Source organism: Acinetobacter sp. SwsAc4 (assembly GCF_013391535.1).
Taxonomy (GTDB): Bacteria; Pseudomonadota; Gammaproteobacteria; order Pseudomonadales; family Moraxellaceae; genus Acinetobacter.
In genome coordinates, this window is sequence record NZ_JACAXC010000005.1 from 1 (window position 1) to 57671 (window position 57671).

Here is a 57671-nt window from a genome sequence, read left to right on the forward strand (position 1 = left end):
TTCCACTTTAGATATTTGTTTAAGATGAGATGTAACTCATTGAAATGTGTCATCATATTCGTCGTCAGAAAACAAGTATTATGCCATTATTTCAATGAGTTGTCTTTTTTTGTCGTGTACAAAGTTGAAATTTATAACAGTTGTGTGTTGTGAAGCGATAAATTGTTTTGTTAGATAAATAAATGCTCTCAAGGTGGATTAGAGTAAAATATTGGAATAAATATTGCTTAAGTAGAGCAGTATGCTGCACATATACAAGCCGCGTCGCACATAACTTGTGCTTAAGTGTTCAGCGAATTCACAATATGAGTGCAAAAGATGAAGCATGATAGCCCTGAAACGACTTTACCGATCTTGCAAGATCAGTACGGTCGTATTAAGCGTAAGTTACGGATTTCCGTGACAGATCGGTGCAATTTTAAATGCATTTATTGTATGCCTGAACATCCAGAATGGATGAAAAAACAAGATTTACTCAGTTTTGAAGCATTGCTGCTATTTTGCCAATATATGGTGAAGCAAGGGATTGAAAATATTCGCATTACTGGGGGAGAACCTTTAATGCGTCAGGGTGTTGTTCATTTTATTCGTGATTTACAGAGTTTACGAGTATTGGGTTTAAAACGAATCTCGATCACTACCAATGCACATTATTTAGCTAAATATGCGGAACCACTAAAACAAGCTGGGTTAGATGATCTTAATATCAGCCTAGATAGTTTAGACCCAGATCAATTCAAGCAACTGACTAAAAAAGAACTCACGCCCGTATTAAATGGCATAGAGGCGGCAAAAAAAGCGGGGCTTGCTTTCAAAATCAATTGTGTGTTGATGAAAGGCCAAAACGATGACCAAATTATTCCGATGGTGAAATGGGCAAAGCAGCATAACATTCCCTTACGCTTTATTGAGTTTATGCCTCTGGATGGTGATCAGCATTGGACTGATCAGGCAGTGGTCAGTGAAGCAGAAATTTTAGCGCAACTTCAGCCTTTTTATCAGATTCAAGTTTTGCAACAGCAGCATGAACCTGCACGTCAGTATCAGTTAGATGGGCAATATTGTATTGGTATTATTTCAACGATAACTCATTCATTTTGCGGTGATTGTGATCGAATTCGATTAACAGCACAAGGTGAATTATATAATTGTTTATTTGCACAACAGGGTCTGAATATAAAGCCGTATTTACAAGCTGTGATTAAACAGAAACAACTAGCTCAAGATATCAATGATCAAGAGCTTGATCAGCAAATTAAACCTTATATTTGGCATAAAGCGAAAGGTTATCATGCGATAAAACACCAACAAGTACGCAAAATTAGTATGCATATGTTGGGTGGTTAGTTTGGAAAAAAGTGGTCTGGAGAGAATATGCAAACCATTGACATAAAAATAGAAGCTTTTGGTGCTATTGAACGGTTATTGCCAAAAGAGCTTACATTTGAGTTTGCAGAAAATCAAACGGTTGAAGAAGTGCTAAGTCATATTGTAATGCTTTACCCGGAATCAACAAAAGCGATGGATAAATGTGCGTGTGCGATAGGTGAAGATATTGTGCTACGTCAAACAGCATTAAATACTTCATGTACTTTGGTATTGTTATCACCTGTTGCAGGAGGATGAAATGCGCGAATTTTCAAGAGTTCAAGATCAGGCTCTAAGCTTAGACAGTTTTGATCCTATACAATCATTTTCTGAATGTGGTGGTATTGATATTTTTATTGGAACTGTACGTAATCATCATGAAGGTAAAGCAGTTAAAGCTTTAAAATATACCTCGTATACACCTGTTGCTGAAAAAATGATTCGTGAAATCGAACAACAAATCAAAGAGAAGCATCAGGTTTCTTATGTGCGTGTGATTCATCGAATTGGTTATTTAGATGTCAGTGAAACAGCAATCATTGCAATTGCATATGCTGCTCACCGCCGTGAAGCATTTCAAGCCTGTGAAGAAGCCGTTGAACGTGTAAAACACGAAGTACCAATTTGGAAAGAAGAGTTCTTTATGGATGGTACAAGTCAATATGTAGAAGGTTGCTGTATTCGTAAAGATACGGTCGAAACTGATGCTCATGTCCATAAACATGAGCATCACCACCGTCAAGAACATGAAAATTGTGCGCATGAGCATACACACGAATAAAGCGTTAGGAAGTAAAAATGAAAAATGTTGGGATGAAACCCGAAAGTTATCGTGTTGCAGAAGCACAAGCGATTTTATACGCTCCACCGCATTGTATTCAGCTATTGCGTGATGGAAATACTGAAAAAGGCGATGCTTTAAAAACAGCTCGTATCGCAGGAATCTTGGCGGCAAAACGGACTGATGAACTGATTCCTCTTTGCCATCCTTTACCGATTTATCGTGCTGATGTTGAATATGATTTACAACATGATCATGTTGTAATTCTGACGACTGTAGAAACCATTGGGCCTACAGGGGTTGAGATGGAAGCCTTGACTGCTGCGAGTTTGGCAGGGTTAACCATTTATGACATGTTGAAGCCACATTGTGAACCTGATGAATTGTGTTTAGACCAATGTAAATTGCTTAAGAAAAAAGGCGGTAAGTCGCACTTTAAGCGCACTTTACGTCAACCTGTTTCAGCGGCAGTGATTGTGCTTTCTGATACTGTTGCAGCAGGACGTAAACCTGATACCGCAGGGAAATCAGTGGTTGAGACCTTAACCGACGCAGGTTTTGATCCAATTCATTATCAAATTTTGCCAGATGAATCGGATCAATTGAAAGAATTGGTACTAGAATTGACAAAGTCTTATGCATGTATCATGACCGTTGGTGGTACAGGTATTGGTAAACGAGATATTACGGTTGATACACTTGAACCACTTTTAGAACGTAAATTAGATGGTCTGATGGAAGCGGCACGTTCTTTTGGCCAAAAACGTACACCATATGCAGCTATGTCTCGTGGCGTAGCAGGTTTTATTGATCGTTCCTTAGTGGTAACGCTGCCAGGTAGCCGTGGTGGTGCGAGTGAATCAATGGCAGCTATTCTGCCAGCTCTGGTTCATATTTTTGATGTTTGCCGAGATTTACCACATCCGGGAGGATATGAATAATGTCAGGATGTGGTGCTGAAAAGGGTTTAATCAGTATTGATGAGGCACTTGAACTCATTCGAACTCAGCCCAAAACATTGACGACTGAGGTCTTGGCTTTAGCCCAAGGTTTGAATCGTTATCTCGCTAAAGCAATCTATTCTGAGGTCAATCTACCTAGCTTTTCTCAAAGTGCGGTAGATGGTTATGCGATTAATAGCTCACTTACACAGCTTCAAAATGTTTGTTTTGATGTAATCGGTGAGATTAAAGCGGGTAGTGAACTCGAATATCAATTGCTTGATGGGCAAGCTATTCGTATTTTTACAGGCGGCAAAATTCCTGAAGGCACCACACATGTTGCTCGACAAGAAATTGTTAAAGTTGAGTCGGAGACAATTCGACTGATTGAACAGCTAAAACCACAGGCTGATATTCGATTTACAGGCGAAGAAGTACAACAAGGTCAACTGTTTGCGGACGTTGGTCAGAATATCAATATCGGTGCACTTGCTGCTTTAAGTATGGCAGGTGTGCAAACTGTCGAGGTATTTCAACAGCCTAAGGTTGCTGTGGTTATTACTGGTGATGAGGTTGCTGAGCACCCTGAAGATTTACATGTTGGTAAAGTTTTTGATGCCAATGGGCCGTTACTGAAGGCTTGGTTCAAAGCTTATGGTATCGATGTCGAGATTCTACATATTGCAGATGCGGCGCAACAAGTCACAGCATGTTTCGAGCGATTAAAATCTTTATATGACGTCATTATTACCACGGGTGGTGTCTCTGTGGGTGATTATGACTTTGTTCGTCCATGTGCTTTTGAGACTGGATTTGAACAGATCTTTTGGAAAGTTAAACAAAAACCGGGTAAGCCATTATTTTTTGCAAAATATGAAAATCCTGACCATCATTGCTATTTATTAGGTTTACCGGGTAATCCAGCGGCTGTTTATGTGTGTATGCAGATTTATGGCAACGCTTTATTAGATACTTTGCAAAATCAACGTGAGCCTATGCAATGGTTTAGTGGAGTACTCACCCATGGACTGAAATCTGATGCACGTGAGCGATTTTTAAGAATGCATGCTTATTTTGATCAGGGGCAGCTCAAGTTACAAAGCCTTGCGAAACAACAATCACATATGTTGAGTAATTTAATGCAGGCCAATTGTTTAGTGCGTATTCCTGCAAATATTCAGTTGGATGCTGGACAAGAACTTTCAGGTGTTTTTATTAATCGCTAAGTTATCGAATGAATTTAGATGAAATGATCTGTTTTTTTGACATTTAACTGAGTGCCAATATTGCATCTGATTGATCAGGTGGTTTAGTGTATATTTTATAGTGTTTAGTTTCTAAACATGACGGTTCAAGGCATCGATGAGATGTCTTTAAAGTTCTAAAAAATGATCAGGTGATAATAATGAAATGGGAAGAAATTGGCGATCAGCCATGTTCAGTTGCGAGAACGCTTTCTGTACTCGGTGATCGTTGGACAATGCTAATTTTACGTAACGCTTTCATGGGAATACGTCGTTTTGATGACTTCCAACGTAGTTTGGGACTGACCCGCCACGTACTTTCAGAGCGTCTTAAGCGTTTAGTCGAGCATGGTATTTTAACCAAAGTGCCTTATGTAGAACGTCAAGAACGATTTGAATACCAACTTACTGATAAAGGTTTGGATCTTTATCCTCTTATTTTAGCGATGGTGCAGTGGGCTGATAAGTGGATGGATATGGGACTTGGAAAACCGATTGAGTTTACACACAAAGGTTGTGGTAAGAAAATAAATCCAAGAGTGGTTTGCTCGGAATGTGATGAACCGCTGAATGTAAAAGATGTCCGTGTATCAGCTGGTCCAGGATATTTTGCCTTTATTGAACAAAAACAAAATAGCGCCTGATAGATCATTTTCAATGATCTATAAACAATTGGCAGGTTTAGGCACGCCAGCCAAACGGCTTAAATGTCGTGCAACCAACCCTGTATTAAATCTTTGTTGTAATTCAGCATTATTGATTTCAGGACTAACCGTCTTCATCAAAAATTTAATCAGTGGACGAGTTGCTGGGGAATGCCCAAATTGTTGATAGAATTGACGTACGGCGTGGAGAATTTCCAAATGCCAAGCGGTCAGTTCTAGATCAAGTGATTGAGCAAGTTGCTGGGCAACTTCAGTATTCCAAATTGTATAATCGACCAAATGACCGTCTTGATCTAACTCTAATTGCATGAAATAGCCTAATTAACTAAAAATAATTTATTTTAAAGAAATACAGCGTTTGAATTGCAAAACTAAATCAGCGAATTCAGCGTATTCTATAATTTTGACCTCAGATTTGATTTCATCTCCAAGTAAGTTTTGCTCATTACTTAAGCAGTAAAGATTTGGATAAAGATCTACAATCTTTTTAGTTAGCAGTAAAAGCCCATCCCCCATGACTACAATCGTATCATGCACATGTGCCATTTGAGCTAACTCAATCCAGATTTTATCTGTGTTGTAGTAAGGGGATTGAATCAAAAATAAAGTTGAATTTTCCATCTTTCTGAGCTCTACCAATACAAAATATGATCGAAGGATTGAATAAATTCAGGCTGAATCTCAACAAACTCGATTTCTTGATCACTATCTTGCGCAATCGCCAAATGTTGATTTTTAGTTTCAACTAAAATCGGGGTTAGATCATAGAACTCAAAACTGTCCACCATATTGGCAGCAACTTTGAAAGCTTGTTTGAATTGATCGAACTCTAATTTATTGTTCAATAAGCTCAGTGCAGCATCTTTTAATAAAACTTTGACAGAAATACCAAAGGTTGCTAAAACCATTGTTGCAGACACGCTTTCGTTGATCTGCAAACTAGTTAAATTGGATTGCGTTAGGATGACGAGTACAGATTTCACACAATTTACCTTTTAAAAGCAACACTCTATTAATGAACTTAAACTAAAATTGAATTAAACGAGAACAGCTTTGCACAGCATCAGCTAGCTCTCCAAGCCCAACTAGCTCAAAACCTTGCGCTAAGTTGTGTTGTTGAAGTGAATGACGTTGGGCATTGCTTGCATCAGTGATTCCCCGAGCAAGGGCAGCACTGACACAGACAGGGAGTCGAATGCCAAGCTTTTGCCATTCTTGTTTTAGATTGCGTTGATCATCAGGAAACCACTGTAAATCATTCGCAACCTGAACACCATCTTGGTAAAAGAAGACACGAAAATCTTCGGACTTATTTCCTAATGCTTGAGCTAAACCAAAAGCATGCCAAGCCATAATTGAAGTAGGTGCAGAAGTTATTAACAGTAGTGTACTCATTGAACATTCACTATGGTCACGTAAGCAAAATGATGGACAGATTAAAAAGAAGGTAAGTATACAATGATTTTGGTGACAGGTGGTTTAGGCTTTATCGGTTCACATATTGCTTTGAGTTTATTAGCACGTGGGCAAGAAGTTGTTATTGTTGATAATTTAGCCAATTCGACTTTACAAACCTTGGAGCGCTTAGAATACATCTCAGGAATGTATATTCCATTTGTTAAAGTAGATGTGAGAAATACACCTGCCTTAAATAAAGTATTTGAACAATATTCAATTCATACTGTTATCCATACAGCCAGTTTTAAATCGCTTGAAGAATCTGTTCTAAAGCCACTTGAATATTACAATGATAATGTCAGCAGTATTATGAGCTTATTGAGAGCAATGCAGCGGATGGGAGTTAGAGAATTAATCAATATTTCTAGTTTGGCCGTATATGGGCAATCTAATCCAAGTGTAGTTGAAGAGACTGAGTTTAATTATCGCTACCCAAATCCATACATTCGATCTCAGCAAATGGTTGAAGATATTATTGCAGATACTTATAAAGTCGATCATGAATGGAAAATTATCAATCTCAGATTATCCAATATTGTTGGTGCTTTTGAACATGGAGTTTTAGGAGAATACGTAACTCAACTCCCTAAAAATATTGTGCCTTTAGCTTTACAAGTTGCAGCGATGCAGCGAGATTGTATCGAATTGCAGAATCAAGCACAGACAGAAGATGGAACGGTTGAAAGAAGCTTTTTACATGTTTTGGATGCTTGTGATGCAGTTTTGATCGCATTAAATTGGTTAAAAACACAAACTAGTTGTTTGGAAGCATTCAACATTGCACATCATCAACTCACATCTATACAAAATTTGATTGATGAAGTTGCGAGAGTCACTCAGACCGAAATTCAAGTGCAACCTGCTGTATATCAAAACCAAGAGTTAGCGCAATTGGGTGCAAATATTGATAAAGCAAAAAAAATATTAAATTGGGTTCCTAAACGTTCTCTATCACAAATGATTGAAGATGAGTGGCGTTTTTATCGCAATACCTTAACAGGTAATTAGGATAATGATTCTTATTTACAATTTTAGTGGCTTTGTTTAGGATAATTAAGACTTATCAAATATACATCAATATGAACTGAGTCTTCGCTAGCCAAAAGCATCAGTTTGCTTCAGCCCGTGAACATTTTAACCAAATAAAGCAGAGGTTGTTTATGCAAATGCGAATTGAACATGACACTATGGGCGAAGTTGAAGTTCCAAATGACGCCTTATGGGGTGCACAAACGCAACGAAGTTTACAGAACTTTAAAATCGGTCAAGAACGTTTACCGCGTGCCATGATTCGTGCCATGGGTTTGGTGAAAAAAGCAGCTGCAATCACCAACGCTGAGTTAAAACAATTACCTGAAGATTTAAGTCAATATATCGTTGATGCTGCTGAAGAAGTGATTGCGGGTCAATGGGACGCACAATTTCCGCTTGTCGTTTGGCAAACAGGTTCTGGTACGCAAAGTAATATGAATTGTAATGAAGTGATTGCAAACATTGCCAATCAGAAATTAGGACAAGTACTAGGTGCACAAAAACCAGTGCATCCAAATGATCATGTCAATCGTGCACAATCAACCAATGATTCTTTCCCAACTGCAATCCATGTGGCTGCAAGTATTCAAATCAATGAATTACTCATTCCTGCAGTGGAAAAGTTAAAAGCGACTTTAGAGCTTAAATCCAAAGAATTTGGCGATATTGTCAAAATTGGTCGTACCCATTTGCAAGATGCGACTCCTTTAACCTTGGGACAAGAGTTCAGTGGTTATGTTTCGCAACTAGAGCATGGTCTAAAACGTTTGCAGCAAGCACTTGCAGGTCTTTATGAGTTGCCTTTAGGGGGAACGGCGGTAGGTACTGGCTTAAACGCACATCCAGATTATGCGGTGAAAGCTGCAGAGCAGTTAGCCGAGTTAACAGGTTTACCGTTCGTCACTGCACCGAATAAGTTCGAGGCTTTAGCAGGACGTGATGCGGCAGTATTTGCTTCTGGTGCGTTAAAAACTTTGGCGGTGAGCTTAAATAAAATTGCCAATGACATTCGCTGGTTGGCAAGTGGCCCACGTTGTGGTTTCGGTGAAATCCGTATTCCTGAGAACGAACCAGGTTCAAGTATTATGCCAGGCAAGGTGAATCCGACCCAAAGTGAAGCCATGACCATGGTGGTGGCTCAAGTGTTGGGCAATGACACTACTATTAACGTTGCTGGTGCGTCTGGTAACTTTGAGTTGAATGTATTTATGCCTGTGATTGCTTATAACTTGTTGCAATCAATTCAGTTATTAGGCGATGCTTGTAATAGTTTTAATGATCATTGTGCGGTAGGTATTGAACCAAATCGTGAGAAAATTGATTATTTCTTGCATAACTCTTTAATGTTAGTCACAGCACTCAATCCAGTGATTGGCTACGAAAATTCTGCCAAAGTTGCCAAAACAGCTTATAAGGAAAACAAAACTTTAAAGCAAGTTGCAGTTGAACTCGGTTTAGTGACTGCTGAGCAATTTGATGAAGTGGTTAGACCTGAAAATATGGTTTCTCCGAATAGTAGGTAAATCGTATTGGTAGTTTAAAAAATCCTTCTTTAACCTAGGGGGATTTTTTTATGAGTAGTTTTTATAAATCGATCTGCGTACAATATGCTTTTGATTTACCTGATTGTTGCTTCATTATGCTCAATATTTATTTGACAGATACCAAAACCAATATCCAGTTTTCTGATCTTCCAAATGAAAATCCTGTTAAGTTTCTGTTGAATTTAAAGAAAATTTTTCCGAGCACTGCTGATTTATTGTTACCAGTATTACCAGAAGACAATAATTTGGAAAATGTCACATGGGAAGCAACGTCTAAAGATTTCGAAGTATTTAAGAAATTATTGGAAGGTTGGGGCATTATTGAATTGCGTTTAAGTGCTATTACCGCTTATAAAGATAAAAATTTTGCCAACGCGTTAGTCAAAAAAGCGCAGGTTAAACGTAAGCAGATTTCTCAGAAACACGCACAGCTTTCCTTGATTGCATTGGATTATGTGTTGATGCATGAGATTCATGCACTGATTGATGCTGAATTAGTGATGATTGGTGAAAAATTCTATTTACCAACATTACGAGAACTCTGGAAAGGGCAGTTTTCAGATCAAGTTTTGCAATGTAAATTTTAATTTTCAAAAGCAGACTTCGAGTCTGCTTTTTTATACTTCGATTTATTTTAAATTGCTTAAATCTTAATCTACAAACAATTACAAGAATTTAGTGTCTGTATTTTTAAACGGCATATATATTGCTTATATGGATATAAATATTATTGCGGGAGAGAAGTTCTTCAATGAACTCGCCGAAGGAGCAACGACCCCGGAAACTCTCAGGCAGAAGGACTGTAATAATAGAAATACAATCTGGAGAGCAGTGCTCAACTTGTAGAAATATACGATAATTTTTCTTCTACGATTAACACTCACCGAAGGGGAAGGCTTCATGATTAATTGGTAATCATCTGCCAAAACTCTCAGGTACCATGACAGATGGGGCTAAGCATTATGAAATGTTATGCATTTCAAGGAGTTTGCTATGCCACATGTTGTTGTTATTGGTGCGGGGATTACGGGTGTAACGTCTGCTTATGAATTAATTAAATTGGGTTATGAAGTCACAGTGATTGATCGTCATTTATTTCCAGCCATGGAAACTTCATTTGCCAATGGTGGGCAGTTGTCTGCTTGTAACGCTGAGGTCTGGAATCAGAAGGCAACGGTGTTGAAAGGCATTAAATGGATGAGTAAGAAAGATGCACCTTTATTGCTCAATCCGTCTTTTAGTGTGCATAAGTATCGCTGGCTAGTCGAGTTTTTGACTCACATCAAGGACTATAAAGTAAATACAATTGAAACAGTTCGTTTGGCGTTGTTAGCAAGACAACGATTATTTGAAATTGCAGAAAAAGAGAATATTGCTTTTGATTTAGAAAAGCGTGGTATTTTGCATATGTACCACAGCAAAGAAGACTTTGATGTCGCAAAAAAAGTGAATGATGTTTTAGTGGAAGGTAAACTTGAACGTCATGCAATTACACCTGAAGAAATGAAGGCAATTGAGCCAAATTTAACTGGTGATTATTATGGTGGATATTACACAGCAGGCGATGCAACAGGTGATATTCATAAGTACTCTGTTGGTTTGGCGGAAAGAACGCAAGCGTATGGCGTGAAATATCGCTTTGGTTTGGATGTTGTTGATGTTAAATGTTTGCAAGATAAAGTGATTGTTAGCTGTAAAAAGAGTTCTGAGAATATGAACTCAAAAGCAGATGAGCAGACCATAATGGAAGCAGACTTAATCGTTGTGTGCGGTGGCGTTGGAAGTTACCAATTAGCCGATATGCTTGGTGATACTGTCAATGTCTATCCCGTAAAAGGATATTCAATTACAGTTCAGCTTAAAGATGAGCGAAGTGTAAAAAATGCGCCTTGGGTCAGCTTGCTAGATGAAAGTGCAAAGATTGTAACCTCAAGATTAGGCGTGGATCGTTTCCGTGTAGCTGGTACAGCGGAGTTTAATGGTTACAATCGGGATATTCGAACAGATCGAATCCAACCTTTAATTAATTGGGTTAACCAAAATTTTGATATTTCAACTGAGCACGCTGTACCATGGGCGGGCTTACGTCCGATGATGCCAAATATGTTGCCTGTAGTGAAACAGGGGAAACATGCGCGAGTATTTTACAATACTGGGCATGGGCATTTAGGCTGGACTTTATCTGCCGCAACAGCGGTATTGATTAGCGAAGAAATTGCACAAAAATTCCCAAGCTAAATATAAAAAGCCGATGTGAAAACATCGGCTTATATTGCATTTGTTGATTAATCATACAAACGATAAATTCCTGTAAAGCGTTCACAACCTTTTTGCTCACTTTTTATAATTAATAAGGCTTTTTGAAAATCAAATTGGTACTGGCACTTTTTTTCATTATCAATAATGAGATTCTTTTGTTCGGGAGTGGTGTAGGCAAGTAAAGATAAAGTTTGAGTCTCCACACGATTATTGGGATTACGATAAGCAATTCCTTCGATTTTTAACTTATCTTTATCCAGTTGATGAATCTGAATGTGAACAGGTTGTTTGGCTAAATCACCATGTTCAAATTTTAAATAGTGTTGTGTAAGCGTCTGATTCATTGAAGTATAAAAGTTTAAATCATCTAAACGAACATCAAATTGTTGCTGATAACAATTTTTAGATTTGCATTGTTGGATTTGATTAAGCCAAAGTTTTTGTGTGTCATGTAGTAGTTGAATTGGAGCATCAGTCACAAGATAAGCGGTTAAAAACTTATTATTCAGCTTAGTTCGTTGGTCTTGATATTGCTTAGAACAAATTTTTTTTTGCTCAGCATTCTGTGTTGTACAATTAATCGATGCGGCAAATACAAATGATGAGCAAAAACAACTCAATGTGATGATATAACCAGATTTCTTTAATTGATTTATTAAGGTGTTCAACAGCATAATCACTTATATGTTCAGCCTAATTTGCTCACTGTACTATAGCGAAATAGAAAGCCTGAATACAAGATTTGTTCAGTATATTGTAAAAGGAAAATCATATGGTTGCTCAAATTCGTATTGGACAAGGAATTGATGTACATGCTTTTGAAGAAGGCAATTTCGTTACTTTAGCTGGGATTAAAATTCCGCATACGCATGGTTTAAAAGCCCATTCTGATGGTGATGTGGTGCTGCATGCGCTGTGTGATGCATTGTTGGGTGCATTGGCTTTAGGCGATATTGGACAACATTTTCCTGACACTGACCCAGAATATAAGGGTGCAGATAGTCGTGTATTGCTTAAGCATGTGTATCAGTTGATTCTGGATCGTGGTTATCATCTCAACAATGCTGACATTACCGTGGCCTGCGAACGGCCAAAACTTGCCAAACATAATTTAGAAATGCGCCAAAGTATTGCTGATGTACTTGAAGTCGATATCGCTCAAATTAGTATCAAAGCAACGACAACGGAACAACTAGGATTTACAGGTCGCCAAGAAGGTATTTTAGCAACAGCAACTGTCTTAATTTCACATCAGGCAAGATGATCTACATCCATTAATGATTGTTCAAGTTCAAGTGTTGCTTTACGACCTTGCAGTTGTAAAGTAATACTATGAATTAAACCTGTCCAAGTCTCATTCGGTTCCCAAATTTCGTGAAGTAATGCTTGGGCTGTGGGCATATCCATATCCATATAAAATTGACGATATAAATACATCAAACTACTTACACGCATGTTTTTGGCACAATGCAGCCAAACAATTTCATTTTGAACGAGATGAGCAATTAGATCTAAAACGAATAAGCATTGTTCTGCACAAGGAAGATCCCAATCAATAGGAATATGAATGTAGTTTAAGCCTAAATCCAAGCAGATTTGGTCTTGTTTAGCTAAATGATTTTCTGATTTGCTTGTCGCAAGATTGATTACTGTACTACAGCCATATTCTTTAATTTGCTGTAATTGTTCAGCGCTTGGCTGAGCAGAACTAAATAAATGCTCGTGCACCAAAGAAAAACTAGGAATTTCAGAAAGTGCTTGTTCGAGTGAAGTCATAATGTTCGCTTTGTAGTTATCAAAGTTTCAACCAAGAGGAGAAACTTCTTCTAATAAAAGATTTTTCTACTATAAGTGTTTCTATTTAAGTGTTCAATTTAGATCGCAAAAAATAAAAACAGCATCATGATGATGCTGTTTTCTTTCGCTATTTAGTCTTTCTTCAAATTCTCATTTAATAAGAATTCCATTAATGCTTTTTGAGCGTGTAAGCGATTCTCAGCTTCATCCCAAACAACAGCATTTTTATGATCCAGCATGTGCTCAGAAATTTCTTCGCCACGGTGTGCGGGTAAGCAATGCATAAATAAACAATCTGGATGAGCCAGATCCATTAATTTTTCATTCACTTGGAAATCAGCAAATGCTTTTTCACGAAGCTTTTGTTCTTCTTCTTGCCCCATGCTTGCCCATACATCAGTTACGATCAGGTCAGCATTAACCGCAGCATCCTCAGCTTTATTGAATACTTCTACACAATCGGCAAATTCAGTCAAAAACTCAGGTTTTGGTTCATAGCCTTCAGGTGCAGCAATTTTGAGTTTAAAACCCATCATATGTGCTGCTTCAATGTATGAATTACACATATTATTGCCATCGCCAATCCAAGCAACCGTTTTACCTTTGATGCTTCCACGGTGTTCTTGAAAGGTTTGCAAGTCAGCAAGTAATTGACATGGATGGTGGTCATCCGTTAATCCATTAATGACAGGAACTTTCGAATAAGAAGCAAAACGTTCAACAATATCATGGCCAAAAGTACGAATCATCGCGATATCAAGCATGCTTGAAATGACACGTGCTGAATCCTCAATTGGCTCACCACGACCTAATTGAGTATCTCGTGGAGAAAGGAAAATTGCATTACCACCAAATTGGCAAATACCTGCTTCAAAAGAAATACGTGTACGTGTACTCGATTTCTCAAAAATCATTCCTAAGACTTTACCTACAAATGGTTGAAAAACCGTATTTGCATGTTGCATGCGTTTCAATTCTTGAGCACGGTCTAAAATACGTTGCAACTCTAAAGTTGAAAGGTCTCGTAAAGTCAGGAAATGCCGAAGCGCCATAGTTACTCCCACAATAATTATTGAATAAAAACAATAATTAATTGTTATTTAATGGGTGGTGATAAAAAAGGAATTGACTACTATACTACACCCCAAAAAAAATGCAAAAGAATTAGACTTTTTGATGAGCTTTTAAGAATAAATCAACGGAATAATTAATATAATCAGTTATTTCAGCGTCATTTGCTGATACTTCTAAACCCATTAAAAGTCGCCACTCGACATCACGTAAAATTCCGAAATACATCATGGCAGAGAAATGAGGGTTAGAGCAGTATATTTCATTGAGGTCGTGTGCCTGACCTAAAGCAAATGCAATCGTATTCTGTATATTTAAAGCACATTGGTCATAAAAATAGTGAGCTAATTGTATATCTTTTTGAGTTTGCTCTGTGAACATGCGCATAAAGGCAATATTTTCAGGTTGAATAATATGTTGATAAAAGCGTTGTAATGTTTGTACAAGGTATGTTCTTAAATTATTTTGTTCTGAAGTGTATGGAAAACAAACACCTTTAAAAAACACTTCACGACGATAATCACAAATCGCAGTAAAAAGACCTTCTTTGTTGCCAAAATATTTATAAATAGAAGCTTTTGAGCCACCTGCATGATTGACAATATCATCCAAGGAAACCGCATCATAACCTTTTTCAAGAAATAAATCGGTTGCACATAGTAATAATGCAAGGCGACGTTCTTGACCACGACGAGTTTGAGGTTGTTCGCAACTTGGGTAACAAATATCAGTCATTATATTCAATGAGCGTTGAGGGAATGTTTGTATTATAGCAAAAACCATATGTCTTGTATGGCTATGACATTAGATCATGTATCTAAACATCTCAATATAAAAAAGCGAGTAATGTGATCATTACTCGCTTTTATGGACTGTTTATGATTTATGCTGAACGCATTTCATCGTCTTCATCATCGTCTGTTGAATCCATGCCAAGCTCTTTAAGTTTGCGAGTCAGCGTGTTACGGCCCCAACCTAAAAGCTCTGCTGCATGGCGTTTGCGACCACGTGTTTGTTGTAGGGCGGCATTAATCAAAGTGCGCTCAAACATTGGTGTTGCGATATCTAAAATTTTCATTTCACCATTTTTTAACTTTTGAATCGCCCATTGAGCTAGTAGCTCATCCCAATGATGTACAGCAATTCTTTCAACTAAAGCTGGGCTTGTAACTGATGCATCATTCGTCGACTTCTGTATAGCAACTTGTTTGAGCTCAGCAGGTAGATCTTCTGGATAGACTTCACGTCCAGTAATCATGACTGTTAACCAACGACAAGTATTTTCTAATTGACGAACGTTACCTGGCCAAGGGAGTTGCTGCATATAGTCAGTTGTTTCTGTACGTAAGATTTTAGGACTAACACCTAATTCTTTACCTGCACGCGCCAAGAAATGTTGTGCAAGCATAGGAATATCTTCACTACGATGAGCAAGTTTCGGAATATGAATGCGAATCACATTAAGGCGATGGTACAAGTCCTCACGGAAACGACCTTCATTGACCAGTTTTTCCAGATCCTGATGGGTTGCCGCAACAATACGCACATCGACTTTTACTGGAATATGTCCACCAACACGGTAGAACTCACCATCTGCAAGCACACGGAGTAAGCGTGTTTGTGTTTCAAAAGGCATATCACCAATTTCATCAAGAAATAATGTACCGCCGTTGGCTTGCTCAAAGCGACCTTGATGCTGAGTATTTGCACCTGTAAATGCACCTTTTTCATGCCCAAATAACTCAGTTTCGATTAAGTCTTTTGGAATGGCAGCCATATTGAGTGCAATAAATGGTTTGGTACGACGAGGGGAATGCTTGTGTAATGCATGTGCGACAAGTTCTTTACCTGTACCTGATTCACCATTTATAAGAACCGTGATATGGGATTGAGATAGACGTCCAATGGCACGAAACACCTCCTGCATTGCAGGTGATTCACCAATAATTTCGGTTGATTGTAAAGGTGTCGTTGCTTTGGTTGCTTCTTGTTGTTGCAATTTATTGATATGTAAAATAGCACGATTAACTAATGCTAAAGCTTCATCGATATCAAATGGTTTTGGTAAATACTCAAATGCACCAGTTTGGTAACTTGAGACGGCAGATTCTAAATCAGAATGTGCTGTCATGATGATGACAGGTAGATCCGGATGCGTATTTTTAACTTTAGACAAGAAAGTTAAGCCGTCAATTCCAGGCATACGAATATCTGTCAAAATGACATCGGGTGCAGCATCATGCAAACGTTCTAGCGCTGTTTGTGCTTCTTCAAAGTTGGTGACGTCAAAACCTTCTTCTTTAAAAGTTTTTTCGAGTACCCAACGCATGGCACGATCATCATCAATTACCCAAATTTTATTTCGTGACACGGTCTGACTCCCAAGGTAAATATAAGCTAAATATGGTTTTTCCTGGAACGGATTGACACTCGATCATTCCGTTGTGTTGATGCATAATGTTTTGCGCGATACTGAGACCAAGTCCTGTGCCTTTCGCTCGTCCAGTGACAAGCGGGTAAAATACTGACTCTAATATGCTTTCTGGAACACCTGGTCCATTGTCTTCAATATCAATTCTTATCGATGAGCGATTCAGAACACCGTTAATTGTGACTAAGCGTTGAATGCGCGTTCTTAAAATCAGCTCTGGTTCTGAATCGACAAAAAAATCTTTATTTTCAGTCATTGCTTGCACAGCATTTACGCTGATATTGAGCATGACTTGAATCAGTTGATCACGGTCAGCCATCACATCAGGTAAAGACAGGTCGTAATCACGAGTAATCTTAATTTTTTTCTTCGTTTGGTTCACAATAAGTGAACGAACGCGCTCTAAAGGTTCATGTACATTAACCAGTTCGTAGCTTGGTAATTGACGTGAACCAAGCATGGTATCTGCGAGATTGGTTAGGCGATCGACTTCACTAATAATAATGTCGGTAAACTCACGATAGCTTTCATCATTTAAGCTACGAGCAAGTAATTGTGTTGCACCACGAATACCCGCTAAAGGATTTTTAATTTCATGTGCCACACCACGGACTAGTTGGCGTGCGACTTGATGTTGTTGTACTAAATTTTCTTCTTTAGAAATTTTCAACATTCGATCAATTGGATTGAGTTCGATTAATAAAAGTGGGTGATAACTTTTACCTGCATTTAGTTGTGAGACCGTATAATCCACATGGATTGGTTTAAAATTCACATTAATTACAGCTTCGCGGCGTGTGTAATGTTGTCCGCTTTTTAATGTATTTAATAAAGCTTCATGTGTATTAAATGAATCGTCATGTGCATGAAGTAGATTGAGCACAGGCTGACCTGATGCGCGAAGTAAACTAACATCGAATAATGCTTCACAAGCCGAATTTAAATAAAAAATATTAAGTTTACTATCGACCAATAATATGGCAGTGGTCAGATTATCTACGAGCAGTCGATAGTCGATAGTGTTATGTTGATCCATTTGTGAATCGTCCTGTTTTAAAATGGCGCAATAAATATCAATATAGATGAATAGCCATTAACTTCTGAAATGTATTTAATGCAAAATGCAAGCCAACTTTGTATTAGCTAATTTTCAATAACTTAATTCATAAATAATGAGTTTATGCTGTATTTTTCACATAGATTGAGTTATTTCAATATTTTATCATGCTTTAAAATGGTGCGTTGTTAGGGTTTGTTTAAAATTTTGGTTGTATTTTGGTGCATTACACAAAGAGATGGCTTTGTAGCTATGCGGCAGCAAAGAAAAGTCATACAATACGCCGATTCAAGTGGAGCGCAGATTCATGAAGACCCCCAAAGTCGGTTTTGTATCTTTAGGTTGTCCTAAGGCATTGGTAGATTCTGAACGAATTTTAACTCAGTTAAAGACTGAAGGTTATCAAGTTGCATCAGATTACGACGGTGCAGATTTGGTTGTTGTTAACACCTGTGGTTTTATTGAATCTGCAGTGCAAGAGTCTTTAGATGCCATTGGCGAAGCCATGAGCGAAAACGGTCGTGTGATCGTTACTGGTTGCTTAGGTAAAGATGAAGATAAAATTCGTCAAATGCACCCAAATGTGCTTAAAGTTACAGGGGCGGCAGCTTATCAAGATGTAATGGAAGCTGTACATGAATATGTACCAGCTCCTCCAAAACATAACCCATTTATTGATCTAGTCCCAGAACAAGGTGTGCGTCTAACACCAAAACATTATGCTTATTTAAAAATATCAGAAGGCTGTAACCATCGTTGTACTTTCTGCATTATCCCAAGTATGCGTGGTGATTTAGTTTCTCGTCCTGTGGGTAGTGTGTTAGATGAAGCAGCAGCATTAAAACGTGCTGGTGTAAAAGAAGTATTGGTTATTTCTCAAGATACTTCTGCTTATGGTGTCGATACCAAATACAAGTTGGACTTTTGGAATGGTCAACCTGTAAAAACTAAGTTCTATGATATGTGTGAAGCACTTGGTCAGCTTGGTATTTGGGTGCGTTTACATTATGTTTATCCGTACCCACATGTCGATGCAGTTATTGACCTAATGGCACAAGGGAAAATCCTGCCATATTTAGATATTCCTTTTCAGCATGCCAGTCCGCGCATTTTAAAATTGATGAAGCGACCAGCCCATAGCGAAAATACATTAGAGCGTCTGAAATTGTGGCGTGAAAAATGCCCTGAATTGGTGATTCGCTCAACTTTTGTTGTGGGTTTCCCTGGTGAAACTGAAGAAGATTTCCAAATTCTATTAGAATGGTTAAAAGAAGCTCAATTAGATCGCGTGGGCTGTTTTACTTATTCGCCAGTAGAGGGTGCAACAGCGAATGATCTTCCTGATCATGTGCTAGAAGAGATCAAGCAAGATCGTTATGAGCGTTTCATGGAAGTTCAGCAAGCAATTTCTGCTGCAAAACTACAAAAACGTATTGGTCAGACGATGACGGTATTGGTTGATAGCTTGGAAGAAGAATTTCCAGTTGCTGTTGCGCGTTCATATGCAGATGCACCTGAAATCGATGGCAACGTATTTGTTGAAGATATTGATAAGAGTGTGATTAAAGCGGGTGATTTGCTCGAAGTCGAAATCACGGATGCAGATGAATATGATTTATTTGCTAAGTTGATTCAGATTAAATCTGCTTGATATTGAATTAAATTGAAGAAATTTTGAGATTGGTCGGTTTGGAGTAAAGGTATGTCAGCTTCTAAAAATCCACGTTATGCACGAATCTTGCTAAAGCTTTCTGGTGAAGCTTTAGCAGGCAATAAAGATATGGGTATTGATGCCCAAGTATTAGATCAGATGTCACTTTCAATTGCACACTTGGTTGGTTTGGGAGTACAAGTCGGAATTGTAGTTGGTGGCGGTAACTTATATCGTGGGAGTCAGTTACAAAAAGACGGTTTGGTTGGGCGTGTAACTGGTGACCAAATGGGGATGCTGGCTACAGTTATGAATGGTTTGGCAATGCGTGATGCATTAGTGCGTCGCAACATTAAAACACGTTTAATGTCTGCTCTTCCGATCGGAACAGTTGTTGAATCTTATTCAAGTCGTGATGCGATTCGTCATTTAAGCCAAGGTGAAGTTTGTGTGTTTGTTGCGGGTACAGGTAATCCATTCTTTACCACAGATACAGCTGCTTGCTTACGTGGTATTGAAATTGAAGCAAACCTCATCTTAAAAGCAACTAAAGTTGATGGTGTTTATAATAAAGATCCAAGTAAATATGATGATGCGGTTAAGTATGATAATTTAACTTTCGATCAAGTACTTGATGAAAAGTTGGGTGTAATGGATCTTACAGCAATTTGCTTATGCCGTGATCATAATGTCCCATTACAAGTATTCGATATGAATAAATCGGGTGCTTTACTTTCTGTTGTTATGGGTGAAAAAGAGGGTACTCACGTTACGAATTAATGTACGTGAGCCGTAAAGCGCTTTATACTAATGTCTAAATATTTTGTAATACCTAATGAATAAGTAAGGAAGATCATATGATTAACGATCTCAAAAAAGATAGCGAACAGCGCATGCAGAAAACACTTGATTCTTTAGAACAAGGTTTTGCTAAAGTTCGTACTGGACGTGCTCACCCATCAATTTTAAATGGTGTGATGGTTCCTTACTATGGTTCTGACGTTCCTTTGAATCAAGTTGCTAACGTAGGTGTTGAAGATTCTCGTACGCTTATTGTTCAGCCATTTGAGCGTACAATGGTTTCTGCAATTGATAAAGCAATTCGTGAAAGCGATTTGGGTTTAAATCCAATTACAGCTGATTCAATTCGTGTACCTTTACCTGCGTTGACTGAAGAAACTCGTCGTGACATGCAAAAAGTTGCTCGTAATGAAGCTGAAAATGCAAAAGTTGCTATTCGAAACATTCGTCGTGATGTTTTAGGTGATATCAAAGCATTATTGAAAGAAAAAGAAATTTCTGAAGATGATGAACGCCGTGCTGGTGAAGATATTCAAAAGATCACAGATAAATATGTTGCAGAAGTAGATAAACGTCTAGCTGCAAAAGAAGCAGAATTAATGAAGGTCTAATTTTTATGACCTTACAAGAAGAACCGCTTCTTCCAAAACATGTTGCCATCATTATGGATGGCAACAATCGTTTTGCAAAAAAAAATAAATTGCAAAAAGGTGATGGGCATCGAGAAGGTAAGAATGTCCTTGATCCGATCGTTGAACATTGTAAAAGAGTTGGTGTTCAAGCTTTAACTGTTTTTGCATTTTCAAGTGAAAATTGGAATAGACCTCAGTTCGAAGTTGATTTGTTAATGAAATTGTTAGAAGACACAATTCATGAACAACTACCTCGAATGGAAAAATTCAATATAGCATTACGTTTCATTGGTGATCGTTCTAAATTATCAAATGAATTAAAAGATTTAATGTTATATGCAGAACAAAAAACGGCATCTTTCAATTCTATGACTTTAACGATTGCAATCAGTTATGGCGGAATGTGGGATATGGCGCATGCAGCCAAGTGTATCGCTCAAGATGTTGTAGATGGAAAAGTTCAAGTAGATCAGATAAATGTTGATTTATTCGATAAATATGTCAGTCTAAATGACTTACCTGCCGTAGATTTATTAATACGTACAGGTGGAGATTATCGTTTATCTAACTTCTTACTTTGGCAAGCGGCATATGCAGAATTGTATTTTACAGATACATTATGGCCTGAGTTTACAGTAAAAGAATTAGACCACGCTTTTGATGTATTTTCAGGGCGAGAAAGACGTTTTGGTAAAACATCTGAACAGATTCAACAAGCGAAAATAGAGAATTAATAATGTTAGAGCGGATTATAACCGCATTGGTATTAGTTGCTGTTGTTTTAAGTTGCATGTTTGCAACGCAATCACATTATCCAATGTTTATTCTTATGATCTTAGCTGCGGGGGTGGCTGGATATGAGTGGTTTAAACTTATGCCTCATGGCGAAGCACTGGTTTCAAAGCCTAAAGCTTGGATTTATGGTGGATGCGTAGCAGCAGTTTCAACTCTTGCGTTGTTTTTTGATGATGTTGCATTGTTGCTATGGGCAGCATCTATTCTTACGTGGCTAGGTAGTATTTACTGGGTTAAAAACTTTCCAGAATCAGATAATTGGTACAATGTATCATTATATGCAATTGGTTTTATTCTAATTTCTGCAGCAGTGACTGCGCTTTATGCGGTTTGGCATAGCTCACCTTGGTGGCTGATGTATTTGTTCTTGTTGGTTTGGGGGGCAGATAGTGGTGCATATTTTGTTGGTCGTAAATTGGGTAAAAGAAAACTTGCTCCTACAGTAAGCCCAAATAAATCGGTTGAGGGATTGTATGGTGGTATTGCAACAACAGTTGTGATTATGTTGGTTGTACAACATTTCTATTTAGACTTAACTGTAATACAGCTTATCTTATTCCTGATTCTTTCTATTATTACCGTTTTTGCATCAGTATTAGGTGACTTGTTTGAGTCAATGATCAAACGTCGTGCAGGCATTAAAGACTCAGGTCGTGTACTTCCTGGGCATGGTGGAGTATTAGATCGAATTGATTCACTTCTTGCTGCATCGCCTATTTTTGCAACTGGTATGTATGTATTGGTAAAACTTATTGGTGTAGATCTATAAATGACACAGGCTGTTTGTATATTGGGTGTTACGGGCTCTATTGGGCAAAGTACCTTAAAAGTATTGGCACGACACCCAGACCAATACTCTGTTTATGCGGTTTCTGCATATAGTCGTTTAGATGAACTGGTAGAAATATGTAAAAAATACAGTCCTAAAATAGTGGTTGTTCCGAAAATAAAAGCTTTAGAACTAGAGCAACGTTTAAATCAAGAAAACCTAAAAAATATTGAAATTTTAACAGATGAAGCGGGTTTGATAGCGATTGCTGAACACGATGAAGTTGATATTGTTATGGCTGCAATTGTCGGTGCTGCTGGTTTATTACCAACACTTGCCGCAGTCAAAGCGGGAAAACGAGTGTTACTTGCAAACAAGGAAGCCTTAGTGATGTCAGGTGACATCATGATGCAGGCAGCACGTGATCATAATGCTTTATTGCTTCCTGTCGATTCAGAGCATAATGCGATCTTTCAGTCATTACCACACAATTATTTACAGATTGAGAGAACAGGTGAGCCACAACTTGGAGTGTCTCAGGTTTTATTAACAGCTTCTGGTGGTCCATTTCTTAATCATTCTTTAGAACAATTACATGATGTAACGCCTCAACAGGCTTGTAAGCATCCAAATTGGTCGATGGGGCAAAAAATTTCGGTAGATTCAGCGACTTTAATGAATAAAGGTTTGGAATTGATCGAAGCGTGTCATTTGTTTTCAATATCAGAACATTTTGTTACAGTTGTTGTTCATCCACAGAGTATTATTCATTCCATGGTGCAATATGTGGATGGATCAACTTTGGCACAAATGGGTAATCCAGACATGTGTACGCCAATTGCGCACGCATTGGCATGGCCGCAACGATTAAAGACGGATGTTCCTGCTTTAAATCTGTTTGAAACAGCTCAATTAAATTTTCAGGCACCTGATAATATTAAGTTTCCAGCTTTAAATTTAGCTCGTCAAGCAATGCGTGAGGGTGGGTTGGCTCCTACAATTTTGAATGCTGCCAATGAAATCGCGGTCGCTGCATTTTTAAATCGGCAAATTCGATTCACTGAAATTACGCAAGTGGTCGAGCATACTTTACAAGCTGTACAAAATGCTAAAGCAGAAAGCATAGACATCATTTTGCAGACTGATATGATCGCAAGAGGTAATGCAGAGAAGTACATCGTGGGTATAGGGGGTTAAATCGTATGAGCGCACTATTTATGATTGTTGCGGCGATTTTATTATTAGGCCCACTGATCGCGATTCATGAGTTTGGTCATTATTGGGTCGCACGTAAATTAGGTGTTAAAGTTTTAGTCTATTCTATTGGCTTTGGACCTACTTTGCTTAAATGGCAATCGAAAAAATCAGGTATACAATACCAGCTTTCTGCATTGCCGCTAGGTGGTTATGTCAAAATGTTAGATGAGCGTGAAGGTAATGTTGCTGAGCAAGATTTACCTTATGCGTTTAATCGTCAGTCACCTTGGAAACGTATTGCAATTGTTGCTGCTGGACCGCTGATTAATCTTATTTTTGCTGTTTTATTGTTTTGGATTTTGTTTTTACCAGCTCAGGAACAATTAAATACACGTATTGGTAAGATTGTACCAAATACACCTGCTGCTCAAGTTAATTTACATGTTGGCGATAAAGTAGTAATGGTTGATGGTCAAACGACACCGACATGGGAAAAACTAAACTACGCTTTAGTTAATCGTGTTGGAGAGACAGGTCAGGTTTCAATTGTCGTTGAGCGTACTGGAACTGAAAAACAGTTTAGTTTACCGATTAAAGATTTTCTAAAAGATCAGAGCCAATCGCCTTTGGATGAGTTAGGGTTTTTACCTTATCGTCCTGTGATTCCAGCGATCGTAAAAGAACTGAGTGCTGATGGTGCTGCAATACGTCAAGGTATGAAAGTCGGAGACAAAATTGTTGCGATTAATAACGTTGCAATGAAAGATTGGTTTGATGTCGTTGATGTTGTACAAAATTCACCTGAAAAACTCTTAAATATTGATGTGCTACGTCAAGGCAAACTGGTTCATTTACAAGTGATGCCTCAAGGTCAACGTGACAATATGGGTAATATGAGTGGTGTTCTCGGAGTGAAAAGTGATGCAGGTAAAATCACAATTCCGAATGACTATAAACAAACTATTCAATATTCACCTGTAGAAGCTTTCGGGGTTGCTGTTGAAAAAACAACACAATTGTCAGGTATGATTTTTAGTTCGATTACGAAAATGGTACGTGGACTAATTGGATTGGATAACTTATCAGGTCCTATTACGATTGCTAAAGTTGCAGGACAGAGTGCTGAAATGGGGTGGCAAACCTTTATTTCTTTTATGGCATTGATGAGTGTTAGTTTAGGAATTTTAAATTTATTACCAATACCGATGCTTGATGGCGGTCATTTAGTTTATTACTTTATTGAAGCAATTCGTGGTAAACCTGTTTCTGAACAAATACAGATGTTTGGTCTAAAAGTTGGTATGGTACTGCTCGGTAGCATGATGCTTTTGGCTTTATTTAACGACTTCATGCGTTTATAAAAAACGCAAACGGAATTTAACTTACTGGAAAATATATGGGCATGCGTCACACACATTTATTAATGCCTTTGGCACTGGTTAGTGCGATGGCAGTGGTACAACAAGCATACGCAGCAGATGAGTTTCTTGCACAAGATATACGAATTGATGGCCTCGTGCGTTTAACACCTGCAAGTATCTATTCTATGTTACCAATAAATAGTGGCGATAGAGTAAGTGATCCAATAATTGCTGAGGCGATCCGTAGTTTATATGCTTCAGGTTTATTTGATGACATTAAAGCTTATAAAGAAAAAGACGTATTAGTGTTTAAAGTTGTAGAGCGTCCAATCATTTCAAAATTGGAATTCAAAGGCAATAAACTTATCCCTAAAGAAGCCTTAGAACAGGGCTTAAAAAAGATGGGTATTGCTGAAGGCGAAGTGTTCAAGAAATCTGCATTACAGATTATTGAGACTGAGCTTGAACAACAATATACTCAGCAAGGTCGTTATGATGCAGATGTAACAATTGATACTGTTGCTAGACCAAATAACCGTGTTGAGCTTAAGCTTAATTTTAATGAAGGTACTGCTGCAAAAGTATTTGATATTAATATCATTGGTAATACTGTATTTAGTGATAGTGATATTAAGCAAGCTTTTGCAGTTAAAGAAAGCGGTTGGGCTTCTATTGTTACACGTAATGATCGCTATGCACGTGAAAAAATGGCAGCAAGCTTAGAAGCGTTACGAGCTCTATATCTGAATAAAGGTTATATCAACTTTAATATTATCAATTCACAACTCAACATTAGCGAAGATAAAAAGCACATCTTTATTGAGGTTTCAGTTGATGAAGGTAGTCAATTTAAGTTTGGTGAAACCAAATTCTTAGGCGATGCACTCTATAAACCTGAAGAATTAAAAGCACTAAAATTATATAAAGATGGTGAAACTTATTCACAAGAAAAAGTAAATGCCGTTAAGCAGTTGCTACTTCGCAAATATGGTAATGCAGGTTATTACTATGCAGAAGTGAATGTTGTACCTGAAATTAATAATCAAACAGGGATTGTGAATCTAAATTATTATATTAACCCTGGTCAGCAAGTCACTGTTCGTCGTATTAACTTTACTGGAAATAGTAAAACAGCTGATGAAGTATTACGTCGTGAAATGCGCCAAATGGAAGGTGCTTTAGCAAGCAATGAAAAAATTGACTTGTCCAAAGTGCGTCTGGAACGTACAGGTTTCTTTAAAACTGTTGATGTAAAACCTGTTCGTGTACCTAATTCACCAGACCAAGTTGATTTAAATATTAATGTCGAAGAGCAACACTCTGGTACAACGACACTTGCGGTTGGTTATTCTCAAAATGGTGGTATTACTTTCCAAGCAGGTTTAAGCCAAACCAACTTTATGGGTACTGGAAACCGTGTTGCGATTGATTTATCTCGTTCTGTAACACAAGACTATTATAACTTAAGTGTAACGGATCCATATTTTACTATTGATGGCGTGAGTCGTGGTTATAACGTTTATTATCGAAAAACGAAGTTAAGTGAGAACTATAACGTTAATAACTATGTTACTGATAGTGTCGGTGGTAGTTTAAGTTTCGGATACCCAATTGATGAAAATCAGAGTATTAGTGCGTCTTTAGGTATCGATGAAACTAAAGTAAGAACAGGTCCAAGAGTATCTACATACATTCGTGATTATTTGTTGGCAAATGGTGGTAAAGCAACTGCACAGAACACTTATTGTCCTGAAGACCAATTAGATAAAGATTTAGATGGTAACTATACAGGTAAATGTAAACCAGGTGGTGAGATTACTTATAATAGTGCTTTCGAGGGTAGTTTCCTAACTTATACTTTGAATTTAGGTTGGTCTTATAACACCTTGAACAGACCACTTTTTCCGACGTCAGGTATGTCGCACCGTGTTGGTCTAGAAGTAGGCCTTCCAGGTAGTGATGTTGACTATCAAAAAATGACTTATGATGCTCAGGCATTCAAATCATTACCTATGGGTTTTGTGCTTAGAGGTTATGGCAAGTTAGGTTATGGTAATGATCTGCCATTCTATAAAAACTTCTATGCAGGTGGTTATGGTTCGGTACGTGGTTATGACAATAGTTCATTGGGTCCAAAGTACCCAAGTGTAATTTTCCAGGAAACTGGTAAAAATGACCCAGCTCGTGAAAAGGTCGGCGGTAATGCTTTGATTCAATTCGGAACAGAATTAGCATTGCCATTACCATTTAAAGGTGACTGGGCACGTCAGGTTCGACCAGTATTGTTTGCCGAAGGTGCACAAGTATTCGATACACAATGTAGTGTACCAAAGGGCAATATTCTGGTAGGTAGTAGTGCTGTTGATATCAAACAATACTGTAATGACAACTATAAATTTGATTTTAGTAATATGCGTTATAGTGTTGGTGCTGGTTTCACATGGATTACGATGATAGGCCCATTATCATTAAGTTATGCTTATCCACTTAATGATAAGAGTGGTGATAATACCAAATCTATTCAATTCGAAATTGGTCGTACTTTCTAAGTACGGCCTTTAAGCTCTTAAAATATAAAAGGACGAAATAATGAAAAAATTAACGATGTTGATGTTAGGCTTAGGTTTAACGGTTTCTGCTATGACGAATGCTGCTGGTATAGGTGTTGTTGATCTAGCTCGCGTAGTTGAAAGTAGCACATATCTTAAACAACAAAATGCTGCTCTTGGCCAATCAGTTAAACCAACATCGACACGATTAGAACAATTAGGCAAAGAATTGGAAACTATGCAGCAAAAAGCGCAAACTGATGGTCCTAAGATGAATCAAGCAGATATTCAAAAAATGACTGCGCTGTATCAAGCTAAGTTAAATGAGTTCAATACAACTCAACAGGGTTTACAGACTAAAGTACAGTCTACATTACAGTCAATGAACACTGCATTTGAAGGAAAAGTGAAGCAAGTCGCTGAGCAATTAAGAAAAGAAAATAATTTAGATCTTATTTTGAATAAAAATTCAACAATTGCCTCTGACGCTCAGTATGATTTAACTGATAAAATGATCCAAAAGGTTAACGCACTGAAATAATCAATGAATAGACGTATTTATCGTTTAGAAGAAATAGCTCATCTTGTAAAAGGTGAGCTTTTTGGTGATAAAGATTTTAAAATTTCTAATTTGTCTAGTTTGGAACAGGCACAAAATCATCACATTTGTTTTGTAAATGGTGAAAAATATTTAGCACAAGCTGAAGCAAGCGAAGCAGGTGTTTATATTGTGACAACTGCATTAAAACAACAATTATCATCGAAGCAAAATTTTATCGTTGTAGAAAATCCTTATCTCGCTTTTGCAACTCTTACACATTTATTTGAGAAGAAAGTTTCTCAAAGAGGTATCGAAAGTACTGCTCAAATTCATCCTTCTGCGATTGTGGCTGATAATGCTTATATAGGACACTATGCTGTCATTGGTGAGCATTGTGTTATTGGAGATAATACAATTATCCAAGCACATGCTTTTATTGATGATGATGTTGAAATTGGTAACGACTGTTTCATTGATGCACATGTCACGATTACTGGCGGTGCAAAGTTAAAACATCGGGTTCGTATTCATGCGAATACGGTGATTGGATCAGAAGGTTTTGGTTTTGCACCTTATCAAGGAAAATGGCACCGTATTGCTCAACTCGGTTCGGTAAGAATCGGTAATGATGTCCGTATTGGTTCAAATTGTAGTATTGATCGTGGCGCATTAGATGACACAATTTTAGCAGATGGCGTCATTATTGATAACCTTGTGCAAATTGCTCACAATGTTCAAATTGATCAACATACAGCCATCGCTGCAAACACGGCAATCGCTGGAAGTGTCCGAATTGGCAAAAACTGTATTATCGGTGGTGGCAGCGCAGTTGCAGGGCATTTAAATATTGCGAATAATGTGACGCTTACTGGAATGTCAATGGTCACAAAAAGTATTTCTGAGTCGGGAACCTTTTCTTCTGGAATTGGACTGTTTGAAAATAGTCACTGGAAAAGAACTGTTGTACGCCTTAGACAATTAGCAGATGTGCCATTGACCCAAATCACTAAAAGGCTTGATCATATGCAAGCTCAATTAGAGTCCCTTGAATCAACCTTTAAGTTACGTAAATAATTTATTATGACTGAGTCTACATCTCCAGCATTTACAATGCCTGAATTACCCATGGATATTCTTACGATTCGTGAATATTTACCGCATCGTTATCCTTTTTTGCTTGTTGATAGAGTTACAGAAATAACTGAGAATAGTATTGTCGGCTATAAAAATGTCTCTATTAATGAAGAGTTTTTGCAAGGTCATTTCCCGACATACCCGATTATGCCGGGTGTGTTGATTATTGAAGCGCTTGCTCAGGTCTCAGGTATATTGGGTTTTGTTTTGACAAATCAAAAGCCAAAAGAAGGATCATTGTTCTTATTTGCTGGCGCAGAAAAAGTAAGATTTAAGAAACAAGTTGTTGCTGGTGACCAGCTTGTCTTAAAATCAGAACTAGTGATGCAAAAACGTGGCATTTACAAGTACAATTGCAAGGCTAGTGTCGACGGTATTGTCGCTGCAACAGCCGAGATCATGATTTCCCACCAAAAAATTGAGCAGACATGAGTAGTCAAAAACTAATTCACCCAACCGCAATTATTGACCCATCTGCAGAAATTGCATCTGATGTACAAATTGGACCGTATTGTATTGTTGGTCCAAATGTAACGATTGATACTGGGACTAAATTACGTTCACATGTGGTAATTGGCGGTTTTACGAAAATTGGAAAAAATAATGATATTTTTCAGTTTTCGAGTGTCGGTGAAATTTGCCAAGATTTAAAGTATCAAGGTGAAGAAACATGGCTAGAGATTGGGGATAATAACTTTATTCGTGAACATTGTACTTTGCATAGAGGTACCGTTCAGGATAACGCAATAACAAAAATTGGCAGTCATAACTTATTCATGGTGAATACCCATATTGCGCATGACTGTGTAATTGGTGATCACAATATTTTTGCCAATAATGTAGGCGTTGCAGGTCATGTCCATGTCGGCAATCATGTTATTGTAGGCGGTAATGCGGGTATTCATCAGTTCTGTCGTATTGATTCATATAGCATGATTGGTGGAGCAGCTTTAATTCTTAAGGACGTTCCTGCTTACGTGATGGCATCTGGTAATCCTGCACATGCATATGGTATGAATATTGAAGGCATGCGACGTAAGGGTTGGACTCGAGACACGATTCAGGGTTTAAGAGAAGCATATAAGCTGATTTATAAGGCTGGTTTAACCACTGAGCAAGCGATTGAACAGATTCGTAGCGACATACTGACGAAGACGCCTGAAGCACAATTGTTTATTGATTCACTCGAAAAGTCTACACGCGGTATTGTCCGTTAAAATTTACAGAAATAAAAAAAGACACCGAGGTGTCTTTTTTTATATTCTAATTTTCTGCTTCGATGAATTGTTGTCGATATTGCTTGGGTGATACTTCAAAAGTTCGTTTGAATGCTTGGCTAAATGCTGTTTCAGAAGAATAGCCCACTTTGTTTGCAATCAGATGAATGGAGTAATTACTTTTACGTAAATATTGGCTCGCTAAGCGCATACGATGTTGTTGTAGATAAGCCAAGGGAGATTCTCCGATCACCTCATGAAATAAACTTGCAAATTTTGAACGCGACATGCAGCATTGTTCTGCAAGGGTTTCAACTGTCCATGCATCTTCAGGATGGTTATGAATTGCAGCAAGGCTATTGCTGAGCTCAGGATGATTTAAAGCGCTTAGCCATCCATGTTGATTTGAGATTTGCTGGATATGATCCCGAATACACTTGATGAGTAAGATATTCACCAGATGGTCAATAATAATATCTCTGCCAGCCTGAATATTTTGTGTCTCTAATGCTAAAAAGTGTAAACCAATTTGTAACCATTCAGGTGCTGTATTTTCTCCGTGTTGAATATGAATGATTGAAGGTAACGCTTGAATAAATGGACGTGCCATGATGGTGTCAATTTGGCAGCGTACCGCTAAAATCAGGTTCTTTTCTGCTGATTCAGTGCCAAATTCAACAGCATCATTCTTATGTCCATTAAACAATTTTGAAATATCGACTGCATTCACAAGCTTTGTGATGGAGTTATCGGCACCCGTATGTGCTGTTCCAGAAGGAATTAGGACAATTTCACCAGCATGAGCAGTTAAACTATTTTGTGAATCAATTTGAATGAAAACTGAACCAACTAAAACAATATAAACAATCAGGGCGGTTTGATCCTGACAGATAAAACTCCATTCTCCCTGAGTTTTCAAGTAGATATATTCAGTGTGATTTAAATGTATATCAGCAAATATTTTACTTAAAGCATCCATATGATTTTTAAATTATGTATTCATTTTAAATTATAGAGAGCTACTGTAATAACTCAATATGTGTTTATAGGACAAAAACAGGGGTGATGATGCCAAAGACTTTGACATAGGTTTTTTGGACGCTTGCAACTGTCATGAAATTCATAATTCATCAAAATATACATATATACAAAGACATGGATAAGATGATGAATGCACCAGTAAATGTTGAGCAAGAACTTACGCCAGTAAGCATTTCAAAATCGAAAACTGAATTGGATCGTAAACGTTATTTATGGGCAATTAGCCCAGCTTTACCTGCAATTGGAATTGGCATTTTAGCAGGTTATCAATTTGCACCTCGTCCACTGAAAAAAATCTTTGCATTAGGCGGGCCAATTGTTTTGCACATCGTTATTCCAGCAATTGACGCATTGATTGGAAAAGACGCAAATAACCCAACTGATGAAGATATTAAACTACTTGAAAAAGATCCGTATTATTCACGCTTAGTGAAAAGCTTTCTTCCATTACAATATGCAGCTAATTTTTACGCATGTTATTTATCTAGCCGTAAAGATACTTCGTTTATCGATAAAATCCTATTGGGTATTTCAATGGGTGCAGTGAATGGTATTGCGATTAATACCGCACATGAACTCAGCCATAAGCATGACCGTATAGACCATATTCTGTCGCATTTGGCACTTGTGCCTACTGGATATAACCATTTCCGTGTAGAGCATCCATATGGTCACCATAAACGTGCTGCGACACCAGAAGATCCAGCATCTTCCCAGATGGGTGAAACATTCTATGAGTTCTGGCCCCGTACTGTCATTGGTTCTTTTAAATCTGCTGTTGACATTGAAACTAATCGTTTGAAACGTAAAGGTAAAGAATTCTGGTCAACTGAAAATGAATTATTGCAAGGCTGGGGAATGAGTGCTGCCTTTCATGGTTCAATGATCGGATTATTCGGTAAAGGTGTAATTCCTTACTTAGCGACTCAAGCTTTTTACGGTATTAGCTTGTTTGAAATCATTAATTATATTGAACATTATGGTTTAAAACGTCAAAAAGATAAGAATGGTAAATATGAACGTACGATGCCAGAGCATAGCTGGAACAATAACAATATTGTGACCAACTTATTCTTGTATCAATTACAGCGTCATTCAGATCATCATGCCTATCCGACACGTCCATTCCAAGCACTGCGCCATTTTGATGAAGCACCAGAATTACCTAGTGGTTATGCAACAATGCTATTACCAGCATTAATTCCACCACTATGGTCAAAAATGATGGATAAGCGTGTATTTGATCACTACAAAGGTGATTTGAATAAAGCCAATATCTATCCAAAACGTCGTGCAAAACTATTTAAGAAATTTGGTGTCTTGGATCAATCTTTAGTTGAAACTTCAGTTGAAGCCGTGGCAGCCGAATAACTTAAAACTTTCCCAAAGCAGAAGCATTGATCATTCATGGTCAGTGCTTTTTTCTTGTATTAAAAATTTAAAAAACAAAAGTTTTTGCATCATGTTGCTGTATATTTATAAAGAGTACTTAAAAATAATTGTGTAATTACAGCATGAGGCGATGATGACAAAACATTATGATTATATTGCGATTGGTGGTGGTAGTGGTGGAATTGCATCAGTTAACCGTGCTGCGATGTATGGGAAGAAATGCGCCTTGATTGAAAAGGCTGAAATTGGTGGAACCTGCGTCAATGTCGGCTGTGTGCCTAAAAAAGTTATGTGGTATGCGGCACATATTGCTGAATCAATTCAAAAATATGGTCCTGATTATGGCTTTAACAGTAAAGTTGAATCTTTCGATTGGCAGACACTGGTCAAAAATCGTCAAGCTTATATAGAACGTATTCATCAGTCCTATCAAAATAGCCTAAGCAAAAATAAAGTTGATTTAATCCATGGTGCAGCTCATTTTATTGATAAAAATACTATCGAAGTCAACGGTGAGAAATTCACAGCAGATCATATCCTGATTGCAACGGGGACACAGCCATCATTGCCTGATATTGATGGTGTTGAATATGGCATTGATTCGAATGGTTTCTTTGAACTAACGGCTTTACCTAAAACTACTGCTGTGATTGGTTCGGGTTATATTGCAGTTGAATTGGCTGGGGTACTTAATTCTTTAGGTTCACAAGTTGGATTATTTATCCGTAAAGATCTACCTGTTCGACGTTTTGACTCTTTCTTAAGTGAAACTTTGGTTGAAGTGATGCAAACAGATGGAATTACTATACATACACAAGCTGTTCCTAAAAAAATCACCAAGAATGCCGATGGCTCTGTCGTATTACATTTAGAAAGTGGCGAAAGTCATACTGTCGATTGCTTGATTTGGGCAACAGGCCGTGAGCCAAATACGGCGAGCTTGAATTTAGAAAAAGCCAATATACAGCTCGATGATCGAGGATATATTCAAGTCGATAAATTCCAGAATACATCCCAAACAGGCATTTATGCGGTGGGAGATATCACAGGGAAAATGGAGCTGACACCTGTCGCAGTTGCAGCAGGTCGTAAATTGTCTGAGCGATTATTCAATCATAAGCCAGATGAGCATTTAGATTACGATAATATTCCAACGGTTGTGTTTAGTCATCCTCCGATTGGAACAGTAGGGATAACTGAGCAAGAAGCGATTGATAAATATGGTCAGCAAGTTGTGAAAGTTTATAATTCATCATTTACTGCGATGTATAGCGCCATTACGCAACATCGTCAGCCGACCAAAATGAAGTTAGTCTGTGTGGGTGAAAATGAAAAAATTGTCGGTATTCACGGTATCGGTTTTGGCATGGATGAGATTCTGCAAGGTTTTGCGGTTGCTTTAAAAATGGGAGCGACGAAAAAAGATTTTGATAATACCGTTGCGATTCATCCAACATCTGCGGAAGAGTTTGTGACGATGCGATAGCGCGCGCTATATGGAAATAAAAAGGACGTAAATAACGTCCTTTTTAAATTTTTTGTTTAAAATGGGTATTTATTTCAATTCACTCGAAGATTTACCCAATTCACGACGAGCAATAATGAGCTGTTGAATCTGTTGTGTACCTTCAAAAATATCAAGGATTTTTGAGTCACGTGCCCATTTTTCTAATAACTCATCTTCACCATAGCCCACGCTTGCAGCTAATTCGACGCATTTGAGCGTAATTTCATTACCAACACGTCCAGCTTTGGCTTTGGCAATCGAAGCTTCTTTAGAGTTGGGCTTTTTATTGTCAGCCATCCATGTGGCTTTAATCATAAGTAGGCGAGCAGCTTCCCACTCAGCTTCCATACGGTAAATCTGTGCGGCTAAATTTGAGGTTTGTAAATATGGTGTTTTGTAGTCAGGATCAAGCTGGTCTTTGAAAATTTCCTTGATACGCTCCAATGAAGCTTTGGCACAACCAACCGCCATAGCTGCAACAAGTGGACGAGTGTTATCAAAAGTTTCCATAACACCAGCAAAACCTTTAGCAACATCAATTTCTGGATTACCCAATAAATTTGCAGCAGGTACACGGCAGTCCGTAAAGCTAATCACCGCCGTATCTGAGGCTTTAATCCCGAGCTTGTGTTCCAGACGTTCAACTTTCATACCTACTGTACCTTTAGGTACAACGAAAGATTTAATCGCAGCACGACCCAGCTTTTTATCTAGGGTTGCCCAAACTACAACTGAGTCAGCACGTTCACCAGAAGTGACAAAGATTTTTTCTCCATTTAAGATGTAATCATCACCATCTTTGGTTGCTGTTGTACGAATAGCCGCTGAGTCTGAACCACAACCAGGTTCAGTAATCGCCATAGCAGCCCAAGTCCCTTTGAAACGTTCAAGTTGTTCATCATTGGCAACTGCTGCAATGGCAGAGTTGCCTAAGCCTTGACGTGGCATACTGAGCAGTAAGCCTGTATCACCATAACACATTTCAATAATACCAAGTGCCGCAGACATGTTACCGCCATTCACAATGGCATCTGGGTTCGCTGTCCCTCGTTTACTCGCATTGGCAGCACCCACACCTTCGCCACTTTCATTCATACCATCCAATAGGGCAGCGAGCATATCGAGTTCTTTTGGATAGGCATGTTCAGCTTTATCATATTTGCGTGAGATTGGACGCAAAACATTGATTGCAGTTTCATGTGCCTGATCAACCAACATTTTAAATTTTTTCGGATTTTGTAAGTTCATTATTATTCTCCAAAATTACGCATGTAAGCCAGAATGTAAGATAGCGGTTGCGCGTAGATCACGATACCAACGTTCAACAGGATGCTCTTTAGTAAAACCATGACCACCTAAGATTTGAACACCATCTGTACCAATTTTCATAGATTTTTCAGCACAAAGTAAACGCGCAAGGTAAGCTTCACGATGAAATGGTTGACCCGCTTCAGCTAAGCTCGCTGCATTTAAAACCAACATACGCATAGCATCAATTTCAATGGCCATATCCGCAATCATGAAAGCAACACTTTGACGATGCGAGATGGGTTCGCCAAAAGCAGTACGTTCATTGGCATATTTAATACAGTAAGCTTTGATTGCTTCTCCTGTACCAATCGCCATGGCGCACCACATTAAGTTTCCAAGGTCGACAAATGCAGTGTAATCAAAATCAGTATCGCCTAAGCGTAAAGCTGGTGTTTGATTGAAATGGAGTGTTGCTGTTTCAGTTGCTTTTAATCCCATTGCTGGATTAGCTTTGATTGCAATCGTTTCATTTGACTGTACAACAAAAATATCAGGTTGACCGTTAAACTCGGCACTGACAAGGAATACATCGGCTGTATCACCCAAAATTACCAACGTCTTTTCACCTGTAATGGTCATTTGTCCATTTTGTTCAGTTGCTTTGGTTTTTAACTGATATGGATTAAATGCAGGAGTCGCTTCTTGAAATGCAAATGTTGCGGTAACGTCATTATCCTCAGCAAACACAGGCAAATACATCGATTGAACTTGTGTTGAACCCCAACGGGTAATTGCATTAATAACGCTAAATGTGCTGAGCAGACCTGCTGTTAAACTGAAATCACCTTTTGCCAAACTTTCAGCGATTAGTATATTACTGACAATATTTTGTTCAGCGGCAACACCACCTGATGCTTCAGGTAACGCATAGTAGTTCAAACCTAAGTCGACCAAATGTTGCCAAAGTTGTTCTGGGAATTGTGCTTGATGATCAGCGTCATGCGCTAAAGCATATAAAACTTCTTCAGCGAATTGAGACATTGCATCAACCGTCATTTGCTGTTCTTCAGTCAGACTGAGATCAAACAAATTTTTATTAACTTGATTCGGGAGGCGTTGCTTATCAATTGCTTGTGGTTTAAAAGCTTTTTGTGTTTTATTCAGTACTTTAAAACCTGTTTTTGATCCTTGATATAATGATTTCTCTACAAATTTTCTTAATTTGAGTTGATCTAATACTTCGCTTCCTGCGATTTTAGTGATCAAAGATAGCCCAAAGCCTTGAGCTTTATTCATCATATTCGACATGATTTTATCCTAGAGGATGGTTGTAAAATTATGCTGACATGCTCTAGTCAAAAAAACTATGTCTTGTTTGACGTGCTAAATTAAGAAAGATAAAGGGTAAAATGATTCGTATATAGATTTTATCTTATTGTTTTTAAATGAATAAAAAAAATATCAGAAAAATAAATTTTTAAAAAAATTGACCAAACTGACAAATCAGATTGGTCAAAATGACTTTAGATATAGTGCTTATGCAAACTGACGAATCATTTTTCGTACATTGGTCTTTGCTTCGATCACGGTCATAAACGTATATGCACCAATAAACTTACGGCTAATAAACATAAATTCTTTTGGTGGAACCGAGAAATAGCGCGATGCCATAGACTGTGCTGCCTGTTGCATGACACGGCTATGCAATTGGCTTTTCTTCCAATCGTAGCGATCTTGCTCATCCATTACACCTGCTGGCATGTCAGGATTGTTAGCTGGACAGCTAAATGCTTCTGTGGCGATAAGGAACACATCTGCCATACCTGGTTTGATACTTTCAGGCATTGCATCAAAGAACTCGTAGCCTGTCATCGCTTTAACCATTTCATCTTTGTTATGGTTATAACCAGCATGGATCAGGTTACGTGCAACAGTGAGCAAATTCTCATCGAACTGACGAATTGCACCAAAGTCGAGGAGAACGATTTTGTCCTTTACATCATCGCCGTTACCCAAACGAACAAGATAATTACCGAAGTTCGGATCGGTTTGCATTTCGCCCCATTCAAACAGCTCACGTACTGCAATTTCCAAAGAAGCTTCGCCTAATTGGTTACGACGTTCTTGGGGGAGGGAGAGCATGACAGGGCTATTTACAGGCACACCACGTTCAAAGGTCATGCACAACACTTTTTTAGCGCAAAATTCATCGACAATTTCAGGAACGATATAACGAGGATCATCTTTGAGGCGTGCAGCAAAGCGGCGAGTTGTCGCGGCTTCGATGTCATAGTCGACTTCTCGATGCATCATTTCACGAACTTCATCAAACCACTGATCAAATTCACGTGTTTGCGGCACCATACGCGTGAGTTTTAACATGTTCCTGAAAAGGTTCATGTCTGAATCAATTGCTTCAGCGACACCTGGATATTGAATCTTTAAGACTAGCTCCAAACCATCTGATTTACGTGTCGCACGATGAACTTGAGCAAGTGAGGCTGTACCGATTGGTTCATGATCAATCGTGAGTTCATCTAATTTTGAACCTAACTGTTCTTGCAAATGCGCTTTGATTGCAGGCCAAGCTAGTGCGACAGTTTGATTGTTCAGTGTATTTAATGCTTGTGTAATTTCTTCAGGTAAGAAATGTTCGCCGTATAAAGCCATCATTTGACCAATCTTTACGATTGATCCTTTTAGTTTTCCTATTTCAGAAACTAAATAATGAGCTTGTTCAGCCATGGCTTTTTTACGCTTTTTCTCTTTTTCTTCTTCACTAGAAAAAATTGAAGTAGCGCTAGCAGTCGCCCAACGTGTTCCAGCGAGTAAAGAGGCTTTTGCAATAGATAAGCGACGATCTACAGAGGAGGTTTTTAGATTCTTAAGCTTATCGTTCTGATCTGACATGAAAGAAAAATCCTATGCTGAAATCGGAGGGTTGAAAGCCGAGACTTAAATTGTAGCGGATATTACAGCTTTTGAACGTATTAAAATAGTTCAATCTCTTGAATTGTCAGTCTAAATTTGTGAATTAGGTCAATAAATCAGAATAGCCTAAGTAAAATTTAACTTTCAAATTTGGCTTTCGTATACAGATGTCCTAAATCCTAAACTGAATTTTTAGATTAGATTTTCTCATTAAAGCAGCACGATTAGTATGAATATGAGCAATCAACATACGCTTTACATGACTATGATGAAAGCCTAAAGCATGAGCTTTCACAATAATGATACTGGGTAATGTAAAGAAAAAATACTTGGTGTCGTCTAAAGTCGCATTTTTAAAAATACCTTCTTCAATCAAAGTATTCCGAAGAAAAATTTTCTCTTCTTGCACAGTAGTAGATGACTCATCATCCCAATAATTCTGACGCATTGCCATCAAATTATTATGTTTATAACTCATCGTTGCTTGAGCTCATTCTGTTTACTATTAGCAAATATATGTGGTTAATTGAGTGTTTATCAAGAATAGATTTATCTCAAAAATAGCCTAAGTAAATTTAATCCTTAATTTTTAAATGCTACACTTATACTACTTTAATCACTAAAGCAAAGAACTGAAAAAAAATGACTCCAGCTTGTAAGTTATTAGAAAAAAATAAAATAGCATTCACAATTCATGAATATGAACATGATGTAAATGCAAAAAGTTTTGGCTTAGAAGCCGCAGAAAAACTCAATCTAAATGTAGATGAAGTATTCAAAACGCTAATGGTCACCGATGAAAAAAATTATTTCATCGCAGTTTTGCCAGTGAATTATCAATTAAATTTAAAAAAAGTTGCATCAGCAATAGGGTGTAAGAAGTTACAAATGGCCAATCCAAAAGATGCTGAACGTTTAACTGGTTATTTAGTAGGTGGAATTAGTCCTCTAGGGCAGAAAAAACGACTCAAAACTGTAATAGATGAAACAGCGAAATCATTAAATAAGATCTATGTAAGTGGTGGAAAAAGGGGGTTGGACATTGGTCTTAACCCAATTGATCTAGCTAGGTTACTGGAAGCTACATTTTCAGATGTTTTAGATTGTTAATATATTTAAAAGGGCTTTAAAACATAAAGCCCTTTTTATTTGATTTATAAAAACAATAAAAGAATGAATCATAATTAAAATATTTAATAATGAGAATTATTATCTTTTGTATTTTTCTTGATCTAAATTAATTTTTCACAATAAAAAACAAAGTATTAAGTTCAAAAGGCTAAGTTATTTTATAATTGCTATTATTAATGATAATTATTATCATTAATAATAGCAATTACGATGAATGCCATTGTAATAAGGTTTGTTTAGAGCTCAAAACATTCGAAAAAAATTAACTCTCTCTTTATAAGAGGATACCGACAGATGCAATCACTTGCCAATCGGTTGGCGATACAACACTTCGTCAACGCATATACGCAAGAAACTGGCAAAGGTCACTTGCTTAATAAAAATCAGCAAAGTCTGCAACAACAAGCGTTTAGCCAAGGTTTAAGGTTCGATATGAAAACTATTTCTCAGCAATTACCAGATTATTTTGAATACCACGAAGATGGCACACAATACTACTTACGCCAAGTGCAATACCCACAAGATATTCCTTTGCTACATCAATGGATGCATGAGCCACATGTTATTCCACAGTGGCAATTGAATAAGTCAGAACTGGATTTACAGGTTTACTTCGACAAGATGCTGGCAGATGACCATCAACGTTTATTGATTGTGGGTGTGGATAGCAAAGATGTGGGTTATACCGAGATCTATGAAGGTAAGCGTGATCGTTTAGGTCGTTATTACGAAGGTGATGACAATGATTTAGGTTGGCATTTACTTTTTGGTGGTAAGTCATTGTTTAGTAAGGTCTTTTACATCCAGCCATTCGTTTGCTCAGCTTCTATATTTTTGAACATTCACAAGCGAAAAAAATTGTGGGTGAGCCAGATCATACCGTTAAACCTTATGCAGCAGTGGTGGTAGAGCTTTGTTATGAAAGCCAACGTTTAATACCGATGCCTGAAAAAACAGCGATGTTGTACCACTGCTTTAGAGAAACTTTCTATAACAAGTTTGGTGAATATTACCAAACATCACAACAACAGCTAGCAGATCAGCCAGCCAAACTTCTGAGTGTTACATGAGCTTATATATCAATGAAATGCATATCTTAGACATGCGCTTTGCGGCGAATGTCTCTGTTGCAGAATTTGAACAATGGTTAGCACGGATTCAGCACTATTTCGAACATAAGCAAAATTTCGTGTTGATCATACAAACCGATGTAAATACTGAATTTCCTGAAGAATATCGGGTCATTCAGGGGAAATGGTACAAACAATATAAACAAGATTTTTATCAATATTGTTTAGGCCTTGCTCGCATTGCCCAAGATGAGGCAGATCGTATTCGATTAGACACGCCAGCTTTGCAAAAAGCCTGGCATGTTCCTTATTTTGTCAGTTTAGAAAAGACCGATGCCGTGCAATGGGCGATGCAGAGGTACTTATGAATCAACACATAAAACCTGACCAAGATTTTCCAATCAAAACAGTTTCTGCACTGAGTTTAACTGTGGTGGTGGTGTTGTACCTTGCACATGCATTGCCACTGTACTTTTACAATGTTGCCTTACCTGCGATTCTACGTCATCAAGGGGTCGATCTGCGTTGGATTGGCATGTTGTCGCTACTGTATATCCCATGGGCCTTTAAGTTTTTTTGGGCGCCCTTAATTGATCGTTTTTATTTTAAGGCACTTGGTAAACGTAAAACTTGGCTTTTATTCACTCAAATTGCCTTGGTATTCGGTGTCGTTGCCTTAGCTTTGACACAATTCGATTACGGTCTAAGTATCTTTGTCATTGTCGGTCTATGGATTTCAACCTTTGCCGCAACCCAAGATATTGCGATAGATGGTTATACCGTTGAAACCTTTTCTGAATCCGAATATCGCCTAGGCAGTATGGCACAAAGTATTGGTGTGGCACTGGGCAGTATGATTGGTGGTGCTGCAACTTTGTGGCTGTATCAATTGTATGGTTGGCAAACCGCGCTGATTTGTTTAGCTGCAATGACAGCACTGACCATGCTTGCAGTGTTTCAAATCAAAGAAAAAACCAATACTGAAAAAATTGCAAAGCAAGCACCGAGTCTGATTCGAGCCTTTAAGCGCCCTGAGATGCTTTGGGCCTTGGCTTTGATTGTCTATTATCGCGTAGTCGAAGCGCCAGCAATGGCCATGCTGAATCCGATGTTGATTGATCAAAAATGGTCATTGGCAGAGATTGGTGTACTAATGTCTGTGATTGGCGCGGGCATTGGTTTATTGGCAGCAGTAACAGCCGCATTCCTGTTAAAAAAAATTGCAGCAACACAATTACTGATTTGGGCTGGTTGGGCACGCAGTTTGGTGTATGCCTTACTGGGCATCGCGGTCTTATTCAGCTGGTTTAATCAGTGGCAAATGTTATTGGGGCTATTTGTTGTGGTTATTTTGGCGATTCGTTACGTCGCAATGACTGCTTTATATGCGCACTTCATGCATACCAGCTCTCAGGAACAAGCTGGAACAGACTTTACCATTTTGGTCTGTTTTGAACTTCTGGTTTATTTCATTGGCGGTGCAATGTCTGGTTTCTTGGCCAAAGCATTTGGTTATGGAAATTTCTACCTCATTCTCGCAGCAGCATCTGTGTTGAGCGTCTTGCTCAGCCAAGTGTTAATCCACAAAGCAAAACAAACGGAACAACTCACCTAGGGGTAATTTATGAAAGTACGTTCACTTTCGACATCATTAACGCTGTTAAGCTTAGCAATCAGTAATCAGCTATATGCTCAAACAGTTGAAACAGATGCATCTGTTCAAACGACTGCTGCTGTAACAAGTCAGAAACCAACCCAACTTGCACCTATTGTACTGACAGCATCGCGTTCAGCACAAAGTATTGCTGAAATTGCAGGTACGGTGTATCGCATTGAACAAGAAGATATTGCAAAACAAGCCGCTGCGGGTAAAAGTACAGCAGATATTTTAGGTTTATTAGTTCCATCGCTAACACCAAGTTCTGGTACTACCAGTAACTATGGAATGACCATGCGTGGCCGTACAGTCCAATATATGATTGATGGTGTACCACAAACGGGTTCGCGTGATAGTTCACGTCAATTAAATAGTATTAGCCCTGATATGATTGAGCGTGTTGAAGTGGTCTCTGGTGCAAGTAGTATTTATGGTTCTGGTGCAACAGGCGGTATCATCAATATCATTACTAAAAAAGGGTCGACCTATGGGGTTCATTTTGAATCCAAACTCGGTGTAACGTCAGGCGATAACTTTAAAAGTGATGCTTTGGCTTATGAAGCATATCAATCCGCTGCGTTTAAACAAGGCGATTGGAATGGTTTCTTAGGAGCAAGCTATACCAAACGCGGTGAGATTCAAGACAGCCACGGTGACCGAATTGGACCTGAAGTCGCACAAACGGATCGTCAAGATACGGAAACTATCGATGTTAATGGGCGTTTAGGTTGGCAGTTTGCTGACAAGCAAAGTATTAGCGTTGGTGCGCAATATTATAATGATGAACAAGACAGTGACTATGGTGCAGATTATGGACCAGGTTTAGCTGTTTTATTGGTTAAAGGTGCAAAACCAAGCCAGAAAGCAGTCAAAGGTTTGGAACTTAATACTCAGCCAAGAACGAAACGTGCAGCAGTCAATGCACAATATGAAAACCAAGATTTCTTTGGTCAGACTTTAAATGCGGAGGCTTACTATCGAACTGAAAAAGGTAGATTCTATACGAGTGCAAATACTTTGGCACATGCATCCATTCCAGGTGGAGGAACATATATTGTTACCCAGTCTGAGACGGATATTGATGTATTTGGTGCAAGGTTAGCGTTACAGAGTAAACTGGATCTTGCAGAGCGAGCTTTACATTTAACGTATGGAATGGATTTTGATAAGGAAAAAGGAAAAGCAACAGCCCAGTTATATGATTTGAATACATTTATTAGTAGTAATGGTTTGAAATTCAAACCATTAAATAATTATGGTTTTGGTCCAGATGTAGATACTGAGAAACTCGGTTTCTTCTTACAGAGCCAATTTGAAGTCACTGAGCGCTTAAATTTACAGGCGGGTGTTCGTCATGAGAGTATTGATAGCCAAGTACAGGATTCTGTTCCTTATTCTGAAGCGATGGTTGCAGACTTCGTCTCAGGATATAGTCCTAAAACTTTAAATGGTAGTTCGGTCAAGCATGATGCAACTTTATTTAACTTAGGCGCAGTTTATCATTTAACAGATGCTCAACAAGTCTTTGCCAATTTCTCTCAAGGTGCAAACTTACCAGACGTACAACGTATGCTCAGAGACGTTCCAGCAAACTTTGTTGTAAGCAATCAAACCATTGATCCAATTAAAGTGAATAGTTTTGAGCTAGGTTGGCGTCTACAAGACAATGCGTTAACCACAGGGCTTACGGCGTTCTATAACAAGTCGGATAAATCTTTGAAATTTGGTCCACCAAACTTTGCAATCGAAGTGATTGATACCGATGAACGTGTTTATGGCCTAGAAGGTAATGTGAAGTATGCTGTTACCGATGCATGGAATGTCGGTGGTACTTTGGCTTATACACGTGGTCAATTTAAAAATACCAGTGGTAAATGGCAAGAGTTAGATGCGATTCGTGTTGCACCCTTAAAAGGGACTCTCTATTCAGATTGGCAATTTAATGATGGTCTAGGTTTACGCGTTCAAACTCTTGCAGTTGGCGGTACAGATAAAGCGCGTAAAGATGCAATTGAGTATGGAAGCCGACCACCAGCAGAAATTAAAGGTTTTGCAGTGATGGATGTGATTGCCAATGCGAAAGCCGGTCCGGGTACATTAGGATTTGGTGTTTATAACGTTTGGAATACTGATTATAAGTCTGTATATAGCCAAGCAGTTTCGACCGTGTATGGCGATATTTCTAGTCTAGCTGCACAAGGTCGTACTTATGGTTTGAGTTATACCCTCAAATACTAATCTAATCAAAAAGGCATCTGTTAGATGCCTTTTCTTTTGATGAATTTCATGATGAACAATAATTTAAAGTTTTTAGCGCTAGCTGCTTTGATCAATGGAACTTGTTTTTCCATGATTCTCCCTTTACTTGCTCCATTGACACGACAATTACATTTATCTGAATTCCAAGGTGGTGTGATTGTTTCAGCAGGGGCAATCTGTATGGCGATTGCATCGATCTGGATTGCGAAAAAGAAAAGTCAGCTATCTCCCAACCAACTCGTCAATTATGGTTTTTGGGGAATGACCTTTACTTGGGCTATTTTCACCTTGATTCTGTATTTTGGAACACAAGCGATTTTACCCACGTTATTGATTTTTATCTTACTGGTATTGAGTCGTGCTTCTACAGGTATTTTTATGGCTTTACCGCAAATTGGCCTGCAAAGTTATGTAATGACACATGCGAGTGAAGCTGCTGATCGTAGCAAGCAAATGGCTATGTTTGGTGCGATGAATAGTTTTGGGATGATTATCGGCCCGTTTGCAACCTCAGTTTTATTGTTTGGTGGTTTACTTTTCCCAATGTGGATTGCTGTGGCTTTACTTGGCTTAGTCAGTATTGCACTCTGCATCCTGTTTAGTAAAAGTCCGCAAGTTCAGGCTGAGTCATTCAATCCGCAACAAGATAAAGATAATGCACGAGTGAATGAGCCAATTCTGAAGCAAAGTCTGATCTGGTTAACTCTAGGTTTTGTCACTTATGTTGCAATTGTGACTTTAAATATGACGGCAGGTTTTTATATTCAGGATAAGTTTTATCTCAGTAGCCAACAGAGTGCAGTTTATTTTTCTCAATGCATGTTGGTTGTCGAGGTCTGTTTGGTGCTGACCCAACTTTTAATCGTGAAAGTGTTTAAACTCAAATTAAACAGTTTGGTGATTATTGGTTTAGTCACCATGTGTTTTGGTCTATTACTTTCACTCTACACACCTACAATTTTTGTGTTTCAGGCCAGTTATATTTTTTATGGTATTTCTATGGCGTGCTTATTACCTGCATTTACTACAGGCGCTGCCCAAGCGGTATCTCAGCAATCACAGGTTAAAATGGCAAGTTTTTGTACGGCGATACAGGCATTAGGTTTAATTGTTGGCCCCTTACTCAGTACATTTTTGTACCGTTTTAATACCCATTTCCCATTCTATTTATTACTGTTCTTAACCCTATCGATTGGCCTTTATTTTAGTTGGATGTTGATTCGAAAAGAAGCTGAAACTGCATTGCTACTTGATGAATAAAAGGGATTTTGGTTAAAAACAACTCATCTTTTTTCTCATAATGCAAGTATTCCGACTGTTTCAGTCATATATTGCTGTTATGAGTCGTCTTTATGTTTATTTTTTAATCAGATTTGTTTCATTTGTTTACTATTTGAATTTTAAGCCTATTTTTTAGTTACTCTATAAAAAGTATAACAAAACAGAGGAGTAACAATGCTGATTTTTCATGATTATCCTGTTCAGGGGGCAATTTTTGATATTGATGGAACAATGTTTGATACCGAGCATTTACGCTTCCAGACATTGAAACAGGCATCAAAAGAGCTGATTGGACAGGAATTTTCAGATGAATATTTGATGCAGTGTCTCGGCTTAAGTGCCAAAGCATCGGAGCAGTTAGCACAAAAGTTTTATGGTACAGATGTTCCTTATACTGCCATTCGTAAACGTGCAGATGCGGTTGAATTAGAGTCTGTGCGAAAAAATGGTGTACCGATTAAAAAAGGACTGATTCAAGTTCTGGAACGCTTAAGAAAATCAGGTTTAAAAATGGCAGTTGCGACTTCCAGTCGTCGTGCGATTGCAGAAGAATATCTAATTAATGCCAATGTTTATAAATTTTTTGATTTGTTGGTTTGTGGGGATGAAGTTGAAAAAGGTAAACCGCATCCAGAAATCTTTTTAAAAGCCGCACAGAAACTCAATCTACAACCGCAACAATGTTTAATGTTTGAAGACTCGGAGAATGGTATTTGTTCAGCCTATGATGCAGGCGGAATCACGATTTTATTCAAAGATATTAAAGAACCCAATGATCAGATGCTTTCTAAAGCAAATTTTTACTATCAGGACATGTATGAGTGCCTGAATGCTTTGGATCAATATATCCCTGAAATAGGTATGCCACAATTACAAGAATTATTTCCGCAAAGTGTCAATCAGTTGACTGTTGGGATTCATGGCTTTGGTGCTATTGGTGGGGGATATGTGGCACAGATTTTGTCCTATTGGGATGGTTACACACGCCCAAAACGCATTCTGGCATCAACCCGAAATCGCTTATATTTAGAATCAGTGAACAGTTTTGGTAGCTATAGTATTCGATATGGTCAGTCTTGTTATGATGAGCGTATTGATAATCTGACTGTGATTGATGCTGACAATGAACAGCAGATGTTAGAGATGTATATGCAATCTAGCCTGATTGCACTGTGTTTACCAGAACAAGCGATTGAGTCCGAGGCGAAAACGATTGCGAAGGGACTATTCGCCCGTTTTATGTCAGCAGATGCGGACAATAATGAGCCCATTACCTTTTTGATTATTCTCAATAAAGTGTGTGCAAAGTATTTGGTCTTGAAACACATCCGTGAAGCCTTACTTTCCATGACGAATGAAGATATTGCAGAACATATTTTAAGTGAACATTATTTTTGCGATACCGTGGTCAATCGAATGGTGTCAAAACTGACGGATCAGGCCTTATATCGTCAGCTCAATATTAAGCATAATCTGTTCAAACAATATCAAAATGATCTCAATCCAGAAACGATTGAACTTTCAGAGGAAACTGCTCTGACTGTAAAGCAAGAACAGCAGATTACCCATTGTTTAGAAGACATGCGTGGGCAGTTTCAAACAGGGCAATTCTTACAAAATATGGATCTGATCCTATTCCATAGTGAAATGGATATGCCGATTTATGTGGAAAATCGCAGCCCATTGTTGAGCAAAATGCGTCAAATGATTTTGGTGGATCAGATTTCTGAGATTCAAATCATTAAAAATCGTTTGTGGAATGGCTGTCATGTGATGCTTGCTTGGTATGCCAGTTTAAATGGGTATGAGACGATTGGTATTGCGATGGCTGATTTAGCAGTTCGACAATATGCTGAAAGACTGGTTGATGAGGTTAAATTAGGTTTAGCTAATTTAATCCCAAATCAAAAAAAGCAATTGGATCGAATGGCTGAGAGTTTTTTAAACTCATGTCGATCTGCTTATAAATATCCATGTGAACGTGTAGCTCGTGATCCGCTTAGTAAACTCAATTTGAATGAGCGTGTTTTAGGTAGTTTAGAATCTCATGTACAGCAACAACTTCCTTATCAGAAGTTAATGCAAGGTGCAATTTATGGCTATGCCTATGCACTAAAAATGCTTGGGCTGGACGAGATTAAGATTGTAAAGCATGTCCAGAGCAATATCGAACATATGGACATTACTAAAAATCAGAAGAAAGCCTTGTTAAACCAGCTCTATCAAGGGGTTCAGACAGAGCTCAAGGACGAAGTATTCATGTCACAACAATCTGAGGAATTGAAACCTCTAACCGCTTAGGCATTAGTGATTATAGTGTAAAGCAGCTTAACTTCGATCTAGGTTTATGTTTGAATAACACAACTTTAAACAGAATGCTAAAGTTGTGTTATTAGAAGCAGACACCCAGTTGATTGCGACCGAAATACGTGATTATCCCGAATGGCACAAGGGCCGTTCAGATTATGGGCTTTGGTATATTGAGATTGATCAACCTGAATTGATTCAATATTTAGATGAAATTCAAACACAGTTTTCTGATCTATTACTTGCTATACAGCAACGCCAATATCACATTACACTATTTGTTTGTGGTTTCTTACAACCTTCAGCTCATCAGTACGATGACGATTTTCAGATTCAACAATTACAGCAGCAGATCAAGCTGATTGAAGCATTACAGCTCAAACCTTTTGAGCTTGAAATCATACAGATCGATAGCTTTAGTAGTGCTTTGTTTCTACAGATTAAAGATCATCAGGGCGTACTAGAACTAATTCGTCAACAATTTGCTCAAGTATCTGGGGAAATTGCAGCACTCGAATATTGTCCGCATATTACTTTAGGCTTGTATCGTGAAGCTTGGCTGAGTGATATTGTACTTCAGCGGATGCAACAACTTTCGGTAAAAACTATAAATATTGAGGTTAAAAAACTGACTTTTGGTTATTATAAAGCACAGATTTTACAAGGATTCCTATATCCTTATCGGCAAATTGAACTAGGTTAGACATGTTGCAACTAATTTTAGGTGGGGCGCGCTCAGGTAAAAGTCGTTTGGCAGAACAAACAGCCAAAGAGACAGGTTTATCGGTCATTTATATTGCAACGGCGCAGGCCTTAGATACTGAAATGCAGCAGCGTATTGCGCATCATCAACAACAACGTGCTGATGATTGGCAATTGTGTGAAGAACCTATTTTTCTTGCGGATCAACTGTTGCAATTAGATCAAGATAATCAAGTGATCTTGGTGGATTGTTTGACCTTATGGCTCACCAATTTATTGTTATCCGCTCATGCTGAATTACAACAGCAGCAAACAGACAAATTTTTAAACCTATTACCCCAACTCAAATCACATATTATTTTAGTGAGTAACGAAACTGGACTGGGTGTCGTTCCTATGGGTGAAATTAGCCGTCGATTTGTGGATGAAGCGGGACGTTTACATCAAGCTTTAGGGCAATTAGCAAATAAAGTGGTGTTCTGTGTGGCAGGTTTCCCAATGATTTTAAAAGATGAGAAATAATATGACTGAACAAGCGCAATGGTTTTTAGCCGCAGTACAGCAACCTGATCTAGATGTAAAACAACAAGCTGAGCAACGTCAACTTCAATTGACCAAACCAACAGGCGCATTAGGTGATTTAGAGCAAATTGCGATTAATTTATCTGCTTTACAAAGAACAGTTTTCCCTAAAATTAACAAACCTTGGATTACTATTTTTGCTGGTGATCATGGTGTTGTAGCAGAAAATGTTTCAGCCTATCCTCAAGCAGTAACTCGTCAAATGTTGCAAAACTTTGCTTCGGGTGGTGCAGCAATTAGTGTCATTGCTAAACATCATCATGCCCATTTACAAGTGATTGATTGTGGGACAGTAGGCGATAGTTATAATTATGTTGGCGTTGAATGCCATACTATTCGTGCTGGCACTGCTAATTTTGTAGAGCAAGCTGCGATGACCAACCGAGAGTGTTTAGCAGCGTTAGAGCTGGGTAAAAATAGCGCCGATCTTGCTAAGGCGAAAGATGCGGATATTTTTATTGCAGGTGAAATGGGAATTGGCAATACCTGTTCAGCTTCAGCACTTGCTTGTTTGTTGCTGAGCGAATCAGCCCAGCAAGTTACAGGTTTAGGAACAGGAATCAATATTGAGCAATTACAACATAAAATAAAAGTGATTGATCAAGCAGTAAAGCTTCATAGAGCAAATGTGGCCAATGATGCATTAAAAATTTTGGCTGCTGTAGGTGGTTTGGAAATCGCTGCAATCACAGGGGCTTATTTACGATGTGCGCAAATTGGTTTACCTATTATCGTCGATGGCTTTATTAGTTCGGTCGCAGCTTTATGTGCAGTACGTATTCAACCACAAAGCCGTGAGTGGATGCTTTTTGGACATCAATCAGCGGAATATGGTCATCAGCGTGTTCTAAAAGAATTGGATGCCCAACCAATCTTAGCAATGAATTTACGTTTAGGGGAAGGCAGTGGTGCTAGTGCGGCATTATCTATGATTCAGCTTGCCTGTGTCTTACATAATCAAATGGCAACATTTGCTGAAGCTGCTGTAACAGGTGATAAAGTTGCAGATTGATTTACTGCGACATGGTGAAACGACTTTAAGCCATACGCTACGTGGGCATTTGGATGATGATTTGACTGAACAGGGTTGGTTGCAAATGCAATCAACCATTCAGCAGTACATCACTACTCCAATGGATTGGGATGTGATTATCAGTTCACCTTTGCGGCGCTGTCATTGCTTTGCAGAGCATTTGGCAAATCAACTTGAATTGCCAATGCGGGTCAATGAGCATATCAAAGAAATGCATTTTGGCGATTGGGAAGGTATTTCCACCCAAGTAATTTATGAAACTGAACCTGAGCGATTAGCAAATTTTTGGCAATTTCCAACGCAATATCATGCTCCAAAAGGAGAGTCTTTGCTTCACTTCAAGCAACGAGTCATAGATGGTTTTGATGAAATTTACGTACAAATGCAGCGACACAACTGGAATAAGGCATTGATTGTGACGCATGGTGGGGTGATTAAATTGTTGACTTGTTTGGCACGCCAACAAAATCTAGATGATTTATTAAAAATGCCTGCTGAACTGGGCAAGCTCTATCAACTTGAATGCTCTAAAAGATTAGATGAGATGTATTTTGAAGAAAAACATTGATAAATAAGTAATAAGAGATTTTTCGATCATCACACACTGCCATAAAATTGTAATCGAAATGTCATTACTACTGCCTATGATACATGTCATTTCTTAAACGATAAGCAAATTCATTATGAATATATTATTGAAAAGCAGTCTGTTATGTGCAAGTATCTTATTGGCAGCATGTGATAATAATGAGCAACAATCACAGTCTAGCCCGGAACAAAATACCTCATCAAAATATTATCAAACCAAAACACCATACCAACCACAACAAGATCTAAAAAAATACGAAGCGATTCCACAAGGTTTTAAACCTGTTTTTACAGAGTTAGTCGCACGTCATGGTTCTCGAGGATTATCGAGCATTAAATATGATTTGGCACTTTATAATTTATGGAAACAAGCCAAGGCTGAGAATGCTTTAACACCTTTAGGTGAAAAACTAGGTGCTGATTTAGAAAATATGATGAAAGCAAATATTTTGCTGGGTTACGGCGTAGATGGGATTCGCCAGTATGGATATGGCAATGAAACGATGCTTGGTATTCAAGAACATCGAGGTATCGCAGACCGTCTTTTACAGCGTCTACCTGAGCTATTTAAAACAGCAGCGACACAACCTGAATCTATTTTAGTTCAAAGCTCAGGCGTAGATCGTGCGGTTGATAGCGCCAAGTTTTTTACTGCTGAATTGATTCAACAACAACCGCAATTGAAGAATCAAATTACACCTACGTCATATACAAGTTTGGTCAGTACCAGTATTCCATCTATTGAAGATGGTGGCGTAGATCGTTTTAAACTTTATTTCCATAGCTTGAATAAAGATCAAGATTTGCTTAAACCATTATCAACACAACAACAAGCAATCTATGATGCAAGTCAAGCCTATCAAAAATTTGAAGCTGAAGATGTATATCTAAAAAATAAGTTAAATGATTTGGCAAAAGATACACGCGCACAGCAAATTGCAATGAATGTACTTAACCCAATTTTTAAGCCTGAATTTATCAAAAAATTAGGTACGACTGGTTATACTTTCAGTAATAGTGGCACTTATACCGTGACATCGCCAAAAGGTGAAACCATTACAGAAAAAGGTAAAGGGAAAAATACCATTGCAAGTGCTGTGGATGCCGCTGCTTATCTTTATGAGCTGTATTCAATTTCTGGTGGTATGCAGCTTGAATTAAAAAATGTAAATTTTGATCAATATATGCCTGTAGATGCTGCAAAATTCTATGCTGAATTTAACGATGCAAATGATTTTTATGAGAAAGGGCCAAGCTTTCAAGAATCAAATGCTATCACCAGTAACATTGCTCAAGGTCTAAAACAAGATTTGTTTAAGCAAGTAGATGCAATTGTCGATAAAAAACAGTCCCACCGCGCGGTATTACGCTTCGCACATGCAGAAATCATTATTCCACTGGCGACTAGTTTGGAATTACATGACATGATGCAGCCTTTGCCTTTACGTCAAACCTATAACTACAGCAATAGTACGTGGAGAGGTGAAGTAGTATCGCCAATGGCTGCGAATTTACAGTGGGATATTTACCAAAATGCTCAAGGCACAACTTTGGTAAAAATGCTCTACAATGAAAAAGAGACCTTGTTTAAATCATCATGTAAATATGCACAATATAGTACCAACAGTTTCTATTATGATTATTTGAAACTCAAACAATGTTATCAAATTCAATAATCTAGTTGATTCATCATTTTAATTTGGGAATAGGGTTCTATTCCCATTTTTGTTTCTTCATAATCTGTAAATCATCAATATTGTTTGATAGAGATTTTTTGCATGACAGCTTTTTGGATTGCCTTGCAATTTTTGACAGTTTTGCCGATTAACTTAAAAACAATGCCTAATGCAAAACAAAATGGTCAAGCGATTTTATTTTATCCATTTATAGGCTTATTGATCGGACTCATTCTGTTTGGTGTATCCCTGATTTTAGTCAAGCTGCCAATTTTATTGATTGCCAGCATCATTTTAGTGTTATGGATATGGCTAACAGGTGGGCTTCACCTTGATGGTTTAGCCGATACAGCCGATGCTTGGGTGGGTGGTTTTGGTGATTCTGAACGTACACTCAGAATTATGAAAGACCCAAACTGTGGTCCAATCGGTGTGCTGAGTCTTGTTGTGGTTTGTTTACTCAAGTTTGCTGCGCTGTATGTACTGCTTGAGCAGCATCTCAATGCATTTTTGATTCTGGTTCCAATGCTTGGGCGTAGTGTTCCATTATTTTTATTTCTAACCACAGCTTATGTTCGTGATAAAGGGCTAGGACGTTCAATTACTGATTTTATTCCAAAGAAACTTACATGGACTATTTTTGTCATTACAATTGCATTACTTTGTGTGTTTAAATGGTTGGGATTAGTGACTTTTATCTGCTTTATTGCTGTATTGTTTTATTTAAGGGCCTTGTTTATCAAAAGAATTGGTGGAATTACTGGTGATACTGTTGGCGCTGCAATTGAGCTGATTGAGACAGGCTTAATGCTAAGTTTTGTGGTTGCTTCATTTTATATTTGATGGGTTTAATTCTAAAAAATTGATCCTCCTTAAATTAAGAAGGATCAACACAGAACTTAGGATGCTTTTCGGGCTGCTAATGTACAACCTAAGATCACCAATAAAGCAATGAGCCCAGCAATACTACCTAATAAGATATCTCTGAATGTTTTATCTACTGGTAGCCATGTCCATTTATGTAGATATGCAAAACTAAAACCTTCTAAAACATCTTGTTGAGTGACTTGCGCTGCAATCACACCGCTACTTGGCTCAATATACAGCCTGAGTTGATCACTTAAATTGCTTTCAACTTTAACCACGGGCAAACGTTTGTTGATAAAACCATATTCACCACCAAAACTGGTGACCCAAGAACTTTGAGTAAAGTGATCCACTGGTAAATGTAAATAGTCTGCAGCCAACTGCTTACTTTGCTCAAGGGTATTTAATTTTGTAGCGGCATTCGCATCGATCAATTCAATTGCAGGGGAAGCATTTTTAGCATGATTGTGATGATCATGTTCTTTGGCTGCGGTCATGCTGCCTTGTAACTGTGGTTTACCTGTTAATTGAACCATCCAACCTGCTTGAACGTGATCTTGAGCAAAGGAGATCGGTACAAGATTAAGGCGTTGTATGGGTTGTTGAACAGCCGTTTTCCATGCGGCAGCACTTAAATCCTGTGTATAAAACATCGGCTGAATGTTCACAATCTCAGATTTTTTATGCCAAACATGATAGAAACCACTGAATACCCATAGCAAGATAAATATACTTAGACTGATGCCCAAATAGCGATGTAAAAAGCGAATTGGCTTGTGAGCTAAACGATGGTTCTGGCGATTACGAATCCTAAAAAACAATCCAATTCCCATACAGGTAAGAACTAAAATACCAATTAAGGCAATTTGCATCAGTATATTTTGTCCTGTCCACGGTTGATCACCCCAAGTCCATGTATGACCTAAACGAAATATTTTCGCCATCCACATTTTTTGGTCATTGGAGAGTGTGGCTAATCGAGATTGTGATGGATCGACATAAGCTCTTAAACCATTATCAAAACTTACACGCCAGACAGGCAATAAACGATTCACACTTGGATAATCATCACTAAATTCAGTGATCAGTTCGGTCGAAACTATCTGTTGTTTGGCTAAACCTGTATACCAAATTGCAAGACGTTTTGCATCTTGTTGCTCTCCATCTGTGATGAGTTGACCCGATCGACTATCAAAATACTCCGCAATGTTTTGATTTGGTTGTAAAACTCGATAAGCTACAAGTTCAGGTTGTAGCTGAATGGTTTGTAATCCTGAAAATTCTTCAATTTTATGCTGGTGTAAAACCAAAGGTGCAGGCAAAGCATTTGTTAAATTCAGTTGCTGAGGTGGAGGCATTCGTTTGACGGGTTGAGGTTGTGTTGCACTCATAATTGGATGCAACACACCTGTTAAAGACCACATCAAAATCAGAATGCCAAGCATCATTCCAAAGCTACGATGAAATTTCAGTAACTTCTTGAGTAGATTGGCATTCATTGTTTATTTTCCAAAATGATAACGCAAACCTAATAAGTAGGTTCTTGGCGCTGCAGGCGTATAACTAGCTTGATTACTGCTATATGAAGTGCTGTCAGCATAATGGACATCAGCTACATTCAGAATTTGCCCATAAATCTCATAAGCATTTTTACGATAATTTGCACGTAAATTTAGAATGGTATGCCCATCATATTTTTCAGTATTAGCATCATCAATCCAATATGAACCGACATAAACACCTTCAGCCGAAAGTAATAATGCTGGAATAGGTTTGATTTGATATTCAATTGTGCCAAAACTTTTTGGAGAGTTTGGCATTGTATTGCCGCTATAGTTGAGTATTGATGAGGGCTGAAATTCTTTATATTCGTGTTTAGCGATACTTCCAGATAACTTTAAACGTTGATCATACTGTTCAGTAATATTCCAAGTTCCACCAATTTCGATACCTTGATGTAAGGTTTTGCCTGCATTTCGTGGTTCACGGGTATTATCAGGTTTTGTATAACTTAGAACTTCATCCTTACCTTGTAAACGATATAAGGTAATTTCTCCATCCAATCGGTCATCTAAAACTTTGAAACGTAAACCCGCATCAATATTATTAAATGTAGCTTCTTTTAAGTTTGGTGTGACCAGATTTGCGCCATATAAACTACTAACTTCTGGTGGTACAAAACCTTGTGACCAATTGCTATACAGATCTAATTCAGGTGAGATATTCCATACAAAACCAAGTTGAGGGCTTGCCTTGTGAAAACTACGTTTTTCGTCTGGCGCACCTGTAACTTTAGAGGGAACAAGCTTGTTATCAAAGTCATAACCGATCCAATCATAGCGTGCACCACCAACCAAATTTAGATTCGGCAAAGCTTGCCAATTTGCTTGTGTGTACAATGCTTGGTTATTGACATCAACTTTGAAATCACGTAACAACTGACGTTGTTTGAAACCCGTATAAACTAGCGTGTTTGGATCACGAAAGACTTCAATATCATTGGTTTGAGCTTGGTTCGGTGAATGATCTGCCATCGCCCCAATGATCAATTTCACCAGATCCAAATTAATGGAATGCTGTAAATTTAAGCCATAAGATTGAAAAGCGTTATAGGTAGTTTGCCCGCTATAAGTTCCTGTAGGCTTTTTATCTTTTACATCAGTGCGAATATTGTAGCTCGGATTTTGATCGGTTGTATTATCGCGATAATATACGGTCAATTGACTTTGTTGCTGATCATCCCATTGATGGTTAATCTGTGATGAAAGACGGGTTGAGTCTACTTCTCGATATGTAAATGTTTGATAGCTATAACCTGGACGTGCGCTAAAATCATTTGCATTTAGGCTACCCGTCATATCGGTTTTTAAATGGTTGTAGCTGAAAATATTTTTGATTTGAGTGGCATCTGATATGCGCCAATCATGTCTTAAGGTTACACTTTGCTTATTACTTTCAGCATGATCTTGCCAGCTATCACCACGATCACTGGCATAGGCAGACAGTCTTAAACCATGTTCACCATACTCAGTATCAAACGTATTGGATGCACCCAAGTCTAAACGGCGATAACCTTCAGAGCTTGCACTCACACCTAAATCAGCAGTTGGAGTTAAACTCGGTGCTTTGGTGAGGAAATTAATCGTGCCGCCAATTGCATTGCTTCCATACAAGCTACTTGCTGGGCCACGCAAAATTTCAATGCTATCAATTCCAGCTAAATTTACTTCATATAAAGCATTGTGGTTAAACACACCGACTGGACGGATTGAAATGCCATCTTCCAAATATTGATAAACAGCAGAAGTGGTGATGGGTTGACGAATTGACATCATATGTTGTTCGTTGCCCAAATCATTCATTAACACACCTGGGGTTTGATTAACTAACTGACCAATGAATGTGGCATGTTTATCATCTATATCTTGGCTACTAATTTTGCTAATCGCAGCAGGAGTATTATTTATAGATTCACCTTCACGACTTGCCGTGACTACGATTGTAGCTAGGGTTTTTGTTTCATTTTCAGAAGCTGTTTCAGCCAGAGTGATTGAGCTGTAGGTAATCGATAGACATGCTGTCGTTAATACTGACAAACGGAATTGAGTATTCATATTTAACTCTATAAAAGCAATAAACGAGGCCGTACCGCAGTGAGACACTGGATACGGAATGTTAAAAAAGCATTTTTATAGAGGGAGCGGTGGTGCTTGTTTAATTGGAAAAATATAGAAGATACGTGGAATTTGCAGATCTTCTGACCACGTATAACATAGGCATCGTACACGACTAAACCAAGCCAGTACAAAGATTAAAATAAATGCAATTAAAGGAATAATTGCAACAGCATCTAAACCATGTGTACATAAAGGACAATGCTTCATGATTTGACTAGCAAGAGCAAAAACCTCTTTGGCATAGTCACTCAGTTGATCATGCGCAGTCGATTGTAAATGCTGTTGATGATCCATTTCATGCATAGCGTGATGGTGACTTGAATGAGATTCAGACAACATCAAACTATTTTTAATATCTGTGACTTGGCAATGTGTAGGCATTGCATAGAGTGCAGGTACGACGCCAGTATGTACCATCGTTGGT

Annotated in this window: 55 protein-coding genes, 1 pseudogene and 1 riboswitch (1 of these 57 running past the window's edge); of the genes and pseudogenes, 38 read left to right on the forward strand and 18 right to left on the reverse strand. The window is 38.2% G+C overall.

The window, feature by feature from the left end:
- Window positions 1–318: 318 nt before the first annotated feature.
- The 6 genes from moaA (at window position 319) to HYG88_RS04225 (ending at window position 4978) form a co-directional block, all read left to right on the forward strand.
- Window positions 319–1347, forward strand: coding sequence for a GTP 3',8-cyclase MoaA (gene moaA / locus HYG88_RS04200; protein WP_005160387.1), 1029 nt, complete (start codon window positions 319–321; stop codon window positions 1345–1347).
- A gap of 27 nt (window positions 1348–1374) precedes the next feature.
- Window positions 1375–1626 carry a MoaD/ThiS family protein gene (locus tag HYG88_RS04205; RefSeq protein WP_004661989.1) on the forward strand — a complete coding sequence of 84 codons (252 nt, stop codon included), beginning with the start codon at window positions 1375–1377 and terminating at the stop codon, window positions 1624–1626.
- A gap of 1 nt (window position 1627) precedes the next feature.
- Window positions 1628–2149: a molybdenum cofactor biosynthesis protein MoaE gene (locus HYG88_RS04210; RefSeq protein WP_005160380.1), complete on the forward strand. Its 522-nt coding sequence runs from the start codon at window positions 1628–1630 to the stop codon at window positions 2147–2149.
- A gap of 17 nt (window positions 2150–2166) precedes the next feature.
- Entirely contained in the window at window positions 2167–3090 is a 924-nt protein-coding gene (gene moaCB, locus HYG88_RS04215; protein WP_005160377.1) for a bifunctional molybdenum cofactor biosynthesis protein MoaC/MoaB, read from the forward strand.
- On the forward strand, window positions 3090–4316 hold the full coding sequence (locus HYG88_RS04220) for a molybdopterin molybdotransferase MoeA (protein WP_005160363.1): 1227 nt from the start codon (window positions 3090–3092) through the stop codon (window positions 4314–4316). The genes moaCB and HYG88_RS04220 overlap by 1 nt, the downstream gene beginning before the upstream one ends.
- A 179-nt stretch (window positions 4317–4495) precedes the next feature.
- Window positions 4496–4978 carry a helix-turn-helix domain-containing protein gene (locus tag HYG88_RS04225; protein WP_005160353.1) on the forward strand — a complete coding sequence of 161 codons (483 nt, stop codon included), beginning with the start codon at window positions 4496–4498 and terminating at the stop codon, window positions 4976–4978.
- A gap of 18 nt (window positions 4979–4996) precedes the next feature.
- Here the strand turns inward: HYG88_RS04225 and HYG88_RS04230 are convergent, their stop codons facing one another.
- From HYG88_RS04230 to tusD, 4 genes are read right to left on the reverse strand one after another with little or no spacing between them, the layout of a single operon-like run.
- Window positions 4997–5308, reverse strand: a complete 312-nt coding sequence (locus HYG88_RS04230; protein WP_005160348.1) for a TusE/DsrC/DsvC family sulfur relay protein — start codon at window positions 5306–5308, stop codon at window positions 4997–4999.
- A 27-nt stretch (window positions 5309–5335) separates the two neighbouring features.
- Entirely contained in the window at window positions 5336–5620 is a 285-nt protein-coding gene (locus HYG88_RS04235) for a hypothetical protein (RefSeq protein ID WP_005160343.1), read from the reverse strand.
- 11 nt (window positions 5621–5631) lie between these two features.
- The gene (locus HYG88_RS04240) at window positions 5632–5982 is read right to left on the reverse strand and encodes a hypothetical protein (RefSeq protein WP_005160339.1); all 351 of its coding nucleotides are present in this window, start codon (window positions 5980–5982) and stop codon (window positions 5632–5634) included.
- 43 nt (window positions 5983–6025) lie between these two features.
- Window positions 6026–6394, reverse strand: a complete 369-nt coding sequence (gene tusD / locus HYG88_RS04245; protein ID WP_005160335.1) for a sulfurtransferase complex subunit TusD — start codon at window positions 6392–6394, stop codon at window positions 6026–6028.
- A 63-nt stretch (window positions 6395–6457) separates the two neighbouring features.
- Here tusD and galE point away from each other — a divergent pair, with 63 nt between their 5' ends.
- The 4 genes from galE (at window position 6458) to HYG88_RS04265 (ending at window position 11271) form a co-directional block, all read left to right on the forward strand.
- Window positions 6458–7465 (forward strand): UDP-glucose 4-epimerase GalE, encoded by a 1008-nt coding sequence (galE, locus tag HYG88_RS04250; protein WP_005160333.1) that lies wholly within the window; start codon window positions 6458–6460, stop codon window positions 7463–7465.
- Between the two features lie 152 nt (window positions 7466–7617).
- Complete coding sequence (gene fumC / locus HYG88_RS04255; RefSeq protein ID WP_178882646.1) at window positions 7618–9012, forward strand: class II fumarate hydratase; 1395 nt, start codon at window positions 7618–7620, stop codon at window positions 9010–9012.
- Between the two features lie 116 nt (window positions 9013–9128).
- Complete coding sequence (locus HYG88_RS04260) at window positions 9129–9620, forward strand: hypothetical protein (protein ID WP_034602831.1); 492 nt, start codon at window positions 9129–9131, stop codon at window positions 9618–9620.
- A 136-nt stretch (window positions 9621–9756) separates the two neighbouring features.
- A riboswitch (glycine riboswitch) is annotated at window positions 9757–9846 on the forward strand.
- 180 nt (window positions 9847–10026) lie between these two features.
- Entirely contained in the window at window positions 10027–11271 is a 1245-nt protein-coding gene (locus HYG88_RS04265; protein ID WP_005160327.1) for a D-amino acid dehydrogenase, read from the forward strand.
- A 47-nt stretch (window positions 11272–11318) separates the two neighbouring features.
- Here the strand turns inward: HYG88_RS04265 and HYG88_RS04270 are convergent, their stop codons facing one another.
- Window positions 11319–11966 carry a hypothetical protein gene (locus HYG88_RS04270; RefSeq protein WP_005160326.1) on the reverse strand — a complete coding sequence of 216 codons (648 nt, stop codon included), beginning with the start codon at window positions 11964–11966 and terminating at the stop codon, window positions 11319–11321.
- A 98-nt stretch (window positions 11967–12064) separates the two neighbouring features.
- Between HYG88_RS04270 and ispF the strand changes: the two genes are divergently transcribed.
- Window positions 12065–12556, forward strand: a complete 492-nt coding sequence (gene ispF, locus HYG88_RS04275; protein WP_005160324.1) for a 2-C-methyl-D-erythritol 2,4-cyclodiphosphate synthase — start codon at window positions 12065–12067, stop codon at window positions 12554–12556.
- Here the strand turns inward: ispF and HYG88_RS04280 are convergent.
- The 5 genes from HYG88_RS04280 to glnL all read right to left on the reverse strand — a co-directional run bounded on the left by HYG88_RS04280 (window position 12544) and on the right by glnL (window position 17627).
- On the reverse strand, window positions 12544–13068 hold the full coding sequence (locus HYG88_RS04280; RefSeq protein WP_087545725.1) for a protein tyrosine phosphatase family protein: 525 nt from the start codon (window positions 13066–13068) through the stop codon (window positions 12544–12546). The two genes, ispF and HYG88_RS04280, sit on opposite strands and share 13 nt — an antisense overlap.
- 152 nt (window positions 13069–13220) lie before the next feature.
- Window positions 13221–14141, reverse strand: coding sequence for an ornithine carbamoyltransferase (argF, locus tag HYG88_RS04285; RefSeq protein WP_178882647.1), 921 nt, complete (start codon window positions 14139–14141; stop codon window positions 13221–13223).
- A gap of 112 nt (window positions 14142–14253) precedes the next feature.
- Entirely contained in the window at window positions 14254–14895 is a 642-nt protein-coding gene (locus HYG88_RS04290) for a TetR/AcrR family transcriptional regulator (protein WP_004662020.1), read from the reverse strand.
- Between the two features lie 148 nt (window positions 14896–15043).
- Complete coding sequence (gene glnG, locus HYG88_RS04295; RefSeq protein ID WP_178882648.1) at window positions 15044–16531, reverse strand: nitrogen regulation protein NR(I); 1488 nt, start codon at window positions 16529–16531, stop codon at window positions 15044–15046.
- Window positions 16518–17627: a nitrogen regulation protein NR(II) gene (glnL, locus tag HYG88_RS04300; protein WP_005160313.1), complete on the reverse strand. Its 1110-nt coding sequence runs from the start codon at window positions 17625–17627 to the stop codon at window positions 16518–16520. Before glnL ends, glnG begins: the two co-directional genes overlap by 14 nt.
- A 328-nt stretch (window positions 17628–17955) precedes the next feature.
- Between glnL and rimO the strand changes: the two genes are divergently transcribed.
- The 12 genes from rimO to lpxA all read left to right on the forward strand — a co-directional run bounded on the left by rimO (window position 17956) and on the right by lpxA (window position 30295).
- Window positions 17956–19299: a 30S ribosomal protein S12 methylthiotransferase RimO gene (gene rimO / locus HYG88_RS04305; protein ID WP_005160310.1), complete on the forward strand. Its 1344-nt coding sequence runs from the start codon at window positions 17956–17958 to the stop codon at window positions 19297–19299.
- A gap of 51 nt (window positions 19300–19350) precedes the next feature.
- A complete protein-coding gene (gene pyrH, locus HYG88_RS04310) occupies window positions 19351–20079 on the forward strand; it encodes a UMP kinase (RefSeq protein WP_004662027.1) in 729 nt (242 codons plus the stop codon).
- A 77-nt stretch (window positions 20080–20156) separates the two neighbouring features.
- Complete coding sequence (gene frr, locus HYG88_RS04315; RefSeq protein ID WP_004915629.1) at window positions 20157–20711, forward strand: ribosome recycling factor; 555 nt, start codon at window positions 20157–20159, stop codon at window positions 20709–20711.
- Between the two features lie 5 nt (window positions 20712–20716).
- On the forward strand, window positions 20717–21466 hold the full coding sequence (uppS, locus tag HYG88_RS04320; RefSeq protein ID WP_004915632.1) for a polyprenyl diphosphate synthase: 750 nt from the start codon (window positions 20717–20719) through the stop codon (window positions 21464–21466).
- Between the two features lie 2 nt (window positions 21467–21468).
- Complete coding sequence (locus HYG88_RS04325) at window positions 21469–22296, forward strand: phosphatidate cytidylyltransferase (RefSeq protein WP_005160307.1); 828 nt, start codon at window positions 21469–21471, stop codon at window positions 22294–22296.
- On the forward strand, window positions 22297–23493 hold the full coding sequence (gene ispC / locus HYG88_RS04330; protein ID WP_005160305.1) for a 1-deoxy-D-xylulose-5-phosphate reductoisomerase: 1197 nt from the start codon (window positions 22297–22299) through the stop codon (window positions 23491–23493).
- Between the two features lie 5 nt (window positions 23494–23498).
- Entirely contained in the window at window positions 23499–24854 is a 1356-nt protein-coding gene (gene rseP / locus HYG88_RS04335) for an RIP metalloprotease RseP (RefSeq protein WP_034602691.1), read from the forward strand.
- Window positions 24855–24889: 35 nt separating this feature from the next.
- Complete coding sequence (gene bamA / locus HYG88_RS04340) at window positions 24890–27403, forward strand: outer membrane protein assembly factor BamA (RefSeq protein ID WP_005160300.1); 2514 nt, start codon at window positions 24890–24892, stop codon at window positions 27401–27403.
- Window positions 27404–27443: 40 nt separating this feature from the next.
- A complete protein-coding gene (locus HYG88_RS04345) occupies window positions 27444–27944 on the forward strand; it encodes an OmpH family outer membrane protein (protein ID WP_005160299.1) in 501 nt (166 codons plus the stop codon).
- 3 nt (window positions 27945–27947) lie between these two features.
- Window positions 27948–29018, forward strand: coding sequence for a UDP-3-O-(3-hydroxymyristoyl)glucosamine N-acyltransferase (gene lpxD / locus HYG88_RS04350; RefSeq protein ID WP_178882649.1), 1071 nt, complete (start codon window positions 27948–27950; stop codon window positions 29016–29018).
- 6 nt (window positions 29019–29024) lie between these two features.
- Entirely contained in the window at window positions 29025–29510 is a 486-nt protein-coding gene (fabZ, locus tag HYG88_RS04355) for a 3-hydroxyacyl-ACP dehydratase FabZ (RefSeq protein WP_005160297.1), read from the forward strand.
- Entirely contained in the window at window positions 29507–30295 is a 789-nt protein-coding gene (gene lpxA / locus HYG88_RS04360; protein WP_178882650.1) for an acyl-ACP--UDP-N-acetylglucosamine O-acyltransferase, read from the forward strand. Before fabZ ends, lpxA begins: the two co-directional genes overlap by 4 nt.
- Before the next feature lie 46 nt (window positions 30296–30341).
- Here lpxA and HYG88_RS04365 read toward each other — a convergent pair whose 3' ends face one another.
- Window positions 30342–31274: an AraC family transcriptional regulator gene (locus HYG88_RS04365; protein WP_178882651.1), complete on the reverse strand. Its 933-nt coding sequence runs from the start codon at window positions 31272–31274 to the stop codon at window positions 30342–30344.
- Window positions 31275–31462: 188 nt separating this feature from the next.
- On the opposite strand from HYG88_RS04365, the gene HYG88_RS04370 reads away from it, so the two are divergent.
- Together HYG88_RS04370 and gorA are read left to right on the forward strand one after the other, a co-directional pair.
- Window positions 31463–32707, forward strand: a complete 1245-nt coding sequence (locus HYG88_RS04370) for an alkane 1-monooxygenase (RefSeq protein ID WP_178882652.1) — start codon at window positions 31463–31465, stop codon at window positions 32705–32707.
- A gap of 154 nt (window positions 32708–32861) precedes the next feature.
- A complete protein-coding gene (gene gorA, locus HYG88_RS04375) occupies window positions 32862–34214 on the forward strand; it encodes a glutathione-disulfide reductase (protein WP_178882653.1) in 1353 nt (450 codons plus the stop codon).
- Between the two features lie 69 nt (window positions 34215–34283).
- Here gorA and HYG88_RS04380 read toward each other — a convergent pair whose 3' ends face one another.
- The 4 genes from HYG88_RS04380 to HYG88_RS04395 form a co-directional block, all read right to left on the reverse strand.
- Window positions 34284–35483 carry an acyl-CoA dehydrogenase family protein gene (locus HYG88_RS04380; RefSeq protein ID WP_087537071.1) on the reverse strand — a complete coding sequence of 400 codons (1200 nt, stop codon included), beginning with the start codon at window positions 35481–35483 and terminating at the stop codon, window positions 34284–34286.
- A gap of 15 nt (window positions 35484–35498) precedes the next feature.
- Window positions 35499–36785, reverse strand: a complete 1287-nt coding sequence (locus HYG88_RS04385; protein WP_178882666.1) for an acyl-CoA dehydrogenase family protein — start codon at window positions 36783–36785, stop codon at window positions 35499–35501.
- Window positions 36786–37022: 237 nt separating this feature from the next.
- Window positions 37023–38396, reverse strand: a complete 1374-nt coding sequence (locus HYG88_RS04390; protein WP_005160290.1) for an AarF/ABC1/UbiB kinase family protein — start codon at window positions 38394–38396, stop codon at window positions 37023–37025.
- Between the two features lie 193 nt (window positions 38397–38589).
- Complete coding sequence (locus HYG88_RS04395; RefSeq protein WP_005160288.1) at window positions 38590–38895, reverse strand: hypothetical protein; 306 nt, start codon at window positions 38893–38895, stop codon at window positions 38590–38592.
- A 164-nt stretch (window positions 38896–39059) separates the two neighbouring features.
- On the opposite strand from HYG88_RS04395, the gene ybaK reads away from it, so the two are divergent.
- From ybaK to HYG88_RS04460, 13 genes and pseudogenes are all read left to right on the forward strand, one after another.
- On the forward strand, window positions 39060–39527 hold the full coding sequence (gene ybaK, locus HYG88_RS04400; RefSeq protein WP_005160285.1) for a Cys-tRNA(Pro) deacylase: 468 nt from the start codon (window positions 39060–39062) through the stop codon (window positions 39525–39527).
- Between the two features lie 453 nt (window positions 39528–39980).
- Window positions 39981–40618: pseudogene (locus HYG88_RS04405) on the forward strand (GNAT family N-acetyltransferase).
- A complete protein-coding gene (locus HYG88_RS04410) occupies window positions 40615–40986 on the forward strand; it encodes a hypothetical protein (protein WP_005160275.1) in 372 nt (123 codons plus the stop codon). The pseudogene HYG88_RS04405 and the gene HYG88_RS04410 overlap by 4 nt, the downstream one beginning before the upstream one ends.
- The gene (locus HYG88_RS04415) at window positions 40983–42233 is read left to right on the forward strand and encodes an MFS transporter (protein ID WP_005160272.1); all 1251 of its coding nucleotides are present in this window, start codon (window positions 40983–40985) and stop codon (window positions 42231–42233) included. Before HYG88_RS04410 ends, HYG88_RS04415 begins: the two co-directional genes overlap by 4 nt.
- Window positions 42234–42242: 9 nt before the next feature.
- Window positions 42243–44513, forward strand: coding sequence for a TonB-dependent receptor (locus HYG88_RS04420; protein ID WP_005160271.1), 2271 nt, complete (start codon window positions 42243–42245; stop codon window positions 44511–44513).
- A 24-nt stretch (window positions 44514–44537) separates the two neighbouring features.
- The gene (locus tag HYG88_RS04425; RefSeq protein WP_306172536.1) at window positions 44538–45794 is read left to right on the forward strand and encodes an MFS transporter; all 1257 of its coding nucleotides are present in this window, start codon (window positions 44538–44540) and stop codon (window positions 45792–45794) included.
- Between the two features lie 195 nt (window positions 45795–45989).
- Window positions 45990–48116 carry a bifunctional mannitol-1-phosphate dehydrogenase/phosphatase gene (gene mtlD / locus HYG88_RS04430; RefSeq protein ID WP_178882655.1) on the forward strand — a complete coding sequence of 709 codons (2127 nt, stop codon included), beginning with the start codon at window positions 45990–45992 and terminating at the stop codon, window positions 48114–48116.
- Between the two features lie 85 nt (window positions 48117–48201).
- Complete coding sequence (locus HYG88_RS04435) at window positions 48202–48825, forward strand: 2'-5' RNA ligase family protein (protein ID WP_087545027.1); 624 nt, start codon at window positions 48202–48204, stop codon at window positions 48823–48825.
- A 2-nt stretch (window positions 48826–48827) separates the two neighbouring features.
- Entirely contained in the window at window positions 48828–49346 is a 519-nt protein-coding gene (gene cobU, locus HYG88_RS04440) for a bifunctional adenosylcobinamide kinase/adenosylcobinamide-phosphate guanylyltransferase (RefSeq protein ID WP_087545026.1), read from the forward strand.
- Window position 49347: 1 nt separating this feature from the next.
- A complete protein-coding gene (gene cobT, locus HYG88_RS04445) occupies window positions 49348–50418 on the forward strand; it encodes a nicotinate-nucleotide--dimethylbenzimidazole phosphoribosyltransferase (RefSeq protein WP_178882656.1) in 1071 nt (356 codons plus the stop codon).
- Complete coding sequence (locus HYG88_RS04450; RefSeq protein ID WP_178882657.1) at window positions 50408–51007, forward strand: histidine phosphatase family protein; 600 nt, start codon at window positions 50408–50410, stop codon at window positions 51005–51007. The genes cobT and HYG88_RS04450 overlap by 11 nt, the downstream gene beginning before the upstream one ends.
- A gap of 115 nt (window positions 51008–51122) precedes the next feature.
- Window positions 51123–52703, forward strand: a complete 1581-nt coding sequence (locus tag HYG88_RS04455) for a histidine-type phosphatase (RefSeq protein WP_178882658.1) — start codon at window positions 51123–51125, stop codon at window positions 52701–52703.
- A gap of 102 nt (window positions 52704–52805) precedes the next feature.
- Window positions 52806–53546, forward strand: a complete 741-nt coding sequence (locus HYG88_RS04460) for an adenosylcobinamide-GDP ribazoletransferase (protein WP_178882659.1) — start codon at window positions 52806–52808, stop codon at window positions 53544–53546.
- Window positions 53547–53602: 56 nt separating this feature from the next.
- On the opposite strand, the gene HYG88_RS04465 is transcribed toward HYG88_RS04460, so the two are convergent.
- The 3 genes from HYG88_RS04465 to HYG88_RS04475 all read right to left on the reverse strand — a co-directional run.
- A complete protein-coding gene (locus HYG88_RS04465; RefSeq protein WP_178882660.1) occupies window positions 53603–55069 on the reverse strand; it encodes a PepSY domain-containing protein in 1467 nt (488 codons plus the stop codon).
- 3 nt (window positions 55070–55072) lie between these two features.
- A complete protein-coding gene (locus HYG88_RS04470; protein ID WP_178882661.1) occupies window positions 55073–57184 on the reverse strand; it encodes a TonB-dependent receptor in 2112 nt (703 codons plus the stop codon).
- A gap of 75 nt (window positions 57185–57259) precedes the next feature.
- Window positions 57260–57671, reverse strand: partial view of a hypothetical protein gene (locus HYG88_RS04475; RefSeq protein ID WP_178882662.1) — the 3' portion only. Its footprint extends 89 nt past the window's final position; the window shows 412 of its 501 coding nt (coding positions 90–501); its start codon lies off the right edge, out of view; the stop codon is at window positions 57260–57262.

Excerpts from the sequence above, each read along its gene's own strand:
- moaA (WP_005160387.1), top strand. The coding sequence starts at position 319 with ATGAAGCATGATAGCCCTGAAACGACTTTACCGATCTTGCAAGATCAG.
- HYG88_RS04205 (WP_004661989.1), top strand. The coding sequence starts at position 1,375 with ATGCAAACCATTGACATAAAAATAGAAGCTTTTGGTGCTATTGAACGG.
- HYG88_RS04210 (WP_005160380.1), top strand. The coding sequence starts at position 1,628 with ATGCGCGAATTTTCAAGAGTTCAAGATCAGGCTCTAAGCTTAGACAGT.
- moaCB (WP_005160377.1), top strand. The coding sequence starts at position 2,167 with ATGAAAAATGTTGGGATGAAACCCGAAAGTTATCGTGTTGCAGAAGCA.
- HYG88_RS04220 (WP_005160363.1), top strand. The coding sequence starts at position 3,090 with ATGTCAGGATGTGGTGCTGAAAAGGGTTTAATCAGTATTGATGAGGCA.
- HYG88_RS04225 (WP_005160353.1), top strand. The coding sequence starts at position 4,496 with ATGAAATGGGAAGAAATTGGCGATCAGCCATGTTCAGTTGCGAGAACG.
- HYG88_RS04230 (WP_005160348.1), bottom strand. The coding sequence starts at position 5,308 with ATGCAATTAGAGTTAGATCAAGACGGTCATTTGGTCGATTATACAATT.
- HYG88_RS04235 (WP_005160343.1), bottom strand. The coding sequence starts at position 5,620 with ATGGAAAATTCAACTTTATTTTTGATTCAATCCCCTTACTACAACACA.
- tusD (WP_005160335.1), bottom strand. The coding sequence starts at position 6,394 with ATGAGTACACTACTGTTAATAACTTCTGCACCTACTTCAATTATGGCT.
- galE (WP_005160333.1), top strand. The coding sequence starts at position 6,458 with ATGATTTTGGTGACAGGTGGTTTAGGCTTTATCGGTTCACATATTGCT.
- fumC (WP_178882646.1), top strand. The coding sequence starts at position 7,618 with ATGCAAATGCGAATTGAACATGACACTATGGGCGAAGTTGAAGTTCCA.
- HYG88_RS04260 (WP_034602831.1), top strand. The coding sequence starts at position 9,129 with ATGCTCAATATTTATTTGACAGATACCAAAACCAATATCCAGTTTTCT.
- HYG88_RS04265 (WP_005160327.1), top strand. The coding sequence starts at position 10,027 with ATGCCACATGTTGTTGTTATTGGTGCGGGGATTACGGGTGTAACGTCT.
- HYG88_RS04270 (WP_005160326.1), bottom strand. The coding sequence starts at position 11,966 with ATGCTGTTGAACACCTTAATAAATCAATTAAAGAAATCTGGTTATATC.
- ispF (WP_005160324.1), top strand. The coding sequence starts at position 12,065 with ATGGTTGCTCAAATTCGTATTGGACAAGGAATTGATGTACATGCTTTT.
- HYG88_RS04280 (WP_087545725.1), bottom strand. The coding sequence starts at position 13,068 with ATGACTTCACTCGAACAAGCACTTTCTGAAATTCCTAGTTTTTCTTTG.
- argF (WP_178882647.1), bottom strand. The coding sequence starts at position 14,141 with ATGGCGCTTCGGCATTTCCTGACTTTACGAGACCTTTCAACTTTAGAG.
- HYG88_RS04290 (WP_004662020.1), bottom strand. The coding sequence starts at position 14,895 with ATGACTGATATTTGTTACCCAAGTTGCGAACAACCTCAAACTCGTCGT.
- glnL (WP_005160313.1), bottom strand. The coding sequence starts at position 17,627 with ATGGATCAACATAACACTATCGACTATCGACTGCTCGTAGATAATCTG.
- rimO (WP_005160310.1), top strand. The coding sequence starts at position 17,956 with ATGAAGACCCCCAAAGTCGGTTTTGTATCTTTAGGTTGTCCTAAGGCA.
- pyrH (WP_004662027.1), top strand. The coding sequence starts at position 19,351 with ATGTCAGCTTCTAAAAATCCACGTTATGCACGAATCTTGCTAAAGCTT.
- frr (WP_004915629.1), top strand. The coding sequence starts at position 20,157 with ATGATTAACGATCTCAAAAAAGATAGCGAACAGCGCATGCAGAAAACA.
- uppS (WP_004915632.1), top strand. The coding sequence starts at position 20,717 with ATGACCTTACAAGAAGAACCGCTTCTTCCAAAACATGTTGCCATCATT.
- HYG88_RS04325 (WP_005160307.1), top strand. The coding sequence starts at position 21,469 with ATGTTAGAGCGGATTATAACCGCATTGGTATTAGTTGCTGTTGTTTTA.
- ispC (WP_005160305.1), top strand. The coding sequence starts at position 22,297 with ATGACACAGGCTGTTTGTATATTGGGTGTTACGGGCTCTATTGGGCAA.
- rseP (WP_034602691.1), top strand. The coding sequence starts at position 23,499 with ATGAGCGCACTATTTATGATTGTTGCGGCGATTTTATTATTAGGCCCA.
- bamA (WP_005160300.1), top strand. The coding sequence starts at position 24,890 with ATGGGCATGCGTCACACACATTTATTAATGCCTTTGGCACTGGTTAGT.
- HYG88_RS04345 (WP_005160299.1), top strand. The coding sequence starts at position 27,444 with ATGAAAAAATTAACGATGTTGATGTTAGGCTTAGGTTTAACGGTTTCT.
- lpxD (WP_178882649.1), top strand. The coding sequence starts at position 27,948 with ATGAATAGACGTATTTATCGTTTAGAAGAAATAGCTCATCTTGTAAAA.
- fabZ (WP_005160297.1), top strand. The coding sequence starts at position 29,025 with ATGACTGAGTCTACATCTCCAGCATTTACAATGCCTGAATTACCCATG.
- lpxA (WP_178882650.1), top strand. The coding sequence starts at position 29,507 with ATGAGTAGTCAAAAACTAATTCACCCAACCGCAATTATTGACCCATCT.
- HYG88_RS04365 (WP_178882651.1), bottom strand. The coding sequence starts at position 31,274 with ATGGATGCTTTAAGTAAAATATTTGCTGATATACATTTAAATCACACT.
- HYG88_RS04370 (WP_178882652.1), top strand. The coding sequence starts at position 31,463 with ATGAATGCACCAGTAAATGTTGAGCAAGAACTTACGCCAGTAAGCATT.
- gorA (WP_178882653.1), top strand. The coding sequence starts at position 32,862 with ATGACAAAACATTATGATTATATTGCGATTGGTGGTGGTAGTGGTGGA.
- HYG88_RS04380 (WP_087537071.1), bottom strand. The coding sequence starts at position 35,483 with ATGAACTTACAAAATCCGAAAAAATTTAAAATGTTGGTTGATCAGGCA.
- HYG88_RS04385 (WP_178882666.1), bottom strand. The coding sequence starts at position 36,785 with ATGATGAATAAAGCTCAAGGCTTTGGGCTATCTTTGATCACTAAAATC.
- HYG88_RS04390 (WP_005160290.1), bottom strand. The coding sequence starts at position 38,396 with ATGTCAGATCAGAACGATAAGCTTAAGAATCTAAAAACCTCCTCTGTA.
- HYG88_RS04395 (WP_005160288.1), bottom strand. The coding sequence starts at position 38,895 with ATGAGTTATAAACATAATAATTTGATGGCAATGCGTCAGAATTATTGG.
- ybaK (WP_005160285.1), top strand. The coding sequence starts at position 39,060 with ATGACTCCAGCTTGTAAGTTATTAGAAAAAAATAAAATAGCATTCACA.
- HYG88_RS04410 (WP_005160275.1), top strand. The coding sequence starts at position 40,615 with ATGAGCTTATATATCAATGAAATGCATATCTTAGACATGCGCTTTGCG.
- HYG88_RS04415 (WP_005160272.1), top strand. The coding sequence starts at position 40,983 with ATGAATCAACACATAAAACCTGACCAAGATTTTCCAATCAAAACAGTT.
- HYG88_RS04420 (WP_005160271.1), top strand. The coding sequence starts at position 42,243 with ATGAAAGTACGTTCACTTTCGACATCATTAACGCTGTTAAGCTTAGCA.
- HYG88_RS04425 (WP_306172536.1), top strand. The coding sequence starts at position 44,538 with ATGCCTTTTCTTTTGATGAATTTCATGATGAACAATAATTTAAAGTTT.
- mtlD (WP_178882655.1), top strand. The coding sequence starts at position 45,990 with ATGCTGATTTTTCATGATTATCCTGTTCAGGGGGCAATTTTTGATATT.
- cobU (WP_087545026.1), top strand. The coding sequence starts at position 48,828 with ATGTTGCAACTAATTTTAGGTGGGGCGCGCTCAGGTAAAAGTCGTTTG.
- cobT (WP_178882656.1), top strand. The coding sequence starts at position 49,348 with ATGACTGAACAAGCGCAATGGTTTTTAGCCGCAGTACAGCAACCTGAT.
- HYG88_RS04455 (WP_178882658.1), top strand. The coding sequence starts at position 51,123 with ATGAATATATTATTGAAAAGCAGTCTGTTATGTGCAAGTATCTTATTG.
- HYG88_RS04460 (WP_178882659.1), top strand. The coding sequence starts at position 52,806 with ATGACAGCTTTTTGGATTGCCTTGCAATTTTTGACAGTTTTGCCGATT.
- HYG88_RS04465 (WP_178882660.1), bottom strand. The coding sequence starts at position 55,069 with ATGAATGCCAATCTACTCAAGAAGTTACTGAAATTTCATCGTAGCTTT.
- HYG88_RS04470 (WP_178882661.1), bottom strand. The coding sequence starts at position 57,184 with ATGAATACTCAATTCCGTTTGTCAGTATTAACGACAGCATGTCTATCG.